The organism is Haloarchaeobius sp. FL176, from assembly GCF_024609245.1.
In the GTDB taxonomy this organism is placed as follows: domain Archaea; phylum Halobacteriota; class Halobacteria; order Halobacteriales; family Natrialbaceae; genus Haloarchaeobius.
The window spans coordinates 271,744-326,935 of record NZ_JANJYH010000002.1; the positions used below are offsets into that span (position 1 = coordinate 271,744).

At 64.6% G+C, this 55,192-nt stretch carries 58 protein-coding genes and 1 pseudogene (2 of these 59 running past the window's edge); 35 read left to right on the forward strand and 24 right to left on the reverse strand.

Annotated features, from left to right (window positions below; all coding sequences use genetic code 11):
- Positions 1–127 carry the final stretch of a hypothetical protein gene (locus tag NO978_RS04550; RefSeq protein ID WP_257298341.1) on the forward strand. It extends 194 nt beyond the left edge of the window, so 127 of the gene's 321 nt are visible here — the last part of the coding sequence; its start codon lies beyond the left edge, outside the window; the stop codon is at positions 125–127.
- 728 nt (positions 128–855) lie between these two features.
- Here the strand turns inward: NO978_RS04550 and NO978_RS04555 are convergent.
- Positions 856–1,131: pseudogene (locus NO978_RS04555) on the reverse strand (ABC transporter permease); the annotation flags it as partial.
- The gene (locus NO978_RS04560) at positions 1,128–2,054 is read right to left on the reverse strand and encodes an ABC transporter ATP-binding protein (protein WP_257298342.1); all 927 of its coding nucleotides are present in this window, start codon (positions 2,052–2,054) and stop codon (positions 1,128–1,130) included. The pseudogene NO978_RS04555 and the gene NO978_RS04560, both read right to left, overlap by 4 nt.
- Between NO978_RS04560 and NO978_RS04565 the strand changes: the two genes are divergently transcribed.
- The 3 genes from NO978_RS04565 (at position 2,041) to NO978_RS04575 (ending at position 2,905) form a co-directional block, all read left to right on the forward strand.
- On the forward strand, positions 2,041–2,202 hold the full coding sequence (locus NO978_RS04565; protein ID WP_257298343.1) for a hypothetical protein: 162 nt from the start codon (positions 2,041–2,043) through the stop codon (positions 2,200–2,202). The genes NO978_RS04560 and NO978_RS04565 overlap by 14 nt on opposite strands.
- 36 nt (positions 2,203–2,238) lie before the next feature.
- Positions 2,239–2,511 carry a hypothetical protein gene (locus NO978_RS04570; RefSeq protein ID WP_257298344.1) on the forward strand — a complete coding sequence of 91 codons (273 nt, stop codon included), beginning with the start codon at positions 2,239–2,241 and terminating at the stop codon, positions 2,509–2,511.
- Positions 2,512–2,575: 64 nt separating this feature from the next.
- Complete coding sequence (locus NO978_RS04575; RefSeq protein WP_257298345.1) at positions 2,576–2,905, forward strand: hypothetical protein; 330 nt, start codon at positions 2,576–2,578, stop codon at positions 2,903–2,905.
- Here NO978_RS04575 and NO978_RS04580 read toward each other — a convergent pair whose 3' ends face one another.
- Positions 2,906–3,697 (reverse strand): succinylglutamate desuccinylase/aspartoacylase family protein, encoded by a 792-nt coding sequence (locus NO978_RS04580; protein ID WP_257298346.1) that lies wholly within the window; start codon positions 3,695–3,697, stop codon positions 2,906–2,908.
- 162 nt (positions 3,698–3,859) lie between these two features.
- Here NO978_RS04580 and NO978_RS04585 point away from each other — a divergent pair, with 162 nt between their 5' ends.
- Genes NO978_RS04585 through NO978_RS04605 form a run of 5 tightly spaced genes read left to right on the forward strand, consistent with a single transcriptional unit; the run spans position 3,860 to position 9,922 of the window.
- Entirely contained in the window at positions 3,860–5,497 is a 1,638-nt protein-coding gene (locus NO978_RS04585; RefSeq protein WP_257298347.1) for an ABC transporter substrate-binding protein, read from the forward strand.
- Positions 5,498–5,503: 6 nt separating this feature from the next.
- Positions 5,504–6,553 (forward strand): ABC transporter permease, encoded by a 1,050-nt coding sequence (locus tag NO978_RS04590; protein WP_257298348.1) that lies wholly within the window; start codon positions 5,504–5,506, stop codon positions 6,551–6,553.
- Positions 6,553–7,620 (forward strand): ABC transporter permease, encoded by a 1,068-nt coding sequence (locus NO978_RS04595; RefSeq protein WP_257298349.1) that lies wholly within the window; start codon positions 6,553–6,555, stop codon positions 7,618–7,620. Before NO978_RS04590 ends, NO978_RS04595 begins: the two co-directional genes overlap by 1 nt.
- Complete coding sequence (locus NO978_RS04600; protein ID WP_257298350.1) at positions 7,617–8,813, forward strand: ABC transporter ATP-binding protein; 1,197 nt, start codon at positions 7,617–7,619, stop codon at positions 8,811–8,813. The genes NO978_RS04595 and NO978_RS04600 overlap by 4 nt, the downstream gene beginning before the upstream one ends.
- Complete coding sequence (locus NO978_RS04605) at positions 8,810–9,922, forward strand: ABC transporter ATP-binding protein (protein ID WP_257298351.1); 1,113 nt, start codon at positions 8,810–8,812, stop codon at positions 9,920–9,922. Before NO978_RS04600 ends, NO978_RS04605 begins: the two co-directional genes overlap by 4 nt.
- 12 nt (positions 9,923–9,934) lie before the next feature.
- Here NO978_RS04605 and NO978_RS04610 read toward each other — a convergent pair whose 3' ends face one another.
- Positions 9,935–10,699: a hypothetical protein gene (locus NO978_RS04610; protein ID WP_257298352.1), complete on the reverse strand. Its 765-nt coding sequence runs from the start codon at positions 10,697–10,699 to the stop codon at positions 9,935–9,937.
- Between the two features lie 311 nt (positions 10,700–11,010).
- Here NO978_RS04610 and NO978_RS04615 point away from each other — a divergent pair, with 311 nt between their 5' ends.
- The gene (locus NO978_RS04615; RefSeq protein ID WP_257298353.1) at positions 11,011–12,696 is read left to right on the forward strand and encodes a CTP synthase; all 1,686 of its coding nucleotides are present in this window, start codon (positions 11,011–11,013) and stop codon (positions 12,694–12,696) included.
- Entirely contained in the window at positions 12,696–13,613 is a 918-nt protein-coding gene (guaA, locus tag NO978_RS04620; RefSeq protein WP_257298354.1) for a glutamine-hydrolyzing GMP synthase, read from the forward strand. Before NO978_RS04615 ends, guaA begins: the two co-directional genes overlap by 1 nt.
- A 66-nt stretch (positions 13,614–13,679) precedes the next feature.
- On the opposite strand, the gene NO978_RS04625 is transcribed toward guaA, so the two are convergent.
- Together NO978_RS04625 and thiC are read right to left on the reverse strand one after the other, a co-directional pair.
- Positions 13,680–15,095, reverse strand: coding sequence for an alpha/beta fold hydrolase (locus NO978_RS04625; RefSeq protein WP_257298355.1), 1,416 nt, complete (start codon positions 15,093–15,095; stop codon positions 13,680–13,682).
- A 66-nt stretch (positions 15,096–15,161) separates the two neighbouring features.
- Positions 15,162–16,577 carry a phosphomethylpyrimidine synthase ThiC gene (gene thiC / locus NO978_RS04630; protein WP_257298356.1) on the reverse strand — a complete coding sequence of 472 codons (1,416 nt, stop codon included), beginning with the start codon at positions 16,575–16,577 and terminating at the stop codon, positions 15,162–15,164.
- Positions 16,578–16,653: 76 nt separating this feature from the next.
- Here thiC and NO978_RS04635 point away from each other — a divergent pair, with 76 nt between their 5' ends.
- Together NO978_RS04635 and NO978_RS04640 are read left to right on the forward strand one after the other, a co-directional pair.
- Complete coding sequence (locus tag NO978_RS04635) at positions 16,654–17,109, forward strand: GNAT family N-acetyltransferase (RefSeq protein WP_257298357.1); 456 nt, start codon at positions 16,654–16,656, stop codon at positions 17,107–17,109.
- Positions 17,110–17,271: 162 nt separating this feature from the next.
- Positions 17,272–18,171 (forward strand): PhzF family phenazine biosynthesis protein, encoded by a 900-nt coding sequence (locus NO978_RS04640; RefSeq protein WP_257298359.1) that lies wholly within the window; start codon positions 17,272–17,274, stop codon positions 18,169–18,171.
- On the opposite strand, the gene NO978_RS04645 is transcribed toward NO978_RS04640, so the two are convergent.
- Entirely contained in the window at positions 18,168–18,938 is a 771-nt protein-coding gene (locus NO978_RS04645; protein ID WP_257298360.1) for a hypothetical protein, read from the reverse strand. The genes NO978_RS04640 and NO978_RS04645 overlap by 4 nt on opposite strands.
- A 107-nt stretch (positions 18,939–19,045) precedes the next feature.
- On the opposite strand from NO978_RS04645, the gene NO978_RS04650 reads away from it, so the two are divergent.
- Together NO978_RS04650 and NO978_RS04655 are read left to right on the forward strand one after the other, a co-directional pair.
- Positions 19,046–19,540: a CinA family protein gene (locus tag NO978_RS04650; protein WP_257298361.1), complete on the forward strand. Its 495-nt coding sequence runs from the start codon at positions 19,046–19,048 to the stop codon at positions 19,538–19,540.
- Complete coding sequence (locus NO978_RS04655; RefSeq protein WP_257298362.1) at positions 19,537–20,037, forward strand: metal-dependent hydrolase; 501 nt, start codon at positions 19,537–19,539, stop codon at positions 20,035–20,037. The genes NO978_RS04650 and NO978_RS04655 overlap by 4 nt, the downstream gene beginning before the upstream one ends.
- A gap of 11 nt (positions 20,038–20,048) precedes the next feature.
- Here the strand turns inward: NO978_RS04655 and NO978_RS04660 are convergent, their stop codons facing one another.
- Entirely contained in the window at positions 20,049–20,783 is a 735-nt protein-coding gene (locus NO978_RS04660; protein ID WP_257298645.1) for a PHP-associated domain-containing protein, read from the reverse strand.
- A gap of 221 nt (positions 20,784–21,004) precedes the next feature.
- Here NO978_RS04660 and NO978_RS04665 point away from each other — a divergent pair, with 221 nt between their 5' ends.
- The 4 genes from NO978_RS04665 to NO978_RS04680 all read left to right on the forward strand — a co-directional run bounded on the left by NO978_RS04665 (position 21,005) and on the right by NO978_RS04680 (position 23,795).
- A complete protein-coding gene (locus NO978_RS04665) occupies positions 21,005–21,967 on the forward strand; it encodes a phytoene/squalene synthase family protein (RefSeq protein ID WP_257298363.1) in 963 nt (320 codons plus the stop codon).
- A gap of 43 nt (positions 21,968–22,010) precedes the next feature.
- The gene (locus NO978_RS04670; RefSeq protein ID WP_257298364.1) at positions 22,011–22,217 is read left to right on the forward strand and encodes an HVO_0649 family zinc finger protein; all 207 of its coding nucleotides are present in this window, start codon (positions 22,011–22,013) and stop codon (positions 22,215–22,217) included.
- Between the two features lie 154 nt (positions 22,218–22,371).
- Positions 22,372–23,388: a site-specific integrase gene (locus NO978_RS04675; protein ID WP_257298366.1), complete on the forward strand. Its 1,017-nt coding sequence runs from the start codon at positions 22,372–22,374 to the stop codon at positions 23,386–23,388.
- A 185-nt stretch (positions 23,389–23,573) separates the two neighbouring features.
- Positions 23,574–23,795, forward strand: coding sequence for a hypothetical protein (locus tag NO978_RS04680; protein WP_257298367.1), 222 nt, complete (start codon positions 23,574–23,576; stop codon positions 23,793–23,795).
- Here the strand turns inward: NO978_RS04680 and NO978_RS04685 are convergent, their stop codons facing one another.
- A complete protein-coding gene (locus tag NO978_RS04685) occupies positions 23,796–24,548 on the reverse strand; it encodes a DUF429 domain-containing protein (RefSeq protein ID WP_257298368.1) in 753 nt (250 codons plus the stop codon).
- A 116-nt stretch (positions 24,549–24,664) separates the two neighbouring features.
- Between NO978_RS04685 and NO978_RS04690 the strand changes: the two genes are divergently transcribed.
- The 3 genes from NO978_RS04690 to NO978_RS04700 all read left to right on the forward strand — a co-directional run bounded on the left by NO978_RS04690 (position 24,665) and on the right by NO978_RS04700 (position 26,448).
- Positions 24,665–24,799 (forward strand): hypothetical protein, encoded by a 135-nt coding sequence (locus tag NO978_RS04690; RefSeq protein WP_257298369.1) that lies wholly within the window; start codon positions 24,665–24,667, stop codon positions 24,797–24,799.
- Between the two features lie 103 nt (positions 24,800–24,902).
- Positions 24,903–26,006 (forward strand): type I restriction enzyme HsdR N-terminal domain-containing protein, encoded by a 1,104-nt coding sequence (locus tag NO978_RS04695; protein WP_257298370.1) that lies wholly within the window; start codon positions 24,903–24,905, stop codon positions 26,004–26,006.
- A 58-nt stretch (positions 26,007–26,064) separates the two neighbouring features.
- Positions 26,065–26,448, forward strand: a complete 384-nt coding sequence (locus NO978_RS04700; protein WP_257298371.1) for a hypothetical protein — start codon at positions 26,065–26,067, stop codon at positions 26,446–26,448.
- A gap of 870 nt (positions 26,449–27,318) precedes the next feature.
- On the opposite strand, the gene NO978_RS04705 is transcribed toward NO978_RS04700, so the two are convergent.
- Entirely contained in the window at positions 27,319–29,229 is a 1,911-nt protein-coding gene (locus NO978_RS04705; protein ID WP_257298372.1) for a helix-turn-helix domain-containing protein, read from the reverse strand.
- A gap of 415 nt (positions 29,230–29,644) precedes the next feature.
- Here NO978_RS04705 and NO978_RS04710 point away from each other — a divergent pair, with 415 nt between their 5' ends.
- Complete coding sequence (locus NO978_RS04710) at positions 29,645–30,553, forward strand: type II restriction endonuclease (RefSeq protein WP_257298373.1); 909 nt, start codon at positions 29,645–29,647, stop codon at positions 30,551–30,553.
- Positions 30,554–30,555: 2 nt separating this feature from the next.
- Here NO978_RS04710 and NO978_RS04715 read toward each other — a convergent pair whose 3' ends face one another.
- Together NO978_RS04715 and NO978_RS04720 are read right to left on the reverse strand one after the other, a co-directional pair.
- Entirely contained in the window at positions 30,556–31,176 is a 621-nt protein-coding gene (locus tag NO978_RS04715; RefSeq protein ID WP_257298374.1) for a hypothetical protein, read from the reverse strand.
- 85 nt (positions 31,177–31,261) lie between these two features.
- Positions 31,262–32,182, reverse strand: coding sequence for a Dam family site-specific DNA-(adenine-N6)-methyltransferase (locus tag NO978_RS04720; protein ID WP_257298375.1), 921 nt, complete (start codon positions 32,180–32,182; stop codon positions 31,262–31,264).
- Between the two features lie 109 nt (positions 32,183–32,291).
- Here NO978_RS04720 and NO978_RS04725 point away from each other — a divergent pair, with 109 nt between their 5' ends.
- Positions 32,292–32,528: a transcriptional regulator gene (locus NO978_RS04725; protein WP_257298376.1), complete on the forward strand. Its 237-nt coding sequence runs from the start codon at positions 32,292–32,294 to the stop codon at positions 32,526–32,528.
- Positions 32,529–32,553: 25 nt separating this feature from the next.
- Here NO978_RS04725 and NO978_RS04730 read toward each other — a convergent pair whose 3' ends face one another.
- Positions 32,554–33,012 carry an SWIM zinc finger family protein gene (locus tag NO978_RS04730; RefSeq protein WP_257298377.1) on the reverse strand — a complete coding sequence of 153 codons (459 nt, stop codon included), beginning with the start codon at positions 33,010–33,012 and terminating at the stop codon, positions 32,554–32,556.
- Positions 33,013–33,313: 301 nt separating this feature from the next.
- Positions 33,314–33,916, reverse strand: a complete 603-nt coding sequence (locus NO978_RS04735; protein ID WP_257298378.1) for a hypothetical protein — start codon at positions 33,914–33,916, stop codon at positions 33,314–33,316.
- A 453-nt stretch (positions 33,917–34,369) separates the two neighbouring features.
- Between NO978_RS04735 and NO978_RS04740 the strand changes: the two genes are divergently transcribed.
- The 3 genes from NO978_RS04740 (at position 34,370) to NO978_RS04750 (ending at position 38,331) form a co-directional block, all read left to right on the forward strand.
- On the forward strand, positions 34,370–35,272 hold the full coding sequence (locus NO978_RS04740) for a DUF6293 family protein (RefSeq protein WP_257298379.1): 903 nt from the start codon (positions 34,370–34,372) through the stop codon (positions 35,270–35,272).
- A gap of 47 nt (positions 35,273–35,319) precedes the next feature.
- Positions 35,320–35,469 (forward strand): hypothetical protein, encoded by a 150-nt coding sequence (locus NO978_RS04745; RefSeq protein ID WP_257298380.1) that lies wholly within the window; start codon positions 35,320–35,322, stop codon positions 35,467–35,469.
- Positions 35,470–35,706: 237 nt separating this feature from the next.
- A complete protein-coding gene (locus NO978_RS04750; RefSeq protein WP_257298381.1) occupies positions 35,707–38,331 on the forward strand; it encodes a valine--tRNA ligase in 2,625 nt (874 codons plus the stop codon).
- A 7-nt stretch (positions 38,332–38,338) separates the two neighbouring features.
- Here NO978_RS04750 and NO978_RS04755 read toward each other — a convergent pair whose 3' ends face one another.
- The 3 genes from NO978_RS04755 to NO978_RS04765 form a co-directional block, all read right to left on the reverse strand.
- A complete protein-coding gene (locus NO978_RS04755) occupies positions 38,339–39,574 on the reverse strand; it encodes an MFS transporter (protein ID WP_257298382.1) in 1,236 nt (411 codons plus the stop codon).
- A gap of 50 nt (positions 39,575–39,624) precedes the next feature.
- The gene (locus NO978_RS04760) at positions 39,625–40,041 is read right to left on the reverse strand and encodes a hypothetical protein (protein ID WP_257298383.1); all 417 of its coding nucleotides are present in this window, start codon (positions 40,039–40,041) and stop codon (positions 39,625–39,627) included.
- Positions 40,042–40,105: 64 nt separating this feature from the next.
- Positions 40,106–40,834, reverse strand: a complete 729-nt coding sequence (locus NO978_RS04765; protein ID WP_257298384.1) for a DUF1405 domain-containing protein — start codon at positions 40,832–40,834, stop codon at positions 40,106–40,108.
- 176 nt (positions 40,835–41,010) lie between these two features.
- Here NO978_RS04765 and pdxS point away from each other — a divergent pair, with 176 nt between their 5' ends.
- Positions 41,011–41,919, forward strand: coding sequence for a pyridoxal 5'-phosphate synthase lyase subunit PdxS (gene pdxS / locus NO978_RS04770; protein WP_089733201.1), 909 nt, complete (start codon positions 41,011–41,013; stop codon positions 41,917–41,919).
- 9 nt (positions 41,920–41,928) lie between these two features.
- Here the strand turns inward: pdxS and NO978_RS04775 are convergent, their stop codons facing one another.
- The 3 genes from NO978_RS04775 to NO978_RS04785 are packed head-to-tail and all read right to left on the reverse strand — an operon-like array spanning position 41,929 to position 43,589.
- Positions 41,929–42,351: a hypothetical protein gene (locus tag NO978_RS04775; RefSeq protein ID WP_257298386.1), complete on the reverse strand. Its 423-nt coding sequence runs from the start codon at positions 42,349–42,351 to the stop codon at positions 41,929–41,931.
- Between the two features lie 4 nt (positions 42,352–42,355).
- On the reverse strand, positions 42,356–42,667 hold the full coding sequence (locus NO978_RS04780; protein WP_257298388.1) for a hypothetical protein: 312 nt from the start codon (positions 42,665–42,667) through the stop codon (positions 42,356–42,358).
- A gap of 40 nt (positions 42,668–42,707) precedes the next feature.
- On the reverse strand, positions 42,708–43,589 hold the full coding sequence (locus NO978_RS04785; RefSeq protein WP_257298389.1) for a homoserine kinase: 882 nt from the start codon (positions 43,587–43,589) through the stop codon (positions 42,708–42,710).
- A gap of 278 nt (positions 43,590–43,867) precedes the next feature.
- Between NO978_RS04785 and NO978_RS04790 the strand changes: the two genes are divergently transcribed.
- The 6 genes from NO978_RS04790 to NO978_RS04815 all read left to right on the forward strand — a co-directional run bounded on the left by NO978_RS04790 (position 43,868) and on the right by NO978_RS04815 (position 51,470).
- A complete protein-coding gene (locus NO978_RS04790) occupies positions 43,868–44,275 on the forward strand; it encodes a hypothetical protein (protein WP_257298390.1) in 408 nt (135 codons plus the stop codon).
- An 82-nt stretch (positions 44,276–44,357) separates the two neighbouring features.
- On the forward strand, positions 44,358–44,696 hold the full coding sequence (locus tag NO978_RS04795) for a hypothetical protein (protein WP_257298391.1): 339 nt from the start codon (positions 44,358–44,360) through the stop codon (positions 44,694–44,696).
- Positions 44,697–44,729: 33 nt separating this feature from the next.
- Entirely contained in the window at positions 44,730–48,317 is a 3,588-nt protein-coding gene (gene smc / locus NO978_RS04800; protein WP_257298392.1) for a chromosome segregation protein SMC, read from the forward strand.
- Entirely contained in the window at positions 48,310–49,437 is a 1,128-nt protein-coding gene (locus NO978_RS04805; RefSeq protein WP_257298393.1) for a segregation/condensation protein A, read from the forward strand. The genes smc and NO978_RS04805 overlap by 8 nt, the downstream gene beginning before the upstream one ends.
- A gap of 92 nt (positions 49,438–49,529) precedes the next feature.
- Positions 49,530–50,198, forward strand: coding sequence for a helix-turn-helix domain-containing protein (locus NO978_RS04810; RefSeq protein ID WP_257298394.1), 669 nt, complete (start codon positions 49,530–49,532; stop codon positions 50,196–50,198).
- 321 nt (positions 50,199–50,519) lie between these two features.
- A complete protein-coding gene (locus tag NO978_RS04815; RefSeq protein ID WP_257298395.1) occupies positions 50,520–51,470 on the forward strand; it encodes a HEAT repeat domain-containing protein in 951 nt (316 codons plus the stop codon).
- 3 nt (positions 51,471–51,473) lie between these two features.
- Here the strand turns inward: NO978_RS04815 and NO978_RS04820 are convergent, their stop codons facing one another.
- The 4 genes from NO978_RS04820 to NO978_RS04835 are packed head-to-tail and all read right to left on the reverse strand — an operon-like array spanning position 51,474 to position 54,506.
- Positions 51,474–51,911 (reverse strand): hypothetical protein, encoded by a 438-nt coding sequence (locus tag NO978_RS04820; protein ID WP_257298396.1) that lies wholly within the window; start codon positions 51,909–51,911, stop codon positions 51,474–51,476.
- 51 nt (positions 51,912–51,962) lie between these two features.
- Entirely contained in the window at positions 51,963–52,820 is an 858-nt protein-coding gene (gene mtnP, locus NO978_RS04825) for an S-methyl-5'-thioadenosine phosphorylase (protein ID WP_257298397.1), read from the reverse strand.
- A 32-nt stretch (positions 52,821–52,852) separates the two neighbouring features.
- Positions 52,853–53,323 (reverse strand): hypothetical protein, encoded by a 471-nt coding sequence (locus NO978_RS04830; protein WP_257298398.1) that lies wholly within the window; start codon positions 53,321–53,323, stop codon positions 52,853–52,855.
- Complete coding sequence (locus tag NO978_RS04835; protein WP_257298399.1) at positions 53,316–54,506, reverse strand: PQQ-like beta-propeller repeat protein; 1,191 nt, start codon at positions 54,504–54,506, stop codon at positions 53,316–53,318. Before NO978_RS04835 ends, NO978_RS04830 begins: the two co-directional genes overlap by 8 nt.
- Positions 54,507–54,640: 134 nt before the next feature.
- Here NO978_RS04835 and NO978_RS04840 point away from each other — a divergent pair, with 134 nt between their 5' ends.
- A protein-coding gene (locus tag NO978_RS04840; protein WP_257298400.1) for an MATE family efflux transporter crosses the window boundary here: on the forward strand, positions 54,641–55,192 show its start. The gene runs 894 nt beyond the window's last position; only the first 552 of its 1,446 coding nucleotides appear in the window; it begins with the start codon at positions 54,641–54,643; the stop codon falls past the right edge of the window.

Consider the following 55,192-nt stretch of genomic DNA (forward strand, 5'->3'; position numbering starts at 1 on the left):
TGGACACCGCCGGGTTAGAGCAGGCTACAGCACCCCACCAAATATACCGATTCACCACGACGGGCAATCTGTAGGTTCTACCAGAAGCGAATCTGACGCATCGAAAGCAGTAAAAGACCGCAAATAAGCACTAATCCAAAATCTGACTGGCGACCACCGCACCGACGGGTCGCCCGGCCGATGTTTTTCTCTCTCCCTTTCCTTCCCCCTGTAGTCCCCTTTCCTTCCCTCTCGTCTCAAAGACGCGCGCTGTCAAACTCTACTCTCCTATCCTATCCCCTGTAGTCCCCTTTCCTTTCCCTCTCTCTTTTCACCTCCCCCGCCCGCCTCCACGTTCCGGGCCTTCCCGCACCGCGCGGCCGGGCTTTCGCCACCGCACCGCAAATACCAACCCTACGGTGAACACAGCACCGCAATGGTTCACACAGCACTAACTGTGACGGTTCACCGCATAGAGGGGATTCACCGACTGTAGGTTTACACACTCCCTCTATGCGTTAAAACGTTTAGAACTATCTTAAGGGGCTCTAAAGACATTTCCATACTCCCTGTTCCACTACTCCCCAACAGTCTGAAAATCGGAGGATTGGGCGACAACCTCGTTTCCTCTCAGGGCGTTGTGAGGTGCCCCACAATCGATTTCTGTGTCGGGATGATGCCTGCCCCTCGGAAAGAAAATAAACGCCTTACAGACAATCCTAACGACACTCATGTCCACTGTAGGGCAAATCTAAGCTCCACACTGAAAATCTCACGCACCGACTTACTTATCCTGTGCGTATGTGGAGTGTGTTAATGTTCCAACCGGCCCCGTCGTCACTACCTTTTACTCAATTCTTATTCACTCTATCACAGTATGTACTCGTTCCACCGCCCGTGGAAGATGGAGAACGAGGCGTTCTCGAACCCGTTCGACACCGCGCCGAGGACGACGAGGCCGGGCAGGACGAACTTGATGTACGGGATGCCGTCGCCGTAGCTGCCGATGCGGCTGCCGAGGATGACCCCGAACACCGCGAAGTAGAGCACGTTGTTGATGAAGGGTGGGAGGAACGTGTTCCGGGGGCGGCGCACGTACCGCAGTATCTCGCGTTTGAGTAGCGCGCGGGTGCCGACGGCGAGTCCCCTCATCGGTCGTCACCCGTCAGCTCGACGAATATCTCCTCCAGACTGGTGCGCGAGATGTCGAGGTCGACCACCACGTGGCCCATCGCCTCCAGCTCGTTCAGCAGGTCCGGTGTGACCGCGCCGCCGTTGCTCGCGCGGACGACCAGCCGGTCGCCGTCGAGTTCCACGGACTCGACACGCTCGAGCGTGTTCCCGAGGGGCGGCGTCTCAGCCGGTGCGTCCCGGAGCGTGACGGTCACGGTGTCGGTCCCGCGGTTCATCAGGTCGTCCGGTGTCGCCACCTCGACCTTCCGGCCGTCGTCCATGACGGCGACGCGGTCACAGAGGCGCTCTGCCTCCTCGATGTAGTGCGTGGTGAGCAGGATGGTCGTGCCGTTCTCGTTCAGGTCGCGGACGACCTCCCAGAGGTCGTGGCGGAGCTGGACGTCCACCCCCGCGGTCGGCTCGTCGAGGATGAGCAGCTCCGGTTCGGTGACGAGCGCCCGGGCGAGCAGCAGCCGGCGCTTCATCCCGCCGGAGAGCCAGTCGAAGCGCTCCTCGCGCTTGTCGTAGATGCCGACACGCTTGAGCGCCTCGTGGGCTCGGTCCAGCGCCTCGTCCTCGGGGATGCCGTGGTAGCCCGCCTTGTGGACGAGCACCTCCTCGATGGGGAAGAAGCGGTCGACGTTGAACTCCTGTGGCGCGAGCCCGATGGCGTCGCGGGCCTCGCGGTACTCGTCGACGACGTCGTGTCCGAACACCTCGGCGTGGCCGCCCGACTTGCGGACCAGCCCGACGAGGACGTTGATGAACGTCGTCTTGCCCGCGCCGTTGGGGCCGAGCAGCCCGAAGAACTCGCCCGCCTCGACGCGGAGGGAGAGGCCGTCGAGCGCCCGGACCTCGCCGTAGGATTTCCTGAGGTCTTCGACCTCGATGGCGGCAGTCATCGGCGCAGGGTCGGCGGCGTTCGCTGGTAAGGCTGTTGGATGCGGCCGGGCGGGCTGGCTGGCGGTAGCCGGGCTGGGGTGGAGCGTCCCCATACTGTCGGCCGTGGCGCTGGGGCAAGTCCTCGTCGGCGACGACCGGGCGGAGTGACAACACATTTGCCGCCCCGTCGAGAAACCACGCTCGATGAGTACGTCGACGGCCCGCCGCTGGCTGCCGGAACTCGGGATGTCGCTCGCCCTCGTCGGGGGCATCGTCGCGTTCTACGCCCTCTTCGTACCGGGGATGGGCTGTCGTGACCACGCGCTCTCGACGTGGGGCGTCTCGGTCACACTCGACGGCGCGATGCTGCAGGTCGCCGACTGCGGGAGCTACGCGGTCACGGTCGACCTCAGACTCGCGGTCGGCGGCCTCGCCTGCCTGCTTCTGGGCTGGGCCGTGACCCGGTACAGTTCCTGAACGTGTCGGCCCACCGACGCGCCGGAACGCAACGATTAGGAGCGCCGGCTTCGAAATAAAGCGCATGACAGACGATATCGACGACGCGGTCGACGAGCTGGCGGACGTCCAGGCGGGGTCGGACCTCGATTCGGTCCCCATCGTCGACGTGACGGAGACGAACGTGACGGTGGCGGTGACTCTCGGCCTGCCCTCGGGCAACGAGTTCGTCGACGAGTTCACGAAGCCGCCCGTGTGGGGCGCGAACTGCGAACTCCAGTCGTTCCTCGACGCCATGGGCGTGGCGCCGAACGAGCTGGACGAACTGGTGGGCGAGACGGTGCCCGCGGAGCGCGAGGTCGGGACCAGCGGGCTCGAGTTCAGTATCGACCGAGAGAAGGCGTTCGAGCAGTAGTCACTCGTCGTCGTCGTCGACGGCGGAGAGCGGGCCACGGAGCTGTGCCGCGAAACCGACGCTCTCGTCGTAGCCGTCGGTCGACATCAGCACCGGGTAGAACGGCTCGTCGGCGATGAATTCCTCCTCGCCGCGCCGGGCGAACGCCTCGCCGGCGGGCACCACGACGAAGTTCTCGCCGAGGAAATCGTAGCCCGCGCCGTCGACGCGCTCCGTCACTTCGAAGACGGTCGGGTCGCCGACCGCGGCCTCGTCTGCGACCACGCCGTAGGCCGCGAGCACGTTCCTGACGATCCGTTCGGCGTTGTCGACGGCGGCCTCGGTGCCCTTCCTGCCGCACTCCACGGCGACGCCCTCGACGTGGTTCGTCAGGCCGCCGGGCTCGGTGCGGATGTCGACGGCGCGGTCGAGTCCCGTACGTTCGAGGAGCTGTCGCGACCGGGGGGTGAGCCGCTGGTAGAGGGCGAACGGCTCCTCGGTCGAGACCGTCGAGTGGAGGTCGAGCACGACACGGTCACCGACAGCGTCGAGGAGGTCGCTCGCGAGCCCTGCTTCGTGCGACGACGCCTCGTGGTCGCCGGGGTACGCGCGGTTGAGGTCCTCGTCGACGAACCGCCGTTCCAGCTCGGCGGCGTGCTCGTTCGCCACGACGAACGTGACCGCACCCGTGAGCTGGAGGTCGTCGTCCGCCAGCAGCCGCTCCATGGCGCGCTCGCCACAGGATTCGTCGCCGTGCTGCCCGACGACGACGACGAGTGCCGGCTCGCCGTCCCCGAGCGTGTGGACCCGCATTGGTGAGACACTCAGCCAACGTCTGTATTTAAGTGCTTCTATCGAACCAGCGTCGAGCGACGACGACTCCCCCTACGCTCGGGTACGGTCCGGCTATCGTTCGCTCTCGAGATAACTGTTGGCAAGGGTGGTTTTATAAGTCGTTGTTTGGTAGTAAGATGCATGCCTCAGACTGGTACCAATCGACGCGGCTTTCTGAAGTACGCCGGTGGCGCAGCGGTCACGGCATCTCTCGCTGGCTGCCTCGGCGGTGGGGACGACGGTGACGGGACCGACACCCCGGCAGACACCGAGATGGACGGGACCGAAGATGGCGGTGACGGGACCGACACCGACGACGGCGACATGGAGCTGCCGGACTTCCCGGTGACCGTCACGCAGGGCAACATGCCCACCGGCCTCGACCCGCACGACCACCGCGAGACGCCGACCGACGTGGTGATGCTCCACGCGTACGAGGGCCTCATCACTCGTGACGCGGCCGGCGCGGCACAGCCCGCGCTGGCGACGGACTGGTCGCGCATCGAGGGCGAGCAAGCGGTGGAATTCCAGGTTCGCGAGGAGGTGACGTTCCACAACGGCGACACGTTCGTGGCCGGCGACGCTGCGTACAGTATCAACCGCATCGTCGACGAGGAGGTTGGCTTCGCCAGCCCGCAGAGCGACCAACTCGCGGGCGTGTCCGGCGCGAGCGCGCCCGACGACACGACGGTCCGTGTCACCCTCGACGGGCTGAACCCCATCGTGTTCTCCGAGTTCGCGACGTACTGCGACATCATGCAGCAGTCCTGGGTCGAGGACCGCTCGAAGTCCGAGATCGGTCAGGCGATGAACGGTACCGGGCCGTTCAAGCTCGACAGCTACACGCAGGACGAGTCGGTTGTCCTCACGCGCTACGAGGAGTACTGGGACGACCCGGCCGAGGTGTCCGAGCTCACGTTCACCTCGGCGGCCGAGTCGAGCACGCGCGTCAACCAGCTGCTCCAGAACGAGACGGACATCATCGTCAACGTCCCGCCCCAGGAGGTCAACCGCATCAACAACAGCGACGCCGGGAGCGTCGCCGCAGCACCGAGTACGCGCATCATCTACAACGCGATGCGCTACGACGTCGAGCCGTTCTCCTCCAAGCAGTTCCGGCAGGCGATGAACTACGCCATCGACCTGGAGAGCATCGTCTCGAACGTGCTCGGCGGCTTCGGTGCCCAGACGGGCCAGCCGACCCTGCCCGAGTTCGTCGGGCACAACGACGATATCGGCCCGTACTCGTACGACCCCGACGAGGCCGAGCGGCTCGTCGACGAGTCCGGTCACGCCGGCGTCGAGATCGAACTCAACACGCCCGTCGGGCGGTACCTCAAGGACCTCGAGATCGCCCAGGCGGTCGCGGGCTACATCGACGAACTGCCGAACGTCACCGCGACGGTGAACCAGCGCGACTTCGGCTCGCTCGTCGACGAGCTCCTGACTGGCAACATCGAGGACAAGCCGCCGTGGTACCTCATCGGCTGGGGTGAGGCGACGTTCGAAGGTGCGCTGGTCATGACCGCGCTGCTCTCGAGCAACGGCGCGCTCACGTCCTGGAGCAACGAGGAGTTCGACTCCCACCTGGAGACGGCCGGCAACACCACGGGCGACGAGCGCCTCACCGCACTGGAGCAGGCCAACGCACTCGCCCACGACGAGGCACCGTGGATCTTCCTCAACCAACAGTACAGCGTCTACGGCGTCAGTGGCCGCGTCTCGTGGGAGCCTCGCTCCGACGAGCGTATCGACGCGTACGCGATGAGCCAGGCGTAAGCTCGTATGTCCCTCGCCCGGTTTTTGATAAAGCGACTACTGCAGGGCGTGTTCGTGGTCTGGGGAGTGATTACTATCGTGTTCGGCCTGCGCGTCATCGCCCCCGGTGACCCGGCGAACGTGTTGTTGCCTCCCGACGTCAACCCGGAAGTCAGACAGCAGGTCGTCGCCGACCTCGGGCTCAACGAGCCACTGTACGTCCAGTACTGGGATTTCGTCACCGGTATCGCCGCCGGCGTCCCCGAGGGGTTGTACAACATCGTGATGGGACAGCCCGTCGGCGGCCTCGGCCTCGGCACGTCACTGACTACGGGCACGTCCGTCGCATCCCGAGTGGGCCGCAGCCTGCCGGCGACGCTCGAACTCGCCATCATGGCGACGGTCGTCGCCATCATCATCGCCATCCCGCTCGGCGTCGTCAGCGCGACGAACCGCCACAGTGGTCCGGACTACGGGGCCACGTTGTTCTCGCTGGCGGGCATCTCGACGCCGAACTTCTGGCTCGGCGTGATGCTCATCATCGTCCTGTCGGTGCAGTTCAACCTGTTCCCGACGAGCCAGCGCGCAATCGGTGTCCCGGGCATCTTCGACCTGCTGCTGGCGGGACAGCTCGAGGCCGCTGGCGACGGCTTCCTGACCTGGCTGTGGTACATCACACTCCCAGCGATCACGCTCGGGACGTACTTCACGGCGCTCATCACGCGACTGACGCGGAGTGGGATGCTCGACGAGCTCGGCAAGACGTACGTCCGGGCCTCGCGGGCGAAGGGGCTGCCGGAGTCGCTCGTGCGCTACAAGCACGTGCTCCGGAACACGCTCATCCCCATCATCACGGTCGTCGGGCTCCAGCTCGGGACGCTCGTCGGTGGTGCGGTCATCACCGAGTTCGTCTTCGACTGGCCCGGGCTGGGACAGGTGCTCATCAACAGCATCAACTCCCGTGACTGGCCGATGGTGCAGGGTTCGCTCATCGTCATCTCCGTCGGCTTCGTCGTCGTGAACATCGTCGTCGACACGCTGTACACGCTCGTGAACCCGCGGGTGGGATTCGACTGATGATATCGCCACGTACACTCCGCAGTCTGAAGCGCGGACTGAACCGGAACGCCCTCGCCAAGGTCGGCATCGCCATCGTCGTCGTCGTGCTGCTGGCGGCGATCTTCGCGCCGTTCGTCGCACCGGACAGGCCGGGCACGCAGAACCTGAACGAGTCACGCCAGCCGCCGATCGGCTTCGAGAAGGCGTCGACGCAGGAGGTCCCGGTGCAGGAGAACGGTAGCGTCGTCTTCGAGGACGGTCAGATCGTCACCGAGAACCGGACCGTCTACGAGAACGCGACGTGGGACCACCCGCTGGGAACCGACGGGACCGGCCGTGACATCCTCTCCCGGCTGATATACGGAGCACGGGTGTCCCTGCTCGTCGGCTTCCTCGGGACGGGGCTCGCGATGTTCGTTGGCGTCACCGTCGGTCTCGTCGCGGGCTACTACCGCGGGAAGGTCGACGACATGCTGATGCGTAGCGCCGACGTCATGCTCGCGTTCCCTTCCATCGTGCTCGCCATCGCGCTCATCGGCGTGCTCGACGACGCGCTCGAACAGTCCATCCCGGACCCGTTCGTCGTGACGGGGGTGGCACCGGCGTTCCGCTCCGCCCTCGGGCTCCCGACGGGGATGCCCGAGAGCACGGTGTTGCCGGGAACAATCATCGTGGTCGTCGCGCTCGTCAACTGGGTGTGGTTCGCTCGCGTCGCCCGTGGCGAGGCGCTCAGCCTCCGCGAGGAGTCGTACGTGAAGGCGGCACGCGCCCTCGGTGCGAACGACGCGACCATCATGTTCCGGCACGTGCTCCCGAACGCTATCACGCCCATCCTCGTGCTCGGGACCATCCAGATCGCGGCGATCATCCTGCTGGAGAGTTCGCTGTCGTTCCTCGGGTTCTCCTCGGCGAACATCTCCTGGGGCTTCGACATCGCGCTCGGCAGGAAGTACCAGTCCACTGCGTGGTGGATATCCGCCATGCCGGGACTGGCCATCGTCATCACCGTCATCGGGTTGAACCTCGTCGGTGACTGGCTCAGGGACGCCCTCGACCCCGGTATCGAGGGGGAGGGTGGCGTATGAGCCACACTGGCCACCGTGACGACCTGCTCCGCGTCGAGGACCTGACGACCCGGTTCTACACCGAGGAGGGCCAGGTCAACGCCGTCGAGTCGGTGTCGTTCGACGTGCGCGACAACGAGATACTCGGCATCGTCGGCGAGTCGGGGTCGGGCAAGTCGGTGACCGCGCTGTCGGCCATCGACCTCGTCGACTCGCCCGGGGAGGTGACCGGCGGCGAGGTGTGGCTCCGCGATGCCGAACTCGCCGAGGAGTTCCGCGGGGAGAGCCCGGACGCGGTCGACGGGGACTTCGTCGACCTCCGGCAGCTCCCGAAGGGCGTCCGCCGCTCGCTCCGCGGGCCGAAGTTCAGCATGATCTTCCAGGACCCGATGAGCAGCTTCAACCCGTCGCTGACCGTCGGCGAGCAGATCGCCGAGGCCGTCGAGGTCCAGCGCCGCGCGTCGGCGAACCCGCGCAGCACCCGCTCGCGGACGCAGGGCTACGGGCTCGGGAAGCTCCTCTTCGACAGTGTCGTCCCCGGACGAGAGTACACCAGCGACGAGAGTCGCGAGCGCGCCGTCGAGCTGCTGGACCAGGTCGGTATCCCCGACCCGGTCGAGCGCGCCGAGGAGTACCCTCACCAGTTCTCCGGTGGGATGCTCCAGCGAGCGATGGTCGCCCAGGCGCTCGCCGGCGAGCCCGACGTGCTGTTCGCCGACGAGCCGACGACCGCGCTCGACGTGACCATCCAGGCACAGATCCTCGACCTGCTCCGGGACATCCAGCAGGACCGCGGGATGAGCGTCGTGCTCATCACGCACGACCTCGGGGTCATCGCGCGGATGTGCGACCGCGTCGGCGTGATGTACGCCGGCGAGATCGTCGAGCGCGGGTCGCTCGAGGCGGTGTTCGACGAGCCGACCCACCCCTACACGCAGGGGCTGCTCGGCTCCATCCCGGACGTCGACGACCCGGCACCGCGGCTCGAACCCATCGAGGGGAACGTGCCGAACCTGATCGACAGCGAGATGCCCGACCGGTGTTACTTCGCCGACCGGTGTCCGAAGGCCATGGAGTCCTGTCTGGAGCACCCCGAGGAACGGGCAGTCGAGGGGGAGCAGGGACACACGGCCCGGTGCGTGCTCGCCGACGGCGAGTACGACCCCGAACGAGCGCTCGACGAGTCACACTTCGAGGGAGGTGATGGAGAATGAGCTTCGACGGAGAGACGGACGACGAGGAGTACGACGGATCGCTCGTCGAGGTCGAGGACCTCGAGAAGTACTACTACGAGAACGACACGCTGTTCGACCGCGTGCTCGGCAGGGACCCGACGGCGGTCCGTGCGGTCGACGGCGTCTCCTTCGAGGTGCAGGAGGGAGAGACACTCGGACTCGTCGGTGAGTCGGGCTGTGGCAAGTCGACGACCAGCGAGACGCTGCTCGGCCTGCGCGAGGCGACCGGCGGCTCGGTCCGCTTCAAGGGTCACGACGTGTTCCGGATGACCGGGTCCGAGCGCAAGGTGTTCCGGCAGGACGCCCAGATCGTCTTCCAGGACCCGTTCTCGAGCCTGGACCCGCGGATGACCGTCGGCGAGATTGTCACCGAGGGACTACGAATCCACAGCCTGGCCGGCGGCGCGGAGCGCACCGAGCGTGCGAAGGACCTGCTCGAACGCGTGGGGCTGTCGGCGCGACACGCCGACCGGTACCCCCACGAGTTCTCCGGCGGACAGCGCCAGCGCATCGGCATCGCTCGCGCCCTCGCCCTCGATCCGGAGTTCGTCGTCCTCGACGAGCCGGTGTCGGCGCTCGACGTATCGGTGCAGGCGCAGGTGCTCAACCTGCTGGAGGACCTGCAGGAGGAGTTCGGGCTGACGTACCTGTTCGTCGCCCACGACCTGAGCGTCGTCCGGCACATCTCCGACCGCGTGGCGGTGATGTACCTCGGCAAGATCGTCGAGACCGGGCCGGTCGACCAGATATTCGAGAACCCCCAGCACCCGTACACGCAGGCGCTGCTGGACAGCGTCCCCCGTGCGTCGGTCGACGAGTACGGCCGCCGTGGCGGCACGCTGGAGGGCGACGTACCCTCGCCGCGAAACCCGCCGCCGGGATGCCGGTTCCACACGCGCTGTCCGCACGCTCGCGACGCGTGTACGAAGGAACTGCCTCCGGACTACGACACCGGTGAGCGGCACGAGGCCGCCTGCTTCCGTGTCGACGAGGACCACGAGTACTGGGAGAGCGAGCCGCTCCCGCACGCGACCGAGACCGGCGAAGGGACGTCAGTCGGTGGCGGTATCGCAGACTCCAGCGACTGAACGGCCTCTCGGTCACCGCCGTTCCGTCGTCTCCCGGTCGGCCCCGAGCGCGTCTGCGACGGTCTCGAACGCTTCTGCGACGTGCACGTACCGATTCGCCGAGTCGAACTCGAACCGCTCGGGCCTGTTCGGGCCCAGGAGTTCACCGGCGGTCGCGAGCAGCCCGTCACCGGCGGCCCACGTCAGTCGGATGGTGCGGTCCGCGTCGTCGAACGCGACCCGGTCGAGCGGGCCGAGGCCGAAGCAGGTCGCGCCGTCGACACAGAGCGACGGGGGCGCCAGCTCGTACTGGGTACCGTCCACGTCCCAGTCCGCGAGCACCGTCGCCGGGAGCAGACTTGCGGGCTCGTCGGCGACGGCACGTGAGACGGCGTCGACGACTCCCTCGGCCGCCGTGGCGTCCACCTCGAACGTCGTATGGTCCGGGACGTAGTGGAGGACCTGCCGTCCGTCCCGTGACGCGTCCAGGCGTTCGAGCGTGACGAACCGGTGGACGTCCACCAGGTCGAGAAGGGCGGCGAGGGGCTCCCGGACGCGGTCGACGGATGCACGGCGGACGCCATCGTCGACCTGCTCGGTTGCGGCCCGGAGTTCCGCGGCGAGTTCAGGGTGGTCCGACGCGAGCGCTCCGGGGTCGAGATGCAGGGTGACGGTGTCGGCGTGGTCCAGCACCGCCCGGACCGCGGTCGCCATCGCACTCGCCTCGGCGGTTGCGTCGCCACTCGTCGCGAGGACGAGGGTGTGCGTCGGGTCGAACGGACGGTCTTGCCCGGGCATGTCGGGTCAGACGAGCGGGACGCCGGTCTGCGAGGCTCGGAGGCCCGCCGTTGGGGCCACAGACCCACGTACACCAGTTGGAAGCGTGTCCCTCGCCGACCCAGATACAGTTACCGTTCTTGCCGATTCAGATGTTGCGTCCGCCACGGTAGTCCCCTTCCGGGAAGATGGCGAAGTGGCCGTGTGGCATCCGCTGCGGGTTCGCGCCCGTCGCAGCGGTCCCGGTGTGTGTTGTTTCGCCTCATCGACACGCCCTCACAACGCCGGCCGCCCTCCGAAATCGTTTTCATCCGCCCCCGCGCACCATCGGTATGCCGACCGATTCCGAAACGGGGTACGACCCCACACTCGGGAACAAATTCATCTTCGTGACGGGCGGCGTGATGTCCGGGCTGGGCAAGGGTATCACGGCCGCGAGCACAGGCAGACTACTGAAGAACGCGGGGTTCGACGTGACCGCGGTCAAGATCGACCCGTACCTCAACGTCGACGCCGGGACGATGAACCCCTACCAGCACGGGGAGGTGTACGTCCTCAAGGACGGCGGCGAGGTCGACCTCGACCTGGGGAACTACGAGCGCTTCCTCGACGAGGACATGACGTTCGACCACAACGTCACCACGGGCAAGACGTACAAGCACGTCATCGAGAAGGAGCGCGCGGGCGACTACCTCGGCAAGACCGTCCAGATCATCCCGCACGTCACCGACGACATCAAGCGCCGGGTGCGCGAGGCCGCCGAGGGCACCGACGTCTGCATCGTCGAGGTCGGTGGCACCGTCGGCGACATCGAGGGGATGCCGTACCTCGAGGCGCTGCGCCAGTTCGCCCACGAGGAGGACGAGGAGGACTTCCTCCTGACCCACGTGACGCTGGTGCCGTACTCGAAGAACGGCGAGCAGAAGACCAAGCCGACCCAGCACTCGGTCAAGGAACTGCGCAGCATCGGGCTCCAGCCCGACGTACTGGTCGGGCGCTGTGACGACCCCCTCGACGCCGAGACGAAGGAGAAGATCGCCCTGTTCTGTGACGTGCCGACCGACGCCGTGTTCTCGAACCCGGACGTCGAGGACATCTACCACGTCCCGCTGGTCGTCGAGGAGGAGGGCCTCGACAGCTACGTGATGGACCGACTCAACCTCGACGCGAAGGCGCTGCCCGAGGAGAAGCGCGAGAACACCTGGCGGGAGCTCGTCACCCGCGACCTCGAGGGCGAGGTCGACATCGCCCTCGTCGGCAAGTACGACCTCGAGGACGCGTACATGAGCGTCAACGAGTCGCTGAAACACGCCGGACTCGCGAAGGGCGTCGACGTGAACGTCGTCTGGGTCGACTCCGACGAGATGGTCAACGACGACACCGACGGCACCCACCGCGAGCGGCTGGAGTCCGCCGACGGCATCGTCGTCCCGGGCGGCTTCGGCTCCCGGGGCACCGAGGGGAAGATACACGCCATCCGGTACGCCCGCGAGCACGACGTGCCCTTCCTGGGGCTCTGTCTCGGCTTCCAGATGGCCGTCGTCGAGATCGCCCGCGACGTCCTCGGCTACGAGGACGCCCACAGCGCCGAGATGGACCCGGAGACGTCGAACCCCGTCATCGACATCCTGCCCGAGCAGTACGAGGTCTCGGACATGGGCGGGACGATGCGGCTCGGCGCACACCAGACCGACATCACCCCCGGCACGCTCGCCGAGGCGGTGTACGACGCGTCGGCCTGCACGGAGCGCCACCGGCACCGCTACGAGGTCAACCCCGAGTACTTCGAGGACTTCGCGGAGACGCCGCTCGTCTTCTCCGGTCGTGCGGGCAACCGCATGGAGATTCTGGAGTACGAGGACCACCCGTACTTCCTCGGGACGCAGTTCCACCCCGAGTTCCGTTCCCGTCCCGGCCGGGCGTCGCCGCCGTTCGTCGGGCTGCTGGAGGCCGTGATGGAGCTGGCCGGCGTCGACGGTGCAGACAACGGTGTCGACGGTGAGGAGGTGACCGCCTGATGGTGAACGTCGACGAGTTCATCGACGAGAAGGTCGACGAGATCGCCGAGGCGGTCGGCGACGCGAACGCGGTCATCGCGCTGTCGGGCGGGGTCGACTCCTCGACCGCCGCCGCACTCGCCTACGAGGCCATCGGCGACCAGCTGACGCCGGTCTACGTCGACACCGGGCTGATGCGCAAGGGCGAGACCGAGGAGATCCGCGAGACGTTCGACTACATGGACTCGCTCCGCATCGTCGACGCACGCGAGCGGTTCCTCGACGAGCTCGAGGGCGTCACGGACCCCGAGGAGAAGCGCCACGTCATCGGCGAGCAGTTCATCCGCGAGTTCGAGACGGTCGCCAGGGACGTGGACGCGGACTACCTCGTGCAGGGCACCATCTACCCGGACCGCATCGAGAGCGAGGGCACCATCAAGTCGCACCACAACGTCGGCGGGCTCCCCGAGGTCGTCGACTTCGACGGCATCGTCGAGCCGATGCGCGACCTCTACAAGGACGAGGTCCGCGAGGTCGCCCGCGCGCTCGACCTCGACGAGCTCGTCTCCGAACGGATGCCGTTCCCCGGTCCCGGGCTCGCCGTCCGCATCATCGGCGAAGTCACCGAGGAGAAGCTCGACGTGGCCCGCATGGCCAACCACGTCGTCGAGGAGGAGCTGGCGGAACACGAGCCGTGGCAGGCGCTCGCGGCCGTCCTCGGCAAGGCCACCGGCGTCAAGGGCGACAACCGCGTCCACGGCTGGGTCGTCGCCGTCCGCTCGGTCGAGTCCCGCGACGGCATGACCGCCCGCGCCCAGGAGGTCGACTGGGACACGCTCCAGCGCATCCAGTCCCGCATCACGGCCGGCCACGACAACGTCTCCCGCGTCGTCTACGACGTGACGCACAAGCCGCCCGCGACCATCGAGTACGAGTAACTCGCTCTCGGCCGTTCTACCTGTTTCTGCTGTTGGCTGTCACGACGGCCCGCCACGTGCCACCGGTCACTGCGCGGCCAGCCAGGCGTCGAGGTCGGCGACGACGTCGACGTCGACGTTGTTCGGTTCGTAGTACTTGGCGAGGCTGGACGGACCGGAGCCGGCGAACAGCAGGTGGTCGAGCGACGGGTAGCTGTGATAGGTGCCGCGGTCGCCGATGGCGGCCTTCCAGTCCTCGATGTCCGACGGCGGGACCTGGAAGTCGCGTTCGCCCTGCTGGACGATGGTCGGGATGTCGAGGTCGGCGGCGACGGCGGTCTGGTCGTACGCGCGAAGGCTGGCCCAGAAGCTCCCGTCGTAGCCGAGGACGTCCTCGTCCTCGGAGAAGTTCCCGTTCGAGATGCGCTCGACCTGGGCGGCGATGTCGTCGATACGACGCTGTTCGGCGTCGCTGATCTCGCCGTCGAGCCCGAAGATGTGGCGGTTCTGCATCGGGAGCAGCTCCCAGAGCTTGCCGGCGGGGCCGGCGAGCAGTGCCATCCCGTCGGCGTCGGCGCACCGGGCGATGCGCGGCGCGGCGAGCCCGCCCTGGCTGTGGCCGGCGACGTGGACCGCGGAGACGCGCTCCTCCTCGCGGAGGCGCTCGACGGCGGTGACGGCGTCGTCGACGGTCACGTCGTCGATGGTCACGTCGTCGGTAACGCTCACGTCGCAGGCGTAGGTGCGCTTGTCGTACCGGAGGACCGCGTAGCCCCGGGTGGCGAGGCCGTGAGCGAGGTCGCGGAAGACTTTGTTCGGGCCGATTGTCACGTCGCGGTCGTTCGGGCCGCTCCCGTGGACGAGGACGACGCCCGGCACGGGGTCGTCGCCGGTCGGCAGCGAGAGCGTCGCGCCGAGGTCGCAGGCCGGGGAGGGGAGAGTGAGTTCGGTCTCCTCGAAGGCGGACTGGTCGACGTACTCCGGGGGGCTGTACTCGCCCTGTGGCGGCTGGATGAACAGGCTGTTCGGCTCACCGCTGGCGTCGAAGCCCCAGCGGAAGTTCAGGACGCCCCCCTCGAACGTGGCTCCGACCAGGACGACGTGGGTCCCGTCGTCGTTCTCGGCGTGGGTGACGTTCGCGATGGCCCGGAACGTGCCACGGTCGCCGGTGGCCTGCTGCCAGGCGCCTTCGAGGCGCTCGGGCGTGAGTACCTCGGCGGCCTCGTCGGTGAGGGCGTCCGAGACGCGCTCGAACTCGCCGTCGGCGAGCGCGACGGTCAGCTCGCGCGCCTCGGTCCGGAGTGCGGCCGGGTCGACGGTCTCCTCCTCGCTCGTGGTCCGCTCCTCGGTCGCCGTGGGTGTCCTCGTCGCGGTGGGGGTCCCCGTCGGCGTCTGGGTTGGTGTCTCGGTCCCTGCACCGTCGTCGCTCGAACAGCCGGAGAGGGCGGTCGCCGCCGTGGCCGACAGCGCGGCCAGGAGGCGACGGCGGGTGGGCGTGTCCATGCTTCCAACTTCTCCGGAACGAACAAAAGACTGTGGCGAAGGGATTTTCGAGAAGAACTCTGACAGTTAGTCGTCGCCGGTCGCGCGCTCGACGATACGGTCGGCCGCCGCGCTCGCGTCGTGCGTGCCCACTGGTGGGCGGTTCACCTCGGCAGCCCTGCTCTCGTCGAGGTCCGGAATGTCGACGTCGCGCTCGCGCTCGCTGCCGTCGCGGGCGTCCTGGTCGATGCGCATCGAGCAGAACTCCGCGCCGCACATCGAGCAGAACCGGGCGTCCTTGTAGTTGTCACCCGGGAGGCTCTGGTCGTGGAACTCCCGGGCGCGCTCGGGGTCGAGCGCGAGGTCGAACTGCTCGCGCCAGTCGAACTCGTAGCGGGCCGACGAGAGGGCGTCGTCCCAGTCCCGTGCGCCGGGGTGGTCGTTCGCGATGTCGGCGGAGTGGGCGGCGATGCGGTACGCCGCCAGCCCATCTTTCACGTCCTCCTCCTCGGGCAGGCCGAGGTGCTCCTTCGGGGTGACGTAGCAGAGCATCGCGGCCCCCGCCTCTGCGGCCATCGCCGCTCCGATGGCGCTCGTGATGTGGTCGTAGCCCGGCGCGATGTCGGTGACGAGCGGGCCGAGTACGTAGAACGGTGCGCCGTCGCAGACCTCCTGCTGGCGCTCGACGTTCTCGGCAACCTTGTGCATCGGCACGTGGCCCGGTCCCTCCACCATCACCTGCACGTCATGGTCCCAGGCGACGCTGGTCAGCTCCCCGAGGGTGTCGAGCTCGGCGTACTGCGCCTCGTCGCAGGCGTCGGCGACCGAGCCGGGTCGGAGGCTGTCCCCGAGGCTGAACGTCACGTCGTGCTCGGCGAATATCTCGCAGATCTCCTCGAAGTGCGTAAAGAGCGGGTTCTGTTCGCCGTTTGCCTCCATCCACGACGCCAGGATGGAGCCGCCACGAGAGACGATGCCCGTCACGCGCCCGTCGGTCAGCGGGAGGTGCTCCATCAGGATGCCGGCGTGGATGGTCATGTAGTCGACGCCCTGCTCCGCCTGCTTCTCGATGACCGAGAGCAGTATCTCGGGCGTGATGTCCTCGGGCGAGCCCGCCTGCTTCAGCGCCTCGTACAGGGGGACAGTCCCGATGGGCACCGGCGAGCGCTCGACGTTGTCCTCGCGGATGCGGTCGAGGTCCTCGCCGGTCGAGAGGTCCATCACCGTGTCCGCGCCGTGGCTCACCGCGACGTGGAGCTTGCGGCGCTCCTCCTCGATACTGCTCGTGGTGTCGCTGTTGCCGATGTTCGCGTTGACCTTCGTCGAGAAGTCGCGGCCGATAATCATCGGGTCCAGCGACTCGTGGTGGACGTTCGCCGGAATCACCGCCTGCCCGTCTGCGACCTGCTGGCGGACGAACTCCGGCTCGACGCCCTCTCGCTCGGCCACGCGCTGCATGGCCGGTGTGACGACTCCGTTCCGGGCTTTCCGTATCTGCGTCATCGACTACTAGGTAATACTACTAGATTATAACTCTGTGGTCCGACAGCGTTTTCGCCCGACCGGGCGGACCGGCAGTATGGACGACGGCGATGAGCTTCCGACGTACGAGCTCCACGAGGACCCACCCTCCCCCGAACGGTTCGTCGAACTCCGCGACGCGGCCGGGATGAGCACACGCACCATCGAGGCCGCCCGCGAGGGGGTGCCGAACAGCTACTACGTGGTGACGGCCGTCGCGTTCGACGAGGTGGACGGCGGTGATACCGACGGGACCGTCGTCGGGATCGGCCGGGTCGTCGGCGACGGCGGCACGGTCTTCCAGCTCACCGACATCGTGGTCCACCCCGACCACCAGGGTCGGGGTCTCGGGACCGAGATCACCGACGCGCTCGTCACGCATCTCCGCGAGACTGCGCCCGAATCGGCCTACGTGAACCTCCTGGCGGACGTGGAAGAGTTCTACGAGCGCTGGGGCTTCGAGTACACGGCACCCGATTCGCAGGGGATGTTCGTCCGTCTCGGCGAGGAGTGACAGCGGGCACGGTCACAGGTACTGTAAACTCTTGACCGGGGTTCGAGTCTGCGAGCGAGCCAGCACCCCCGGCCGGGCTGCTCTCACCGGCTGCACCCCCGGCAATTCGACGGCACTCACGACGACGCCACTTTCATACCTGCCCCGGCCGTCGTCGCGGGCATGGACACCTATCGCGCGTTGCAGGTCGACGCGTTCACCGACGAGCCGCTCTCGGGCAACCCGGCGGGGGTCATCCCGGATGCGGACGGGCTGGAACCAGAGCGCATGCAGGCGGTCGCGGCGGAGCTTTCGGTCTCCGAGACGGCGTTCGTCCACCCGAGCGGGAGCGCCGACTTCAGGCTGCGGTACTTCACGCCGACGACCGAGGTCGACCTCTGCGGGCACGCGACCGTGGCGACGTTCGGCCACCTGTCCGAGGACGGCGTCGTCGAGCCGGGCACGTACGCCGTCGAGACGAACGTGGGCGTGCTCGACGTCACCGTCGAAGACGACGGGACGGTGTGGCTGGACCAGGACACGCCGACTGTCGTGGAGGTCGAGCTGTCCTACGACCGGGTGGCGGACGCGCTCGGCATCGACGTGGCGACGCTGCAGGACGTCGGCGCGGACCTCCCGCTGGCCATCGCCGAGGCCGGCGTGCGCTACCTCGTCGTCCCTGTCAACTTCCTCGAGCATCTGGGCGACGTCGACCCGGACCTCGGCGCGGTCGAGGAGCTGACCGAGGAGGTCGACGCGACGGGGCTGTACGCGTTCACATTCGACGCCGTCGGCGCCGAGTCACAGCTCCACGCGCGGATGTTCGCACCCGGTGCAGGCATCCCGGAGGACCCGGTCTGTGGCACCGGTGCGGGCGCGGTGACGGCGTACCTCGACCACTACGGCGCGTTCGCCGACGAGTTCCCGGACGAGGTCGTGATAGAACAGGGCCACTTCGTCGACCGCCCGGGACAGGTTCGCGCCCGCACCGCACCGTTGCGCGTGGGCGGCCGGAGCGTCACCGCGCTCGACGGATCGCTGGTCGTCCCCGAGGCGGACGAGGACGAGATACTCGAAGCCTAAGGTAGCGGGTCGTCGTCGTCCGACTGTTGCTTCCGCCGGGACCGCTTCTCCCCGTCGCTGGAGACGGCGTCGGTCGCGCGCTCGCTGCGCCCGTCATCGTCCGAGTCGCCGTCGTCGCTGTCGGTGGAGCCGCTTCCGCCGGACCGGCCGGACGACCGCGAGCGCTCCGACCGGCTGGACCGGTCGCTCCCGGACCGACTGGACGACCGGCGGCTCCCCGAGCCGCTGTCAGCGGCATCAGCAGCGCTGCCGCCGCCCGAGCTCCCGTCCGAACTTGACGTGCTCCTGTTCGAGCGACTCGTCGAGGTGCTGGTCGCCCCGCTGCTCGTCGAGACGCTCGTTCCGGCCGATGGCGCGGTGTCGTCCGACTCGACCTCGCGTTCGAGGTCCCGGATGTCCGTTCGCAGGTCCTTCTCGACGCTCGAGATCTGGTCGTTCACCACGTCGAGCACCTCGCTCTTGAGCTGTGTGTCGTTCGAGCCGTCGTCCTCCGCTGCGATGGCACGCGCCATCGTCCGCGTCAGTGCGATGGACTTGCCGATCTGCCAGACGGCGATGCCGACGACCGACAGCACGACGGTGATGACGGGATCCGCCGCCGCGATAGCGGGGTCGAACTCCGCCGGGAAGTCGTTGACCAGGATGGAGATCGTCTCGCCGAGACCCAGATAAACGCCGAGCCCCACGAGCGCCATCCCGACCCCGAACGACAGCCACGAGAGCAGTCGGTAGTAGCCGACCAGCTTGAACGTCTGCTTGGCATCCATGGCCGAAGGGTCACCACGACGGACCATAACGGCTACGGCTGTCCGACCCGGAAGCTGGCCGTCGGTTAGCCCCACGATTCAAATCAGTCGAGGGCGTGGGTCCGGACATGACGACACAGGTGGACCGACTCGGCGACGAGCTCCGCGACCGCGGGGAGACGCTCTCGGTGGCGGAGTCGTGTACGGGCGGACTGCTCGGGGCGCGAATCACGGCGGTCCCCGGCGCGTCCGACTACTTCGACCGTGGGCTCGTAACCTACGCCTACGGCGCGAAGGAGCAGCTCCTCGGCGTCGACCGCGAGGCGCTCGACGAACACGGCGCGGTCTCCGAGCCCGTCGCCCGGCAGATGGCACGCGGCGTGCGCGACACTGCGGACGTGACCTGGGGCGTCGCGACGACGGGCATCGCCGGCCCGTCCGGCGGCACCGAGGAGACGCCGGTCGGGACGGTGTACGTCGGCGTCGCCTACGCTGGCCCGTGGGGGAGCGGGTCCTCCTACGCGACCGTCGAGCGCTACGAGTTCGACGGCGACCGTGACGCCGTGCGCGAGCGGACCGTCGACCGGGCGCTCGACGACCTGCTGGCGGAGGTGACGCGATGAACAAGAAGGGACACGTGATGAACGGCGTGCTGCTCTCTATCGGTCTCGGCTACATCCTCGAACCGTCCGGCACCGAGGCGACGTTCGTCACGATTCTGGAGGTCGGCCTCCCCGTCACCCTCGGCGCGCTGTTCCCGGACGTCGACACCGAGTTCGGCAAGCACCGGAAGACGCTGCACAACCTGCCCGTCCTCGGGCTGTTCGTCGCGTTTCCCTACGTGTTCGGCAACCTGGAGTTCGTCTGGATCGGCGTCCTCACTCACTACGTGCTCGACATCATGGGGAGCAAACGTGGTATCGCACTGTTCTATCCGTACCCGGAGGAGTACGGCCTGCCCATCGGCGTCGCGGTCAAGAGCAAGCACGCCGACCTGATGACGGTCGTCATCACCGGCTTCGAGCTGCTCGTCGTCGGCGTCATCGTGTTCTACACGCCCTGGGACACGCTCGAACTCGGCGGTAGTATCCAGCAGAGCATCCAGGCGCTGGGCGTGTAGGGCGGCGCGAATCAGTAGACTGCGACGTCGTCGAACCGGCCCTCGTAGGCGATGTGCCGCGGATGGGTCGGCTCGGTCCCCTGGAGGAACAGCCGGTCGATCTTCGACCACGAGTTCTCGTAGCCGAGGTGTGCGAACTCCGCGAGACGGCGGAGCTGGTGGCGGACGCCCGTCCGCCGGCCGACGGTCCGCGGGGCCCCATCACGGAGCGCGTCGACGAGGTCCTCTGGCCGCTCGACCTGCCGCTCGAAGCGGGTCCACACCTCGCCGACGCTTGACCGCAGGTGGGCGTACGACGAGCCGAACGGCGGCCAGCGACCCTCCTCGACGATACGGCGCGCCCGTCGCCCGGCGCGGGCGAGTAGCTTCGGGTTGTACGCCTCGACGCCGTGGATGCGGTCGCCGTAGGCCGCCAGGTCGGCGCTGGTCAGGCTGACGTTCAGGAAGCCGGGGTGCGGTGCGAGGACGACCGCGTCCTGTCGCTGGAGCTCGCGCATCGCGCCCTCCAGTGTGATGAAGTCGGGGATCGGTTCGTCGAGGCCGACCGCGAGCACGTGCTTGCGGGCGTGCCAGCTCCCCGTGAACAGCTCTCGCCCCGGCACCACCAGCAGCTCGTCGTCGCTGTAGGTAGCGGCCCGCTCGCGTATCTCGGGCAGCCTGACGAAGTGCGGTGCGTACACGAGCGCGTCCAGCCCGGCTGCCTTCGCGCGCTCGACGACCGCTTCGTCGAGCACCTTCACGTGCATATCGACGCGGAAGCCCTCGCTGTCGCTCACACTACCGCGTTTCCGCACGCCGAATTTATCCGTTGCGCTTTCGGGATATGGGGTCACCGGGAGGTCGGAATCCCCGGCAGTGGTTCGGGGTGTCGGCAGTGCCCAACTGGTTTTGCACGGCACCTATTTTTATATGGAGCGTGTACTCTGATACGAGTAGCCCTCGCAGCCCTCACACACCGGACACTACTATGAAGAAGGACCAGGTCAAGGCAGGCAAGTCGATCCAGCAGCAGACGGGGCGAACGTTCCATCTAGCGACGCGGCTCCTCCCGAAACGCATCAGACACGCGACGTACGTGCTGTACGGGTTCTTCCGTATCGCCGACGAGATCGTCGACGACCCCGACGGTCCCGACCCCGACGAGCAGGCCGAACAGCTCGCCGACCTGCGCGCGGAGGCCCTCGGCGAGCAGCCGACCGACGAGCCGGTCCTCGCCGCCTTCGTCGACCTCTGTGACGAGCACGACATCGACGACGAGTGGGTCGTTGAGTTCCTCGACGCGATGGAGAGCGACATCGACACCGACCGCTACGAGACCTACGAGGACCTCGAAGAGTACATGCGCGGCTCCGCCGCCGCCGTCGGCGTCATGATGACCGACATCATGGACCTGGACGACGACGAGTACGAGCGGGCGCTGCCCCACGCCATCAAGCTCGGCGAGGCGTTCCAGCTGACCAACTTCATCCGCGATGTCCGCGAGGACGTCGTCGACCGCGACCGCGTCTACCTGCCCATCGAGACGCTCGAAGGCCACGACGTCGACCGCGACCAGGTCATCCGCCTGGAGACGAGCGAGGAGTTCCGCGCTGCCGTCGAGGAGGAGCTGCACCGCACCGAGGAGCTGTACCGGGAGGGCGTCGCAGGCATCCGGTTCCTGCCCGAGGACTGCCAGTTCGCCGTGCTGCTCGCGGCCGTGCTGTACGCCGAACACCACCGCGAGATACGTGCGGTCGACCTCGACGTCATCACTCACGAGCCGAGCCTCTCGACGGCCCGCAAGCTCCTGCTCGTCGCGAAGACCCGCTGGCACTGGCTCTGGAACAAGGACCCCGAGGCGGTCTTCCACCGCGTGAGCGCGGTGCCGGCCGGCGAGGCCAACCACCACGAGCACGGCAGTAGTTGGATGCGCTGGCTGCCGACGCGCTGAACGGGAGGCAGGATTTATAGCTCGCCGCGCCGTGTGGTATCGTATGGCACACAAGCGTGGGAGTGGCTCGACCCCGCTCGACCGGCTGACGTCCCACTACGACGACGTGGACCTCACGTGTCCGAGCTGCGGCTACGAGGACGACGATGGCGGCTGGAAGGCAGAGACGAACGGCGACACCGTGCTCTACCGCCACATCTGTCCGAGCTGTGGGTCGATCCGGAAGCGGACGCTGAAGCTGGGGTCGTAGTGGGCGTCCCGGGGGCGAGGCCGGAGTACAACCCTTTTGAGCACGTCGGGCGAACCCACGTGCATGCAGACCCACATCGTCCCGGTCGGCTTCGACTACGACCGGCTCATCGCGCCGCTCGTGGCCTCTGTCGGGCTTTCGGAGATGTTCACCAATGCCCGAAACTACGCTCGAACCCATCGCTCCGGACGAGGCCGTTCGCCTCTACCTGCGTGACCGTCAGAACGAATTAGCCGACGCGACCATTGACTCCTACCGGTACAAACTCGAAAAGTTCGTAGAGTGGTGCGAGGCGGAAGACGTAGAGAACCTGAACTCGCTCTCGGGACGTGACCTACTTCGGTTCAAGCAGTACCGCGCTCAAGACCTGAACAGCGTCTCGCTCAAGGGCCAACTCGACGCCTTGAGAGCGTTCGTAAAATGGTGCGAAGCCATCGGTGGCGTCGAGCAAGACCTTCACAACAAGGTTCTCTCACCTTCCCTGAACGATGGCGACCGGGAGCGCGATGTGTTGCTCGACGCCGACGCCGCGACGGACATACTTGACCACCTCGCCCGATTCGAGTATGCGTCCCTTCAGCACGCGCTCTTGACCCTACTGTGGCGCTGTGGGGCGCGGTCGGGGACTGTCCGGTCGTTCGACGTGCGAGACTACGACCGAGAGAACCAGTGGCTCCAAGCAAAGCACCGACCCGAGACGCCCCTGAAGAACAAGGAGAAGGGCGAGCGGCTAATCGCCTTGAGTTCCGACGTGTGCCAAGTCCTGAACGACTACATCGACCACAACCGCGAGGATGTGACCGATGAACGGGGACGGAAGCCACTACTGACCACGCAGTTCGGGCGCGTCTCAAAATCGACCATTCGGGAAACCTGCTACCGATGGACGCACCCCTGTCAGTACAACGGCGGGCATTGTCCCCACGGTCGGGACACCGACACCTGTCAAGCACTGAACCCACCGGAAAAAGCCCCGTCAGTCTGTCCCTCGTCACGAAGTCCCCACGCGTGGCGACGTGGTGCGATTACCCACCACTTGACCGAGGATGTTCCGGTGGACGTGGTGTCCGACAGGATGAACGTCTCTCGTGAGGTACTTGAAGCCCACTACGACAGGCGGGACGAAGAGGTGAAGGTGGAACAACGTCGTGGGTACCTCGAAGGAGTGTGACAGACTCATGCCCTTTGCCCGTCGCGTAGACGCGACCTGCCCGCGCTGTGGCGACGACAGCGATGTGTGGATGTTCGAGAAGGAAGAGCCGACCATCACCAAGGAACACTATACCTGCGAGTCCTGCGGGTGCGAGTGGACGGAGAGAAGACAGGACTAACTCGCCCCCATCACTCTTTTACAGTATGCAACGGTTCTCCGAGGGCGACCGTGTTCGCGTGGACATTCCCGACGAGACAGACCCCGACCATGAGCGCTATCACGGGGAACACGGGACGGTCGTTACCATCCTCGAAGACGACGCCGGTCGGGCTACCGGGGACAAGCGCGATTCACTGCTATTCCGTGTCAAACTCGAAGAGGGTAGCGTCGAAGACTTTCGCTGGCGGGACTTGAGGCCGCCTTGATTATTCTCTTGGAGACGGAGACACAATCTCAATGGGAAGCGGTTTCTCCTTCGTGGAGTCGCTTTCTGGTTCGTCCGGGAGTGTGCGTAAGTTTGCTTCGTCCATCCGGGCTGTGTGAGCCAACACGAGAGCATCCAAAATATCGTCTTTCGCGTTCTTGCTCATTCGCCGCGCCCACGAGGGATGGTCAATGAACGTCTTTACAGCGTTCCTATAGACCGTTTCCAATGATTCGTCTTCACCGGAAAGTATCTGTTTTCGGCTTGCAAGACCGCCGTCTGAACTCTTTCCCTGTTCTAACGGCTTGCCGTCGTTGAGAGCCGCAAAGCAAATTTCCGGGTGCGATTCTCGGAGAATACCTATCGCTTCAGGATTCTGGTCAAGGAACTCGTCTACCTCACGAATACGGAGCGCAATCGACCACGCTTGGTTGGTGACGCTGAAGCCGTACTGTTCATTGATTTCTTTCGCCTTCTCCAACGTCTTGGCGTAGACCGCTTTCCTGACCGGTGTCGGGAAGAGGCTATTCTGCCGGTGGGGCTTCAACCGTTCTTTGGCTTCCACGTCGCAGGTGCGCTTGCCAGCGTCTTTCAGCCCAATCGGTATGTCAATGAGAATTCGTTCTGCGTCTTCGTGGTTCTTCCAAACGCTCTGAATCGACGGGTAGAGGTCTGCTTGCGGAGCGTTCCCATCCTCTAACGTAACTCCGAACCATCCTTTCTTTGCCCAATCAAGTCCAATATATTCTGCCATACTGCACTTTTTCAGAGGCTTGGTAAATAATCACGGCGTGACTTGCGTCCACCGTGACCGTAATCAGCCGCTCAACCAGCGAAAGAAGTTCACGTCTCGCGGCTGATATTACTGGTATGAGCGACGAACGGAACCAGAACGAAATTCGCATACCCGCCGACGAAGAGGAAGTAATCGACATGGCTGGCGCGGAAACAGACGAGGAAAAGAATCTCGCGGTTGCACAGGCTCGTCTGATTGGCGACCTGTAGAGATTCCCGCGACAGAACTTGCGACGGTAGCCTTCTACATGCCGAATCCCCGAGATTCGTTCGCAGGGTTTGATAAGCCGTCGCTGTGATGTGACAGAACAGTATGGATAGGGACGCTGTTGGCGAGTATGTCGAACAATCTGACGCCGTTCTCGACTCTTCTCCGCAAATGGACGAAGCGAACACCAAAGCGGCCATCTTACAGAGCCATAGCGGTATCAGTTTTCTCGAACTGTTAAATTGGGAGATTCCTACCAATACGCAACTCGAATACTCGGTCGAGGCGTTCGGACAGACCTACAAGGTGGACTATGCCCTGATTCTCGATGGAACACCGGTCGCGTTTCTTGAAGCCAAAGGCGCGGACACAGCCCTGACCGACGACCACGAAGAACAGTTGTCGTCCTATATGATGAATCGGAACGTGAACTACGGGATTCTGACGAATGGGAAACAATACCGCTTCTTTCAGCGCCGTGTGGACGCGTCTAACGTGAATGTTCAAAAGGTCGGTGACGTAGCCCTCGAAGACCTACCCAACCGTATTAGACTGCTTAAAGCCTACACGGAGGGAGATATTGAGACGGGTAGGTCAAAAGATTTCTTTGAACGAATTAGTGAACTCCGTGAAGCCCGGCAAATCCTCAAAGACAATAAGGAAAATTTGGCCGTTAAACTCTCGGACGTACTGGCCGAAGAAGTCTCGGATAACCTCACCTCGCTTGCGGAAACCCAATCCAAGGAAATGATTGACCGGCTCGTCGCAGATATTGAGTCCGAGATTGACGCCGACGGGAAGAAGTCGGAGCGAGAAATCACTGATTCGCTCGATGAAACGCCCGGAAAGGTGGAGGGTTCAGACGTAGACGGAGAGTATGTTATCGAAATACAGGAAGACAATAGTACCCTCGTTGTCCTTGATGGTGACAACCAGAGCGATGTAATGGCTGACGCTGTAGACTATCTTATTCAGAACCATGACCTGATTTCCCGTATCGAACCACTGCCGTATGTCCCCGGAAATAAAAACGCCCTAATCAATGACCAGCCAGTTCATCCCGACGATGAACGCGATATGAGAACGTATCGTGAGTTGACGAACGGCTACTATCTGTTCACGAGTTTCAATAAGCGGGACAAGAAGCGTCATATCGAACGACTGGCAGACAAATGCGACCTCGCTATTGAGTCAAAAGGCGGCTGGTAGCAGATTCCGAAAACATCGCCACCAAACGAATTACTGGCACGAATCCGTAGTTCCGCCCATGCCATTCCGGCTCTCCGAAGAAGAAATACCGGACGAGCAACCACACCGTAACCGCGAGTTCCTGAAGTGGGCCTATCACGAGCGTGGTCTGTCCCCTCGGACAATTGCGTATGAACTCGGCGTCTCGAAGAGTCGTGTGACGGTGCATATGGAGCGCTTGGGGGTACTCCGACCGTGGCGTCATGAAGATACTCTTCGTCGCCTACACGTCGAGCGAGGCCTGTCAGCGGACAAGATAGCGGCCCGTGACGAGTTCGATTGTAGCCCGACGACCGTCCGAAAATGGCTCGCGGAATATGGACTGACTGACGACGACCCGGACGACATTACCTACGGCAGACTTGACGACCTCGACAGTGAGTCGCCTACGCCGACAGCATAAGAACACTAAAAGAGCCATACCCCGACGACCCCGATACGAGCGCACCCTGACGACGACCGTCACTGGCCTGTTCTCGGCCACCAGTCCATCTCTCTCGCCCTCGGAGTCCGACGCCGACGCATTCCCCACACCGTCAAGGGCGACCGTCACGACCGGCTACGCGACCCGTATGACACCACGAACGCGGCCTACGACCCTGTGAAAATATAATATCTCTATGGAGTGAGGGAGTCGTTCAGAAAGTCGCGGCTATCCCCCACCACCGAAAGTCTCGATAGCGGCCAGCGCCAATAGTGGCATATGCCCTACCCGATGGACACCGTTTTCGAGGGTGTCGAATCCCGTCGTCGTCTCTCGAAGCGCCAAATTGGATATGGCGCTTGGAAAGAGGGCCTGTCTGTCGAACGGGTCGGAGACGGCCTTGTCGTAGACGGTGAGCGATACGAGCCGGTTAGCGAGTAGGGGGGTTCCCCGTCCCCCACCGGGCCAACCCCCGACCCCCCTGTATTCCCCCTTCTCTCTCGCCCCTACCCGGCCCTACGGGGTACCCCACTGACCCCTGCCTCTCTGTGCGCTCTGCTGGTGACTGTATCTGATATGTGAGTGTGTAGCAGGGTGGGCTACGAGTCGGGTGGCCCCACCAGAGACGGCCCCTGTGGCCTGTAGAGAGGGGCTACAACTCTCTCACGCTATCTAAAACGCCTTTAGAGGGCCGTAGAGGGTGGAAATCTCCTGTTTCGGGGGTCATTCCGAAATGGGGAATAACCGCAGAGAGTGCCAAACCACTTCAGGGGGTTCGGGGTTAGAAGTATCAGAATACAAACATTGGAACGACTCTCTTTGTTTTACAAAGGACGATAGTTCCAAGGTTCAGCCCAAGTCCACGAAGCGGTCAGTGGGGGTAGCCGACGCCACCGTGAACACGTCTCGGTTGTAGGAACCAGCCCCTCGGTCAACACTCGCATATCCACGTTCGACCAGCCTCTTCAGCACGTTTGAAGCGTGCTTTCGAGACACGTTGATGTTGTCGCTCACTTCGCGGGCTGTGGTTGCCCCTCGGTCACGAGCGAAGGATACCACGTTACTCTGTTTTTTCGCCAGTATTTCGACTCCTTCGCCGTCGTCGTCAAGTAACAGTGACGGACGAATCACGTTAGTATGGACGTAGACCGTCGCGGAATCGGTCGGGTCGTCCGGGTTTCGTCCCCACCGAGAAGTGGCCTGCTTTACCTCGTCCTGCCTGACACTGGCACAGATTCGTTCTGCTATCCGGGCGTCAGGGCCAGCGAATCCACGTCCTTCCGCCCGTTCCTTTCCGGTATGGTTGCACTCTCGGCACCCGTCTCCCTCACAGTCCGAACACTCGGTGTTCTTCCGGTCAGGGCTGGCCTCAAGCCCGAGTTCAGCGAGCCGGTCAAGCACAGGCCCGTCGCCCATGTCGATACAGCCGACCACCAAGCCAACGTCTTCGTCCCCGAGAACGTTCCTGCTGTTCTGTTCCCCGAAGGTGAGGATAGTCGGCTCATTCACCCCGGCGACTTCCATCATTTGCTTCAGCGTGTCTTCCGCCGCCTTCGAGGTAATCGCGGTAGAGAAGTCACTTCCATGTCGGTCGCGGATTTCTTCGACCAACGCACGCACCTTCTCGGTGTTCTCGATTCCGTGAGTACAGTGGTTTGCGTTCGAGCCGACCTGAACGACGCGCAGTTGCTTCTCACGTCGTCGCCATACCATTCGTTCTGGTGCCGAGAGTAGATGGTTCACGTCGAAGGAGACGCCGGTATTCAGTTCCCACAGCGGTTTCGTCGGGAAAGCGTCCAACCCGAGAATGGTGTGGGCTTGGCTCATGTCGGGGACAACCCGCACGGTCTGAATCGTGTTCTCGTCGTCAAAGACCACTGTTACCTCTTGGTCGGTGTTCAGGTTTGAACCACCGAAGCCTGACGGTGCCTGTGGTGTGTAAGTCGCAGTCCCAACATATCGACCGGTCGACCGTGGTTCGGCCCGGAATATCGCACGGGTAAGTGCCGGTGCCAATGGGTGAGCGTCGTCGTTCGATACGCACCAATCTCTATCTGTCTGATGTGTGAGAGCATTTTGCAACTCTCCCTGAAACGGCTTATCGGCACCCCCCTTCGAGAGTTCCATCAATAGTCCCAAGGTCTGTATCGGAGCCTCACCCTCGTCAAGATACGCCACAACAGCACAGCGGATACGCTCTCGGCTCAATTCGTCCGGCGAGTCTTTGAGGTTGCGCGTGAAGTCCGGCTGTTCGTCAAAGACGGCTACTGTCCCGTTCCGGAGTGGCGGAGCAAACGCGAACTGGTGCGTGGCGTGGATAATATCTACGTCGGCTCTGGTGAGCGGAAGCAAATCGGCCCACTGGATACCGGTCAGCGGTGCCTCGTCTAACAAGTCGTCATTAAGTTCAATCTTCGCCCGGTGAACTGCTTCCGGGTATCTCATGCCGTTGCGTTCACACTGCTGGTGAATCCACTGCCGAAGAGGCTTGCCGCGAATCGAAGGCCAGTCGAAGGCGTCAGAAGCAGGCAACGAAATCTCTTCCCACCCCTGTAGCACTTCAGAGTCTAATCCTGCGTTCTTACTCTTTTTCGCGGCCTCGTCACGGGCGTCTCGTGTCTTGTGGAAATGAACGACTGGCCTCCGATTTGTCAGTGAGGGGTATTCGCCCCACGAGGCCGTCGCTATCGTGTGCGTCTTTCCGAGTGCCGTCGGCACGTCGAAGAGAGTGTTTGAGCGTTCTTGAAGTGCGTCAAGCACCTCGTCTCGGAAGCGTGAGCGATACGTCCAAGTGTTCAGTCCTAACTGTGGCGGTAGGCTCTTACCGTTTGGATTCGTAGTTGCCATTGTTCGGGGGTCTTTCCGACACCCGGCGTCCACCGCAGAAGGAAATCCTGACCAGTTTCCTTCTCATTTCATCCCTTTGGATTACCCTCGGAGTGAGAGCCGAGTATCGTTAGTTCCCATTAGCAGATTCTGCCGTATAAGCCTTCATTCGCCCCATTTCGAGGTTTGGGATGAATCACAGTAGGGCTATTGAGAGCGGATGACCAGCCGAGTCAGAATATCATATTCGTCAGTTGATATTGATGGCCTGTTCAACCAGTTCAGAAACCGAATCCCTTCAACTCGAATGTAATGGACACATTTCTATCTTTTACTCTTCGCTTCTGTTATGCCAATCCGCCAGCATTGTCCCCCGACGGATGAATTTGTAGAGGAGTTTCAGGAAACCATCGTCCCATCTGCTATCCCCTCTTCGGAGTTCATTGATTGGGATGGGGTCGAATCAGAAATTTCCAACTACGAAGTTCAAATTGAGGCGATTCTTGATTTACAAGACGTTAGCGAACAGGAATTTGTAGAGGGGTTGGCTGACGCTTTGATGGACGCTGAAGACACTCGGAAATGGATTGATTTCTATTTTGAACTGCTTGGCGAACGAGGAAACAAGTACAGTGCGCTTGAGGGTGTCTGGAAATTCTACGACATACAGCGAGCAATTGATTCGGGTGACCGGGAAGCCGCCCGCGACATGGCCGATATTCTACAAGAGATTGGTCTTCAGTATGTGGTAGACGAAGCGGATGTTCGTGACCACTACCGTGGTATGCTTGTTGGGATGGAATCTCACGCTCGAAAGAATCGGCAAGGGGAGTGCTTCGAGGATTTAGTGGGGAAGAAAATCAGCGCAATTGCCGACCGACTCACCGACGCCGGATACGACGTTGCGATGGACGATGAATACACGACAGAGTACAACGACGAATCCGGTCAAAAGAAGACCGTCGATTTTGCCCTGTTTGAGAACAACGAACTCCGTCTTGTGGTCGAAGCAAACGCCTACAAGGTCGGGGGAAGCAAACCCTCTGAAATCAGACGGTCGTACAACCACGTCGCACAACGTATGAGGAACGACGATGTTGCATTCGTGTGGATTACTGACGGTCAGGGGTGGGCAAAATCGCTAACGAACGTTCTACGAGAAAGTTATAACGACATAACTGACCTCTACAATCTTAATCAGGCAGATTCGCAACTCCCGGACGACGTAGAGCGCTTCTTTGAGACAAAAGAGGTCTGATTCTACTGATTCGGAATCGCTAATTGAGTTTCGTGAATCGCTCCTATATCCTGCAATTCCAAACTCAATTCTTCGAGTGACTTCCCGTCATAAAGGTCTTCGACCAATTGAATAGTCATGTTTCGGCCCGTATAGTTCCAATATCGAATGTCCTGTTCGATGAAAAGCCAAGGTAGTGGTTTGAGAAGTGCCTCTGGTGTCCGTCCAACGGAAAAATCGAGATTGCCACCATATCTTTCAAGAACGGAACTCGGTGACGCACCCTCATGAATATCTAATACTGCTTCACAAAGGGACTGGAAAGACTCTTTGTCGTCATTCTCACGCTTCCAATAGAGGTCAGAATAGACCTCGCTGTGTGAGGGTGCTGGATTCGCAGATTCATCCCATCCTTCCACGCAGACCTTGAAATCGTATCCCTTGTTGAGCCATGCTGGCCGAATGAGGAAAACCGGCGAGTCATCGTGTAGTTCGTCAACGGTGTAACTGACGTACTGTTCGTCTCTATTTTCGTTAATCGAAAACGTCAGAACAACCCCTACACGCATTCTGTTGAGGGGGTCAGACCACTCGTGCTGGTTGAGCATTGCTTCAACGGGGTCGGGAAAGTCATCGAACCCCATAACGTCCAATTCTCGAATTATTTCGACCACATCGGTCGAAGAAGTAGAGTTAGTAAAAGAGACGATTACAGATATATTGAATGGATTAGAAATCTGCGAGTCCTTGCTGGCCTACATTTCGGCGTTCGTCCGGGGCCACATTAGTAGCGATAATCTCGTCAACCTCGTCACGGTTATCTGCGTCACTATTGATTGCCCGCGTAGCACCTTCCATCTCGACGTAGAATCCGGCTTTGTCGTACATTTCGTACATCACACCGCTGTTGCTCAAGATTACCTGCACGCCAGCCTCATTGAGTTCTTGTGCCAATTCTAATAGACGCTCTTGGTCTTCTTTACCAAAGCCCTCGGCACTGTAGTCAGTGAAGTATGCTGTTGGACTCATTGGTTCATATGGTGGGTCGAAGTACACCAAATCCCCCGGTTCAGCATATTCTGCTATGTAGTCGAAGTCTCGGTTGAATATCTCGGTATCATCGAGAACAGAACTCGCCGCACGAATCTCGTCTTGTCGAACCCAATCCGGATTCGCATACCGCCCGATGGGGACATTGAACCCACCGCTTTGATTTTCTCGGTAGAGTCCATTGTAGCACGTTCGATTCAGATATAGCAACAGAGCGGCCTCTTCGAGTTCATCGAACTCTTCGTCATTCGGGCGGCGGTTGAATAGTTCGCGTTGCTGATAGTAGTAGTTCTTTATTTCCTTCCCCTTTCGATTTGTCTCTGAAAACTCGCGCTCCGGCTTCGGGTCACTTTCAGGGTCGTCAAAGGTCGTGAGGTGATTGATTAGTTCACTTGGTCGGTCACGAACCTGTTCGTAGAAGTTCACGAGACGAGGGTTGGTGTCATTAATTGTGCCATCTTCAGGTTCGAGGTCGAAGAACAGCGCACCACCCCCAAACATGGGTTCATGATAGTGGTTGAACTCCGCAGGGAACCGTGAATACAGTTCATCGAGTAGTTGGCGCTTGCCACCGGCCCATTTCAGTATCGGGGTGACCATCCGTGATACTGTTTAGTTCCGGCTTCGGTTTTAAAGATTGCCGTTCAATGTATATTGAACGGTCGCTATCCATTCAACATTAATAGAATGGGATTACGATTCGCCAGCAGTGCAGAACGACAGAGACGAGGACTCGGGGAAGTTTCGAGAACAGTACCCGACTGAATCGTTCTTGAAGGCTGTAAACGAACTCGATATGGCGACGACCTCGAAGGTCGCGGAGTCTGTCGGTTGTTCATACGATTTAGCCTACCGTCGATTGACCACGATGGCTGACGAAGGCCAAGTGGTGAAATCAGAGGTAGGTGGTTCCTTCGTGTGGTCAGAACCTGAACCGGAGAGATAGTCCGACATTCGGCAGTCTCGATACCTTATTCCCCCTCACCCGGCAGGTCGCGGCGTCCCTCTTTGTAGCAGTCGAAGCACGGGAAGTCGTGGTCGTCGCACCAGCACCCGTCTTCGTCGGTGTCCTTGGTAGCGGACTCTTCGAGGGTGACACCACCGTCGGTCGCGGCGACCTTCGGTGTCTTTTCGACGTGTTCCCCGAGTTGGGCGTCTACCTCGTCGGCGTCAACCCACGCCGGAATCGGTCGCTCGCCCGTAGCGAAGGCGATACGACGGATGTGCTTGCACCGGACTTCCCGGTACTCGTGGTCGGGACAGGTACAGCGTCCCTCGCGGGCGTCAACACGGTACTCTGACCCGCTTTGCGTTGTCACAGAGTACACGTCGCCCCCAAGCGGAAGGACGGTCATGTACTCCGTCAGGGCGCGTGCATCGCGCTGTTCAAGGTCGTTACTCTCATGCCTCTCGGCAGACGTAGTTTGCATTGGTCTTCTCCCACGAAGGCCACTGTCCGGCGTCCCAAGCGCCGGGCTTTCTCGTAGTGAGATTGCCCCAAAGAGACAGTGACTCCGTACAATATAGTAGGTGCCGTATCATTATAATTGTAGGGAATCATAATTCTATAGACAATGCACGAAAGGAATTAGAGACCCCTCACACTGTCATACAGCGCCGCAGAAAGCACGTCAGAAATGACGCCCCAATCCACTCGGTCGGGCTTCGACCGCGCTCACGCACCACCCACGCCGTCTCTCGCCTTGCTGGCGTCTCGCAGAAGTAACGTGATTACGTCTGGTGCTTATCAAACGCCCACAGGGCCATATCTACTTCTCGCGGTGTTATTCCCTCTTGTTGTGCGATATTCCGTACTTGATTCAGGTAGAAGGAGTAAGCACTCGGGTCTGTCCCATAGTCTTGGAAACCATCCATGAACTCGATATACTGGTGATAATTCTGCGGGTTCAGCAGTTGAGGAATGGCGGCTCCGAGGGCACGAAACGCCCGATAGTCCAAAACCGCGTATCGTGTCGGGTCAGCCATTGTCAAGATAGTAGACGCGACAGGGACACGGACGCCTTTCAATTCAGTGAGGGCGTTCACTTTGTCTTCGTCGGCTGAACTCTGAAACGCGACTTTGCTACGCCGCTCTACGAATGTTTGGTTATTCTTTTTCAGGTGATGGTCAATCCGACCGCCTGCTTTCCATCGCCCGATTTGACGGAGTTCCTCACGCAAAATATAGCCACGCTGTTGGAACGCTTGAGATATTGACCCTAATTTCGGGTCTTTTTCCTCTTTCAGATTTCCGGAACTATCTCGATACTGTATCTTCTCGTCGGGTGCAACAGCGTCGTACTTGTTTATCCACTTCGAGAAGTCAAGAGACATGAATAGGCAAACAAATAGCAGGTGTATACCTTTTCGGACTCAACAGAGAGCCGAAACGGTCGCTACCTACCAGTGCAGGAATACGTGACGCTTCGGAACCCGGTTCAACGAAATACACCAACGCATAGACGCACTGCGCGAGAGGGCAGGGCAGACCGAGAAGGATTACGGGGAACTCGGATTCCGTATCCTACGGATTCTCGAACAACTACGGTGAGCGAGCGCAGTTTGCCACGGTACAGACTACGACCTTTGAAATTCTAATCCCTCGAATACGCCACGTACAGCGGTCAAATCTATACAATCCATTCCGAAAGAGGGGAAGACTGAAAGGGCCAAAGCCCCTACGTATGTGTGAAAGCCCACGAGGGCGCGGCGGCAAACATCGGTGATGTGCATAACAACGGTCGCAAGACTGGTGCTTTATTTAAACACCAGCCCGTTGTGCCACGTATGCAGACCCACATCGTCCCGGTCGGGTTCGACTACGACCGGCTCATCGCGCCCCTGGTCCGCGACCAGTTCGACGTGGACCGGGTCATCCTGCTGGAGGGCGCGGTGGGGAGCGAGGCCAACGTCGAGTACTCCCAGAACCTCTCCCAGAAGCTCGAGACCGACTTCCAGAACCTGCTCGGTGCCGAGACGGAGCGCATGGTCGTCGCCGACGTCTACGACTACGACGCCGCGTTCGAGCAGGCGTACGACCTCATCGTCGAGGAGCTCGACCGGGGCAACGAGGTCTGGGTGAACATCGCCGCGATGCCTCGCACCGTCTCCTTCGCGTTCGCGACCGCCGCCCACTCCCTGATGGTCGAGCGCGAGGAGGACCGCGAATCCATCCACACCTACTACACCGCCCCCGAGAAGTACCTTGAGACCGAGCTCGCCGAGGAGCTGCGCAAGCAGCAGGACCTGTTGGGTGACCTCGCCGACGCCGGCCTCGACGACGACCTCCGCGAGCGCGTCGTCACCCGGCTCGACGCCGCCGACGGCCTGCTCAACGAGTTCGACGAGCGCGGCACCACCATCGGTTCGAAGGAGATCGGCGGCAGCCACGTCATCGAGCTGCCGGTCGCGTCGTTCTCCAACGTCAAACCGTTCGAGGAGGTCATCCTGTTCAAGCTCGGGGAGGAGGGCGAGTTCGACTCGGTGTCGGAGCTGGCGGAGGCGCTCTCGCGCGAGCTCAACGAGGAGTACACCGACTCCTTCCGCTCGAAGGTCATCTACAACGTCGACCGGCTGGGACCGGGTGGAAAGGGCTACATCGAGCAGGAGTCGGCGGGGAAGTCGTACCGGACGCGACTGTCGCGCATCGGCGAGCTGTGGGTGCGGGCGCACTCCGACCGCGGCGAGTAGACCGCCGTCGGCCCCAGCTTTCTCTCGTAGTGATGGTCGGGTGAATCGTGGCGGACGCAGTGTTCTCCAGGTGGGACAATCCGAAGTACCGGTGGTACTACGATGCGACGACGTATCCGGTGGTGACGATACTGTTTGTGTTCACGAGGCGCTCAGTTCTCTTGATTCTGGTCGGAATCGCCGTGTCGCTTCTCTGATGGGTCGACGATTCGGCGACGTGACCGACTGACACGCCACCGCTGGCTTTATACCCGAGCACGGACCACCAACTGCCATGGAGCACGCCTCTGTCGCCGTAGTACGTACGTAGGGCCAGACAGCGGTGTGCGTCGTTCTCTCGAAGTCGCACGCGAGGAGCGACGGCACCGTCGACGCGGGACTGCATCGATTGTATTAAACGGCGATTGGACCACTGACAGCACAACGAGTACCACATGCCAGACGGAGACTACAACCCACAGGCGACCGAGGAGAAGTGGCAGGACCGATGGGTCGACGAGGAGACGTACGCGTACGACCCCGAAGACGAGAAACTCGACCCGAACACCGTGTACAGCATCGACACGCCGCCGCCGACGGTCTCGGGCAGTCTGCACATGGGCCACCTGTACGGCCACACGCTGCAGGACTTCGCGGCGCGGTTCCACCGGATGAACGACGGGTCCGTGATGTTCCCGTTCGGCTACGACGACAACGGTATCGCCTCGGAGCGACTCACCGAGAGCGAGCTGGGCATCCGGCATCAGGACTTCGAACGCCGCGAGTTCCAGCAGAAGTGCCGCGAGGTCTGTGCGGAGTACGAGGCCGAGTTCACCCAGAAGATGCAGGACCTCGGGATGAGCACCGACTGGTCTCGCACCTACAAGACCATCGAGCCGCGGGTCCAGCGGGTCTCCCAGCTCTCCTTCATCGACCTCTACGAACAGGGCCGCGAGTACCGGAAGAAGGCACCGGCGATCTGGTGTCCCGAGTGTGAGACGGCCATCTCGCAGGTCGAGCAGGAGGATGCCGAGCGCCACACCCACTTCAACGACATCCGGTTCGACCTGACCGAGCCGACCGAGTCGGGCCGCGAGAGCTTCGTCATCGGGACGACCCGGCCGGAGCTACTGCCCGCGTGCGTCTCGGTCTTCGTCCACCCGGACGACGACGAGAACGCCGAACTGGTCGGCGAGACAGCGGAGATTCCCATCTTCGGCCACGAGGTCCCCATCATCGAGGACGACCGCGTCGACCTGGAGAAGGGCACCGGCGTCGTCATGTGCTGTACGTTCGGCGACCAGAAGGACATCGAGTGGTACCAGGCCCACGACCTCCCGCTGCGCGTCGCCATCGACGAGTCCGCGACGATGACCGACCTCGCTGGCGAGTACGCGGGCCAGAGCACCCACGAGGCTCGCGAGGCCATCGTCGAGGACCTCGACGAACTGGGCTGTCTGGAGGGTCGCGAGGAGCTGACCCACACGGTCCAGGTCCACGAGCGCTGCGAGACCGACGTCGAGTTCCGTGTCTCGAAGCAGTGGTACGTCGAGATCCTCGATCACAAGGACGAGTACCTCGAGGCCGGCGAGCAGATGGACTGGTACCCCGAGAAGATGTACACGCGGTACGAGCACTGGATCGAGGGACTGGAGTGGGACTGGCTCATCTCGCGCCAGCGCGACTCCGGCATCCCGTTCCCGGTCTGGTACTGCGCTGACTGCGGCCAGGAGGTCGTCGCCGACAAGGCCGACCTGCCGGTCGACCCGCTCAGCGACGACCCGCCCGTCGACGCCTGTCCGGAGTGTGGCCACGACGCGTTCGAGCCCGAGGAGGACGTCTTCGACACGTGGGCGACCTCCAGCCTGACGCCGCTGGTCAACGCCGGCTGGGACTGGAGCGAGGAGGAGGGCTTCACGATGGACGAGTCGGAGCTGTACCCGTTCGACCTGCGCCCGCAGGGCCACGACATCATCAGCTTCTGGCTGTTCCACACGGTCGTCAAGTGCTACGAGCACACCGGCGAGGTCCCGTTCGATGCGGTCATGATCAACGGCTGGGTCCTCGACGAGAACCGCGAGAAGATGTCCAAATCCAGGGGGAACGTCGTCGAGCCGTCGGCAGTCGTCGACGACTACCCCATCGACGCCATCCGCTACTGGGCGGCGTCGTCGACGGTGGGCGACGACTTCCCGTTCAAAGACAAGGACATCGTCGCCGGCGAGAAGCTCCTTCGCAAGCTCTGGAACGCCTCCAAGCTCGTCGACCACCTCGCGCCCGACCCCGTCGACGAGCCCGAGTCGTTCGACGACCTCGACGAGTGGCTCCTCGCGGAGATGGACGCGCTCGTCACCGAGCTCACCGCGCACTTCGAGGAGTACGAGTTCTCGAAGGCCCGCGACCGCCTGCGGTCGTTCTTCTGGAACACGTTCTGTGACGACTACCTCGAGATAGCGAAGCAGCGCCTCGACGACGGGGAGAGCGCGTCGACGCGGTACGCGCTCCGGACCGCACACGAGACGTTCCTGCACCTGTTCGCGCCGCTGATACCCCACATCACGGAGGAGCTGTGGCAGGACATGTACGGGGAGACGGCGGACGCCGAAAGCCTCCACCTGCGGTCGTGGCCCGCCCCGCGCGGTTACGAGGCCGACCTCGCCGGTGGCGAGGCCGCGATGACCGTCATCGGCGCGCTCCGGCGCTACAAGTCCACGAACCAGCTACCGCTGAACGAGCCGCTCGACCACGTCGCAGTGTACGGGAACGTCGACGGCTTCACCGACGCCATCGCGGGCGTCATGCACGTCGCGGAGTTCGAGCTGCTCGACGAAGCACCCGAGATAACCACCGAGGTCGCCGACATCAGCCTCGACTACGCCACCCTCGGCCCGAAGTACGGCGGGACGGTCGGCGAGTTCGACGCCGCCATCGAGGCCGGCGAGTACGAGCTCGACGGCGACACGCTCTCGCTGGCCGGCGAGACCCTCGAAGCCGACGAGTTCGAGGTTCGCGAGGAGCGAACCTACTCCGGCGAGGGCGAGATGCTGGAGACCGACGAGGCCATCGTCGTCGTCAACTGACGGCGCATCAGCCGTCGACCGCTGTCTCTTTCGCGACCGGCACCTCCCACAGCAGGACGAGCGCGGAGCCGACGACGAGCACCACGCCCGAGACCGCCAGCGCGGCCAGCGGCGTCGTCGCGTCCGAGAGCACGCCGCTGCCGAGCTGGAACGGGACGACCGTCAGTCCACTGACCATCGCGAGCGCACTGAGCGTCGTCGCCCGCCCGACGGTGTCGATGCGGTCGTTGACGTACTGCCCGGCCAGCGAACGCGTCACGTCGGCGAGCCCGCGGGCGAGCAGGAACGTCGGGAGCGCGAGGACCGGGACGAAGTACATTCCGAGGAGCGCGCCGCCGACGGCGAACGGAAGCACGAGGAACCACGTCCGCAGGCCGACACGGGCCTCGATGGCTCCGGTGTAGTAGCTCAGCCCCGCGCCGGCGAGGCTGTACGCCGCGTAGAACGCACCGAGCAGGGGTTCGACCTGTGCGGGGGCGACGCCGAGGTCGACGACGACCGTCTCGAACACCGGCTGGAGGTAGACGAACACGAGGTACGTGACGGCGGCGTACAACACGTAGTAGTAGACGACGAGCGCGCGGATGTCGCGCTTCGCGAGCATCCCCCGTATCACCCTAAGCGACTCCCGGAACCCCAGCGCGTCCGCCGAGCTCTCCTCGTAGGTGTCGGACTCCTCGACGGTCAGCAGGACGAGGACGCCGACGGCCGTCACGGCGGCGGCGACGAACCACGGATACGAGAGGTCGATACCCCCGAGCGCGCCGCCGGTGACGGCAGCGCCCGCCCCGACCGCCAGCGAGACCGACTCGCCGCGCCCCTTGACGTGTGCGAACTGGTCCGCTGCGAGGTCGTCGGTGAGCGTGTCGTAGAGCCAGGCATCCTCGCTGCCCGAGCGGAAGTTGTAGCCCATCGACCAGCAGACGTAGAGGCCGGCGAGCGCGAGGAACGAGCTCGCGAGTCCGATACCGACGAGCGTCACCGCGATGAGCGCCGTCCCGACGAGCAGGCTGTTCCGGCGGCCGACCCGGTCGCCGACGTAGCCGGTCGGCACCTCGCCGAAGACGGTCGTCAGGCTGTAGATGGCCTCCAGCGTGGCGATCTGCGTGAAGTCGAGCCCCTGCTGGAGGAAGAAGAGGTACATCACGGGCCGGTAGAACTCGACCGCCTTCGTCGCCTTGTAGATGTAGTACTTCCCGACGCTGCTACGCGGGAGCCAGCTCCCTGTCGCCGCGCCAGCCATTCGGGCCGACGTACCGCGGTCAGCCCCAACTGCGTTCCGGTCCGGGCGCGTCAGGATTCGACGGTCTCCACGGCGAGCGCGTCGAGGTCCGCGACGAGCTGGCGGGCGGCCGCGACCTTCTCGCGCCCCCGCCGCTGGAGGTTGTCGACGTTCGACGCCGAGCTGTCCATCGCGTCGGCGGCGGCCTGCCGGTCGAAGCCGACGCAGTCGCGCAGCAGGACGGCGAGGGCCTGCCGCTCGCTGAGGACCGGGCCCGCGATTGCCGCGGCGACCTCGCGGGCCTCCTCGACGACTATCCCGGTGTCCGCCGTCTGGACCGTCCAGTCGCCGCAGTTCACGCAAGTCGCCTGGGTGTCGGTCGCGAGGCGCGGTGCCTCGTGGCTGATCGCGTAGCCACAGCACGTGCAGGTGAACTCGCGGTCCACGGGCTCGGTGGCGGGGTTCGGTTCGGGGGTGGCGTCGCTCATTGCACCCGTACAGATGCAATTGGTTGCCAAGAGTCTTTGCACCGTGAATGGTGCAACTTCTGGCCTACTCCAGCCGCCCTTCCAGCTTCTTCACCCGCGTCGACAGCGCCAGGAACGTCGCGAGCAGCGTCAGCGCGACCGCCCCGGCGGCGGCGACGCGGTGCGGCCCGGCCGCGTGGACGATGGCACCGTCGACGAGCTCCTCCGCGGGGACGAACGTGTGATGCGGGCTCCCGACGAGGGGGACGAAGTAGTCGACCACGTCGTTGAAGCCGTACCACAGCAGTGCGACGGCGACGGCCCTGACCGGGAAATCGCTGATTCGGTGGAGGACGAACCCCTGGAGCACCATCGCGAGGTGGCTCCAGAACAGGAAGTTGTACATCGGCCAGTCCAGGTACGCGAAGTCCCCCTTGAACGCGAGGAGGACGAACGGCGTCCACGCACCGAGCTTGAGACAGCCGAAAAAGGCCAGTGCCGAGAGGTACTCGTTCGGCCGGCCGAGCAGCCACGCCGCGAAGGCGAGCGCGATGAACAGCGTCGCGACGGGGCTATCCGGAACGACCGGCCACGCGAGCAGCGGCTCGATGGCGAACTGGCTCTCCGCGGCGACGAACCCCGATGCGAGCGGGTCGAGGCCGTAGTAGTAGAAGCCGAAGGCGGTGCCGAGCAGGTTCGTCAGGACGACCAGCCACGCGAACGTGAGCCCGAGGTCCTCTATCGTCTCGGGGACGGGCGCGAGGTACCACGGGAGGTCCTCGCGCGCCGGCGGGTCGGCGAATGGCCACTGCATCGTTCTCGGTGTCGGACGGTCCGCTGATAGCCGTGACGGTTCCCGTTCGTGTTCTGAGCTGGTGCTCTCGTCTCGCGGACGGGGTTTCCTGAGAGTCGCACCGCGTTGCAGAAACCTCCAACTCGGTCGTTCCCGGAAAGACACCGGTTAAGTGGGACCGAACCCAAGCCCGCGACATGACCGAGGAGACAGATTTAGAGGAGCTCAAGCGCGGGACCGAACTCGTCAAGCGCGGGTTCGCCCGGATGCAGAAGGGCGGCGTCATCATGGACGTCGTGAACGAGGAGCAGGCGAAGATCGCCGAGGAGTGCGGCGCGGTGGCGGTCATGGCCCTGGAGGCCGTCCCGGCCGACATCAGAAAGCGCGGCGGCGTCGCGCGGATGGCCGACCCGGCGGACGTGGCGGACATCGTCGACAGCGTCTCCATCCCGGTGATGGGCAAGTCGCGCATCGGCCACCGGAAGGAGGCCGAGATCCTGCAGGCGGTCGGCGTGGACATGATCGACGAGTCGGAGGTGCTCACGCCCGCCGACGACGCCTACCACATCGACAAGCGCGAGTTCACCGCGCCGTTCGTCTGCGGTGCCCGGAACCTCGGTGAGGCGCTCCGCCGCATCGACGAGGGCGCGGCGATGATCCGGACGAAGGGCGAGGCCGGCACGGGCGACGTGAACCAGGCCGTCCACCACCAGCGCACCATCAAGGGCGCCATCCGGCAGCTGGAGGGGATGAACTGGGAGGAGCGCGAGAAGTGGGCCCGCGAGCACGAGGCACCGAAGGACCTCGTCCACGAGACCGCCGAGATGGGCCGGCTCCCGGTCGTCAACTTCGCCGCGGGCGGCATCGCGACGCCCGCCGACGCGGCGCTGATGATGCACCACGAGTGCGACGGCATCTTCGTCGGCTCGGGTATCTTCGGCGCGGAGAACCCCCGCGAGATGGGCACGGCCATCGTGCAGGCGGTGAACAACTGGGACGACCCGGAGACGCTCGCCGACATCGCCTCCAACCTGGGCAAGAGCATGAAAGGCGACGCCAACGTCGACCTGCCCGAGGAAGAGAAGATGCAGGGTCGCGGCGTCTGAGGTCGGTCCTCACTTCTCGTCGTTCTCGGTCGCCCGGAGCCGTGCGACCAGCTTCCCGAACGGTGGCCCGCTGAGGAGCAGGAGCGTGCCGGCCAGCAGGAGGTAACCGCCGAGCCCGCCCCAGAGCAGCGCAAACACGAGCGACGGCGCGACGAACACACCGGCGATGGCGACGAACACCACGGTGGTGACCGCGAGTGGTCTGACGTATCTGCGCTCCCAGACCGCGCGGACCCGGCTCGGCCGCACCGACAGGAGGAGTTCGAGCACCATAGCGCCGCCAGCGGCCACGAGCAGCGTCGGTGTGTGGACGTCGACCTCGGCTGCGAAGCCGATGCCGATGACGATGGCCAGCGCGACAGCTGCGAGGACTGCATCGTCGGCCAGGCGTCTCCGACTGGACTGCTCTTCCACCCCGCCCTTCTCGGTCATTGGTTCACTCGAAGAACCCGGTCAGGATAAAACCCAGTCCGAGGAGCCAGCCGCCCGCGACGACACCGACGAGCGCGTAGTGGTAGACGGTCGCGACCGTCGGGAGTGTCGCCGGGTCCGCGGCAGCGACGGCCACCAGCCGTGAGAGTGCGCCGTCGACAGTCGCGGCCGCCAGTGCGATGGTCGCCCCGCTCAGCGCGGCGACGGCGAATGCGACCGCGACGAGCGCCACGCCGAGTCGCTGTGCGAGTCGACCGTACCGCTCGACGGTGCCCTGCTCGCCGAGGAACGGCCGCTCCGGACGGCTAGTTGCCACATTATACCATGACACACCTTGACAACATAAGTCCCCGGACTCAGCGGAACAGCTCCGCGCCAGCGCCGACAGCGGTCTGGTACGCCCGCGCGTCGATGCCCGCCTCGTCGAAGCCCGAGAGCATCGCCGCGGCGACCCGACGCCGGTCGTCCGGGCGGCGGCAGACCGCGAGGACGCCGGGCCCGGCACCGCTGATGGTCACGCCGGTCGCGCCCGCGTCGAGCGCGGCCCGCTTCGCCTCGTCGTAGCCCGTCACGAGGTCGGCGCGGGCGGGGGTGACCACGGACTCCTGCAGTCCGCGTCCGACCAGCTCGGGGTCGTTCCGGTGCATCCCGGTCGTGAGCGTCGCCGCGCTCCCGACCGTCTCGACCATCTCCTCCATCGCCACCGTCTCGGGCACGACCTCGCGGGCGTCCCGCGTCGAGACCACGATGTCCGGCAGGCAGACAACCAGCGGGAGTTCGGCGTCGACCGACGTGACGCCGTCCGCTCGCGCGATGGTGAATCCGCCGACGATGGCCGGCGCGACGTTGTCAGCGTGGGCCGCCCCGGAGACGACTGCCTCGCCCTCGGCCGCCGCCCGGACCAGCTCCTCGTCGGAGTAGCCGCAGTCGTAGAGCGCGTTCAGCCCGACCGCCGCACCCGCCGCGCTGGCCGCCGACGAACCGAGGCCCGACGCCGGGCGAACGCCCTTGTCGATCTCGATGCGGGCCGGGGCGTCGAGCTCCCGTGCGACCACGCCAGCGGTGTTCTTCGCCGGGTCCGTCGGGATGTACTGGCTGCCCGCGCCGGTCACCTCGATGGTGGTCTCGGCGGCCTTCTCGACGCGGACCACGTCCGCCGGTGCCGACAGCGCCAGCCCGAAGACGTCGAAGCCGCTGCCGAGGTTGGCGCTCGTGGCAGGTGCGCGGACGGTGAGCATGAACTTCTCTTTCCACAGTGCGGGCAAAAACCTAGCGGACGGGGCGGAGATTGCGTGCGAGCGAATCGCCCGAACCCACGGCTTGGCGGGTGCAGCAAGCGCCGTGACTGCCTCGGACCCACAGTTTCTCCCGATGGGGTTGCAGAATCTGTGAACTTCCGAGCACGACGGGTAGCGTCCTCCGGCTGGTTGGGGGCACGCGTTCGCGGTTCACGGTTCGAGTCGAACCACGAGCCGGGAGCATCCTTTTTGCACCCGAACCGCGAATCGTCTGGGCAATGGACCGTCGTCGATTCCTGCGACGAGCCGCCGGCGTCGGGAGCTGTGTCGCGCTGGCGGGGTGTGCCGAGTTCGGGGACCCACCGCAGTCCGGCGGCGGCCCCGAGGACCTGCTGGTCACCGGCGTCGACGCGAGCCCCCACGGCGAGAACGTGAGTCTGGGCCTGGACCTCTACGTGGACCGGACAGTGCCGACGGACCTCGAGGCCGAGGGCGAGGTGACGGTGGACGACCGGACGGCGCGGACGGAGCGTTCGGTCCAGCTCTCCGGCGAGCGGAAGTACATCTCCGTCCAGTTACTGTTCAGCGACGTGTCCACCGGCAGCCAGCTCCCCGAGTCGGTGTGGGCCCGGGCCCGAGTTGGGTACGGCGGAGAGATGTCAGACTGGCACGAACTCACCATCTGACCTGTTCGTCTCCCAACAACTGTCAGATTCACGTGAGATGTCTGACGCAGGTTTATGGTTCCCCGCGAACGGGGTATGTAACATGCCGACGAACCGGGTGGAAGACCTCGAGGCCACCGTGGACGAGCTCGAAGCGACCGTTCGCGGACTGACGGAGGAACTGGTCGAAACGAAAGAACGCGTTCGCATTCTCGAAGCCGAACTCGAGGAGGAGCGAGCGACCGACTCGGACGTCGAGTCCGTCGACGAGATGCTCACCCCCGACCCCGGTGACGCGACCGGAGACCGCTCCGAAGCGGAACAGGAAGACGTCGAGCAGGCGGCCGCACGCGCCCGGAACGAAGGCGCTAAGGACCACGACGCAGAAGGCGGGGACGACAACGAGGAGTCCGAGCTCGGCGACGACATCATCGTCGCGTAATCCCCCTATCGCGGCCCCCGACGCCTGACCACCATGCACATCAAAGAACTCGTTCTGGACAACTTCAAGAGCTTCGGCCGTAAGACGCGAATCCCGTTCTACGAGGACTTCACCGTAGTCACGGGGCCGAACGGCTCTGGGAAGTCCAACATCATCGACGCGGTGCTGTTCGCGCTGGGCCTGGCCCGCACACGGGGTATCCGCGCCGAGAAGCTCACCGACCTCATCTACAACCCCGGCCACGACGACGGCGACCGTTCCGGCGGCCCGCGAGAGGCCATCGTCGAGGTGATACTCGACAACGAGGACCGAACGCTCTCGCGGTCGCAGGTCGTCAACGCCGCCGGCAGCGACAACGTCGGCGACGTCGACGAGATCCGGGTCAAGCGTCGGGTGAAGGAGACCGAGGACAACTACTACTCGTACTACTACCTCAACGACCGCTCGGTCAACCTCTCCGACATCCAGGACCTGCTCGCACAGGCCGGGGTCACACCCGAGGGCTACAACGTCGTCATGCAGGGCGACGTGACCGAGATAATCAACATGACGCCACACTCCCGGCGGGAGATAATCGACGAGATCGCCGGGGTCGCGGAGTTCGACGCGAAGAAGGAGGACGCGCTCGCGGAGCTGGAGACCGTTCAGGAGCGCATCAACGAGGCCGAGCTCCGCATCGAGGAGAAGCAGGCCCGCCTCGACCAGCTCGAGGACGAACGCCAGACGGCGATGCGCTACCGCCGACTCCGCCGCGAGAAGGAGCAGTACGAGGGGTACCTCAAGGCCGCGGAGCTGGAGGACAAACGCGAGGAGCGCGAATCCGTCGAGGACCGCATCGAGGCGAAGGAAGCGGAGCTGGAAGAGCTCCAGCGCGACCTCGACCAGAAGCAAGGGACGGTCGTCCGCCTTCAGGAGGACCTGGAGGACCTGAACGCGGAGATAGAGCGCAAGGGCGAGGACGAACAGCTCGCCATCAAGCGCGAGATAGAGGGCATCAAGGGCGACATCTCACGACTGGAAGACAAGATCGAGGCGAGCGAGGAGAGCGTCGAGGCGGCCGAGACGAAACGGCGCGAGTCGTTCGTGAAGATCGACCGCAAGCAGGAGGAGGTCGACGACGTCGAGGGCGACATCCGCGAGACGAAGGTCGCCAAGTCCTCGCTGAAGGCCGACGTGGCCTCGAAACAGGAGGAGCTCGCGGACGTCCAGTCCGAGATCGACGCCATCGACACCGAGTACGACGAGCTGAAGAACGACCTGCAGGAGAAGAAGGCGGAACTCGAGGCCGAGCGCGACGCGGTCAACGAGCTCCAGCGCGAGAAGGACCGGCTCGTCGACGAGCGCCGTCGCCGCTCGAACGAGGCCAGCGAGATAGACGCGGACATCGAGGACCAGCGAGCGGAGATTCCGGACCTCGAAGCGGAGAAGTCGGACCTCGAAGACGAGCTGGGGAAGGCCGAACAGAACGTCGAGTCCATCGCCTCCGTCGTCGAGGACCTCAAGGCCGAGAAGGAGTCCTTCCAGGACGACCTCGCGACGGTCGAGGACGACCTCCAGGCGGAACAGCAGAAGTACGCCGAGCTGGAGGCGAAAGCCGGCGAGTCCGGCGACTCCTCGTTCGGCCGCTCGGTGACGACGGTGCTCAACTCGGGCATCGAGGGGGTCCGCGGCGCGGTCGCCCAGCTGGGCAGCGTCGCACCCGACTACGCGACGGCGTGTGAGACCGCCGCCGGCGGCCGGATGGCCAACGTCGTCGTGCGCGACGACGTGATCGGCCAGCAGTGCATCGAGCACCTCAAGTCCCGGAACGCGGGCCGGGCGACGATGCTCCCGATGAACAAGATGCGGGAGCGGTCGCTCCCGAGCGCACCGGACGTGCCGGGCGTCGTCGACTTCGCGTACAACCTCCTCGACTTCGACGACGAGTACGCGGGCATCTTCAGTCACGTCGTCGGCGACACGCTCGTGGTCGAGGACCTCGACACCGCGCGGGACATGCAGGGCGACTACCGCCTGGTTACGCTCGACGGCGACCTCGTCGAGAAGTCTGGCGCGATGACCGGCGGCTCGTCGTCGGGCTCGCGCTACTCCTTCGACTCCTCGGGCGAGGGGCAGCTCAAGCGCGTCGCCGAGCGCATCTCCGAGCTCGAGGACGAGCGTCAGTCGCTCCGCGAGGACATCCAGGCGGTCGAGTCGCGCCTGGACGACGCCCGCGACCGCAAGTCCGACGCGGTCGACGAGGTGCGCGGCATCGAGAGCGACATCGAGAGCACCGAGCGCAAGATCGCCGAGCGCGAGAAGGGCATCGCCGACCTTCGGGACCGCCGCGAGGAGATCGAGGACGAGCGCGAGTCGGTCGACGAGGAGATGCAGGAGATCGAGGCAGACATCGAGGAAAAACAGGCCGAGATCGCCGAGCTCGAGTCGGCGGTCGAGGAGATAGAGTCCGAGCTCGCGGACTCGCGCATCCCCGAGCTCACCGGGCAGAAAGAGGCCATCCAGGAGGAGATCGACGACATCGAGGACCGGATGGACGAGCTCGACGGCGAGCTCAACGAGCTCCAGCTGGAGAAGCAGTACGCCGAGGAGGCTATCGAAGACCTCCACGACGACATCGAGGCCGCCCAGAACGAGAAGGCGAAACACGAGGAGCGCATCGAGGAGCTGGAGGAGCAGGTCGACGAGAAAGAGGAGACGCTCGAATCGAAGCGCCGCGAGGTGCTCGAGCTGGAGAACGAGCTCTCCGAGCTGAAAGACGAACGCGAGGAGCTCCGTGAGGACCTCCAGTCGGCCCAGCACGAGCGCGACTCGGTCCAGCAGCAGGTCGACGCGGTGCAGTCGAAGCTCGACTCTCACACGGAGAAACGCGACCAGCTCGACTGGGAGATCGAGTCGCTGGCCGAGGAGGTCGGCGAGTACGACCCCGAGGACGTGCCCGAACACGACGTCGTCGTGGAGATGGTCGACTGCCTCCAGGGCGACATGGAGGCGATGGAGCCGGTGAACATGCTCGCCATCGACGAGTACGACGAGGTCCGTGCCGACCTCGACGAGCTCGAGGACGGCCGGGACACGCTCGTCGAGGAGGGCGACGCGATCCGCGAGCGCATCGACTCCTACGAGGCACAGAAGAAGGAGACGTTCATGGAGGCCTTCGACGACATCGACGAGCAGTTCCAGGACATCTTCACGCGCCTCTCGAACGGCAGCGGCCGCCTCCACCTGGAGGACGAGGAGGACCCGTTCGACGGCGGCCTGACGATGAAGGCCCAGCCCGCGGACAAGCCCATCCAGCGCCTCGACGCGATGTCCGGCGGGGAGAAGTCCCTGACCGCGCTCGCGTTCATCTTCGCCATCCAGCGCCACAACCCCGCACCGTTCTACGCGCTGGACGAGATCGACGCGTTCCTCGACGCGGTCAACGCGGAGCGTGTCGGACAGATGGTCGACGAGCTCGCCGGCCAGGCCCAGTTCGTCGTCGTCAGCCACCGGACGGCGATGCTCGACCGCTCCGAGCGCGCCATCGGCGTGACGATGCAGGAGGACAACGTCTCCGCGGTGACGGGTATCGACCTGTCCGACGGCGATGCCGGGGACGTGGAGGTGTCTGCCGATGACTAGCGAGGACGCCGAGCGAAGCGAGGCGGGTGAGGGCAGTTCGGTGGACCAGAACGGCGACGCACCGAGTCAGAACGGTGACAGCCTCGAAGATCTGCTCAGCATCGCGGGCCACGAAGACCGGACACCACCAGGCGAGGAAGCGGACTTCGTCGACGACGGCGCTGCGGAACACGCCCACCCGGACGAGTTCTACGGCGAGGGTGACGTCGAGGACGTGCTGCCGGACGAGGACGACGAGGGGTCGGCAGCGGACGAGGAGCCGAGCGAGGACGGCGAGCTCGATGCGGTCCTGCCGGACGAGGACGTCGTCGGCGACTCCGACGACGACGAGGTCGAGCCCGTCGAACTGCTCGTCCAGCTCGCCAAGAAGGGAGAGATAGACCCGTGGGACATCGACATCATGCGGGTGACCGACCGGTTCCTCGACGCGCTGGAATCAGTGGACCTGCGCACGTCGGGGCGCGCGCTGTTCTACGCGAGCGTGCTCCTGCGGATGAAGGGCGACGAGCTCATCCACGGGAGCGACGAGCAGGAGGACGAGGAGCCCGCGCCGTGGGAGCAGCCGTTCGCAGACGCCCCCGAGTCACCGCCGGCGGACCCGGAGTTCGACCCCATCGAGGGGCTGGAGGCGGAGATGGAGCGCCGGCTCGAGCGCAAGCACGCCCGCGGGACGCCGGAGACGCTGGACGAGCTGGTCCGGGACCTGCGCGAGGCCGAGCGCGGCTCCTGGTGGAAGGAGGGCCGCGAGTACGACACGAGCGACTCGCCGAAGGGGTTCCGGCGCGGCACGCAGACGCTCGACTACCACGCGGGCGACGACCGCCGCGTCGACGACGAGCCGACGGAGGACGACGTCACCGGGACGACCCACGAGGAGGAGATCGAGGAGGTCATCGACGACGTACGCACTGCGCTCCGCGAACACTACGACGCGGGGCGGGCGGAGGTCCTGTTCGCCGAGATTCAGGACAGCGGTGGCTCGCGCGTGCTGACGTTCCTCGCGCTGCTCTTTCTCGCGCATCGCGGTCAGGTCACGCTCCAGCAGGACGAGCTGTTCGGCGACCTCTGGGTGCAGGACCCGACCGCCTCCTCCGTCTCAGACGAGGCGGTCGCCGACTGACCACCGCCGCTACGACCGCGAGTTGTTTTCATGGCACTTGCACAGTCTTCCGACCCGAAGATAGATATGTTCAAATATCCTGTATTTCGGGTATGGGGGTAATTGCGGAGTTTTCGGTCGACACGGACACGTTCGGTCCGGCGTCGGCCTGCTGGGGGGAGAGTGACGTCCAACTGCAGTTCGAGCAGGTCGTGCCGACGTCGGGGGACGTGGCACCGTACGTCTGGGTGAGTGGCGACACCGACAGCTTCGAGCGCAGCATGGACGAGGCGACGACGGAGGTCGGTTACAGCACGATCGACAGACAGGGCGGCAGCGTCCTGTACCGGCTTCGATGGGACACCGACCCGACTGGGCTGCTGTCCATCTTCGTGGACACGGACGCGGCCGTCCTCGAAGCACGGGCGACCGAGAGCTGGTTCTTCCGTGTCCGCTTTCCGGACGAGTCGAGCGTCACGCGGTTTCACGAACGGACCAGGGAGCACGGCTACGAGCTCGATCTGCATCGACTGGGGCGGTCCGACGACCGGCCCGAATCCGGCGAAGCCTACGACCTGACCCCGGAGCAACGGGAGGCGATGATGTTCGCCCTCGAAACCGGCTACTTCGACATCCCGCGACAGTCCACGCTGGAGGATATCGCGAACGAGTTCGGCATTTCGAACCAGGCGGCCTCCGAGCGGCTTCGACGTGCGACCGCGACCGTTCTGGAGGCGTCGCTCACGGACGGCCTCGACAAAGTGGCCAACAGCGGTCGTTGAGCCCGGCCTCAGCCGTCTATATAAACCGTTTGAGATAGCAAGCACCGCTATGATGTGGCCGTAAGATATATGTGTAATCGACCGTCGTCCCAGTATCACAGAGGGGGAAGGGGGCGGCGGTCTGGCACGCGAGATTGCCGATGTCAGGCGATCTCCGACGCCAGAACGCCCGCTGGGCTGGCTGGCCCACACCGCATTCACCGTCAGTCGAAGCCCATCACATCCGTCAGGCGTCACCGCGATCCGCTTTCGCCAGCCCACCGCGGGCGTTTTCTACTCGATGAGAGGGATTCTTGGTCCCGGGCGACGAGGTACGGATAGATGGGACTGCTGAGTGGGTCCGACGACACAGACCGCGCAGAGGAGCTGTGCGAACTGGCACGCGAGGACCCGGCGGGTGCGGTCGCACACGCGGCGGAGCTGTGCGACCTGCTGGGGGCTGGGGACGCGACGACACGAACCAGCGCTGCAGACGCGCTGTACCACATCGCCGGTGCCGAGCCGACGGCGCTGGCTGACTGTCTCGACGCGCTCATCACGCAACTCGACGACGACGACGCGAGCGCCCGCCGCCGCGCCGCCGACGCGCTCGCAGCAACAGCGGACGGCGCGCCACGGACGTTCGGCGCCTGGGTCGAATCGTTGGCACCGTTCCTCTCGGCGACCGACCCGTACGTCCGGGCGGCGGTCGCCTCTGTGTTCGCCAGGCTCGCCGGCTCCGGACCGAGCACCGTCCTCGACGCCATCGAGGACCTGCGGGACGCGACGACGGACGAGGAGGAGTGGGACGTCAGGACGTTCGCGACCGGCGCGCTGGCGGACGTGGCGACGCGCTACCCCGAGGAGGTGCTCCCCGTCGTCGACGACGCGGTGGCGAACGCTCGCGAGCCGGTGCCGGCGCTCCAGACCGCTGCCATCGACCTCCTCGCCGCCGTCGCGGTGAACGACCCCGCGACGGTACCCGAGGTCGACGACCTGTTCGCGGAACTCGTCCTCGACGCGCCGGCCAGCCAGCGACTGGCAGCGGCGTACGCCATCGGTCGCGTGGGGGTCGACCACCCGGACCGGGTACCCGAGGCGCTCACGGCGCTCACGACGGCTATCGGCGACGACGACGAGCAGGTGAGTCGTGCGGCCGCGACGGCGTTCGTCACCGTCGCCGCCGAGTACCCGGGGTCGGTGACGATGAGCGACGACCTCAGACAGCGGCTCTGGTGGCTCGCCGACGACGTCGACGCTCCCGTCGAGCAACTGCTCGAAGGGGAGGAGTGACCGTCAGAGTCGCTCGCTCGCACGACGGAGTCTGTCGGCGACGTAGGACCGCCGACGCCCGACCGCGCGGTCGGTCTCGGCGACACCCCGGACCGTCTCGACGGCCACCTGCTCGTGGAACCGGCCGGCGAGCGCGCACACCTCGAACGGGTTCGCCGAGGTGCAGGTGTACGGAACGACGACCTGCTCCTCGTTCGTCTCGCGTAGTTCCCGCGACTTCGACAGCGACAGCTCCATGACGCCGAGGTTGAGCGATCGTGCCTGCCGGCCGCGCGAGGGGAAGAAGCGTTCGTCGTCGGTCTCGACGACGTAGCCCTCGCCACAGAGCGGACAGATTGAGCCGACCGCGGCGTCGATGCCGTCGAGAAACCCGCGAGCCGTCTCCTCGTCGCCGTCGAGCTGTGTCGCGACCTGCTCGACGAGCTCGTCGTCTGCGTCCATGGCGGTGACGGACGGGGTCGGGCGGCAAAAATCGGTCGGTGGGAGGGGCGCTCAGTCGAGGTACTGCCCGGCGAGCAGGTCGACGCGCTCGCGGGTGTCGTCCGGAATCGCCTCGCTCGGCGTGTTGATGGTGCCCTCCAGCGCTGACCACGCCTCGCTCTCGAAGTCCTCGGGCATCGACCGGACGGCCTCCTCGACGACCGCGTTGATGGACTTCTGGTTGGCGGCGGCGTTCTCGAGCACCTCGTCGAGCGTCACCTCGCTGTCGCGCTTCCAGACGTCGTAGTCGGTGACGCCGGTGACGGTCGCGTAGCTCAGCTCCGCCTCGCGGGCGAGTTTGGCCTCGGGGATGGCCGTCATCCCGACGACGTCCCAGCCCTGCTCGCGGTAGAACTCGGACTCGGACCGGGTGGAGTACTGGGGCCCCTCGATGCAGACGTAGGTGCCCCCCTCCTCGACGTCGGCGTCGGTGTCGGCGCGCTCGGCCGCGTCGGCGAGGTGCTCGACCATGGGCGGGTCGTACGGGTCGGCGAAGCCCATGTGGACGACCATGCCGTCGCCGAAGAAGGTGTGCTCGCGCTGGCTCGTCCGGTCGAAGATCTGTGTCGGGACCAGCAGCGTGCGCGGCGGGAGGTCCTCGCGCAGGCTGCCGACCGCGTTCGTCGCGATGACGCGGTCGACGCCGACGGACTTCAGCGCGTAGATGTTCGCCTTGTACGGCGCGTTCGTCGGGGTGTGCTGGTGGTCGGGGCCGTGCCGGGGGAGGAACGCGACCTCCTTGCCGGCGAGCTCGCCGAGCGTGATGTCGTCCGACGGCTCGCCGAAGGGCGTGTCGACGCTGCGCTTCTCCACGTTCTCGAGGGGCAGGGCCTCGTAGATGCCGCTGCCGCCGATGACGCCGATAGTCATGCTTCCACGAAGCCGTGGCGCGCGTAAAACCGCTACGAGTCGTCGTCGGCAACCTCCGAGCCGTCGTCACCCGTGACCAGCCCGAGCACCGTCCCGAGGCCCCGATGGTACGCCACGACATGACCGACGAGGAACGCACCGACGGCGTTCAGGAGAGGCCCGACGAGGTACACCGGTTGGCCCCGAACGGCCGGGAACGGCGGTGCGAGCACGCCCTCCGCGACGTAGAAGACGGCCGCGACGACGACCGCGAACACGACGGCGGCAACCTCGTCGTTGTCCGGGTACGTCGCGCCGAACGCGAACGCGAGGCCGATACCGCCCCAGCACACGAGGCCGAGGGGACTCGGGACCAGCGTCTGTCGGTCGAGCAGCCAGCGCAGCGGGTACGTCACGAGCCACGCCGGCAGCAACAGCGGGATCGTCATCCCGAACCGCTCCGAGAGCGTGGGGTCGTCGTCGTCGAGACTCGGCACGTCGCCCTGTCGGGACGCCTCAGGCACCGTCGACCACCTCCAGCGCGAACAGCCGGTCGTCACGGAGCGCGAACAGGTGGCCGCTGGCGTAGGCGAACCCGTTCGGATCGGTGCCTTCGAGCTCGTGGAGCGCCCGTCGTTCCCCGGTCGACGGGTCGCGCACCTCGACGCCGCGGGGACTGTGGATGTAGAGGTGGTTGTCGGTACGAACGAGTTCGTCTGCCGCCGCTTGCCTGCCGACGGTCCAGCGCTGTTCGCCTGACGTGCGGTCGAACGCGTGGAGCCGCCCGCCCTCGCTGGCACAGACAACGAGCCCGTCGGCGACCGTCGGGCCGAGGAGCCCCGTCGCCGTCGCCCGCTGCCAGCGAAGTGCGCCGTCGTCGACCGCGAACGCCTGGATGCGGCCGCCGGCCTCGGTCTCGCCCGTCGCCAGGAGCGTGTCGCCGTCGACGGCGAGCTGCCGGTTCTCGTACTCGAACGCCGCCGTCGCCCACTGTTGGCTCCCGTCCTCGGGGTCGACAGCGACGAACGGCTGCTTCCCATAGCGGCCCCCGGCACAGTAGAGTGTTCCGTCGGCGAACGCGAGCGGGTTCGTGGTCAGCCGGCTGCCGTCCGGTCGCGCCCCGACCCAGTGTCGGAGGCCGGACGCCATATCGCGAGCCTCCAATCCTCGTCGCCCGACGGTGAACAGGGTCGACCCGACTGGCAGGAACGTGGACAGGAACCCTGCAGATTCCACCGTCCGGTAGTTGTAGCCCGGGAGCCACCACTTCGAGTTCCCCGAAGGCCCGAGGACGTAGAACCCGTCGCCGGTCGAACAGCAGATGTGCTCGCCCCCGAGCGCGACACCGTACCCCGATTCGGGGCGTGGACGGGCGCGCCACGCGGTGGAGCCATCAGCGACCTCGACAGCGTAGACCGCGTCGTCCGTGACGGGAACGATAGCCCGGCCGTCAGCGACGACGACCCGGTAGCCGGAACCGCCATCGAACGACCGGTCCCAGGCGACCGAGAGCTCGGTCCCACCCGTCACCGGTACGTGGTTCCGCCGTGCGGGCGACCGTCCGGGCAACAGCCACTCGTCGGTCGACACTGACGGGTCGGCGTCGAAGGATTCGCGGAAGGTGGAGGGCCGCAACAGCTGCCCGCCGGCCAGTGCGCCGACGCCACCGGCGAGCAGACTGCGGCGGGAGAGTCGGTTTAGAGACATGTCTTGGTTCCCGTATGAACATTGGAGAGGATATGTCTGTCGACAGAGCGTGCAGACCGTGCGAAACCGGGGCCGTGCCACGTGCTGTCGACTACTACTCGTATTGATATGAGTGCGGAACGTTTCGATTCGTAATGGTCGAATCGCACACGAACACGAAGCTCACCGAGGGGGACCTCGCCCGGCCGATGCTCCGGCTGGCGTGGCCGCTCGTGGCCATCCAGCTGCTGCAGGTCACCTACAACCTCGCCGACACGGCGTGGCTGGGCGCGTACTCCTCGAACGCCGTCGGGGCGTTGAGCCTCGCGTTCCCGCTCATCTTCTTCCTCATCTCCGTCGGGGGCGGGTTCACCGCGGCCGGTGCCATCCTCGTCGCGCAGTACACCGGTGCCGACAGCGACGGCTCCGCGAGCCTGGTCGCCGGTCAGACCATCGGCTTCGTCGGCCTGCTCTCAGTCGTCATCGGGGCTGTCGGCTACCTCCTGACGGACCCGATGCTCGCCGTGCTGCCGGCGGACCCCGAGACCCAGCGCGTCATCGTGCCGCTCGCCGCGGACTACATGCGCATCTTCTTCCTCGGGATGCCGTTCCTGTTCGGCTTCTTCGTCTTCGTCTCGCTGCTCCGCGGGTACGGCAACACGCGGACGCCGCTGCGCATCATGCTCGTCTCCGTCGCGCTGAACGTC

Coding starts and splice junctions, on each gene's coding strand:
- NO978_RS04765 (WP_257298384.1), bottom strand. CDS start 40,834: ATGCAGTGGCCATTCGCCGACCCGCCGGCGCGCGAGGACCTCCCGTGG.
- NO978_RS04755 (WP_257298382.1), bottom strand. CDS start 39,574: ATGGCTGGCGCGGCGACAGGGAGCTGGCTCCCGCGTAGCAGCGTCGGG.
- NO978_RS04560 (WP_257298342.1), bottom strand. CDS start 2,054: ATGACTGCCGCCATCGAGGTCGAAGACCTCAGGAAATCCTACGGCGAG.
- pdxS (WP_089733201.1), top strand. CDS start 41,011: ATGACCGAGGAGACAGATTTAGAGGAGCTCAAGCGCGGGACCGAACTC.
- NO978_RS04695 (WP_257298370.1), top strand. CDS start 24,903: ATGGATAGGGACGCTGTTGGCGAGTATGTCGAACAATCTGACGCCGTT.
- NO978_RS04805 (WP_257298393.1), top strand. CDS start 48,310: ATGACTAGCGAGGACGCCGAGCGAAGCGAGGCGGGTGAGGGCAGTTCG.
- NO978_RS04680 (WP_257298367.1), top strand. CDS start 23,574: ATGCAACGGTTCTCCGAGGGCGACCGTGTTCGCGTGGACATTCCCGAC.
- NO978_RS04810 (WP_257298394.1), top strand. CDS start 49,530: ATGGGGGTAATTGCGGAGTTTTCGGTCGACACGGACACGTTCGGTCCG.
- NO978_RS04835 (WP_257298399.1), bottom strand. CDS start 54,506: ATGTCTCTAAACCGACTCTCCCGCCGCAGTCTGCTCGCCGGTGGCGTC.
- NO978_RS04785 (WP_257298389.1), bottom strand. CDS start 43,589: ATGCTCACCGTCCGCGCACCTGCCACGAGCGCCAACCTCGGCAGCGGC.
- NO978_RS04650 (WP_257298361.1), top strand. CDS start 19,046: ATGACGACACAGGTGGACCGACTCGGCGACGAGCTCCGCGACCGCGGG.
- NO978_RS04760 (WP_257298383.1), bottom strand. CDS start 40,041: ATGAGCGACGCCACCCCCGAACCGAACCCCGCCACCGAGCCCGTGGAC.
- NO978_RS04740 (WP_257298379.1), top strand. CDS start 34,370: ATGCAGACCCACATCGTCCCGGTCGGGTTCGACTACGACCGGCTCATC.
- NO978_RS04625 (WP_257298355.1), bottom strand. CDS start 15,095: ATGGACACGCCCACCCGCCGTCGCCTCCTGGCCGCGCTGTCGGCCACG.
- NO978_RS04635 (WP_257298357.1), top strand. CDS start 16,654: ATGGACGACGGCGATGAGCTTCCGACGTACGAGCTCCACGAGGACCCA.
- NO978_RS04640 (WP_257298359.1), top strand. CDS start 17,272: ATGGACACCTATCGCGCGTTGCAGGTCGACGCGTTCACCGACGAGCCG.
- NO978_RS04815 (WP_257298395.1), top strand. CDS start 50,520: ATGGGACTGCTGAGTGGGTCCGACGACACAGACCGCGCAGAGGAGCTG.
- NO978_RS04565 (WP_257298343.1), top strand. CDS start 2,041: ATGGCGGCAGTCATCGGCGCAGGGTCGGCGGCGTTCGCTGGTAAGGCT.
- NO978_RS04720 (WP_257298375.1), bottom strand. CDS start 32,182: ATGGTCACCCCGATACTGAAATGGGCCGGTGGCAAGCGCCAACTACTC.
- NO978_RS04590 (WP_257298348.1), top strand. CDS start 5,504: ATGTCCCTCGCCCGGTTTTTGATAAAGCGACTACTGCAGGGCGTGTTC.
- thiC (WP_257298356.1), bottom strand. CDS start 16,577: ATGACGCAGATACGGAAAGCCCGGAACGGAGTCGTCACACCGGCCATG.
- smc (WP_257298392.1), top strand. CDS start 44,730: ATGCACATCAAAGAACTCGTTCTGGACAACTTCAAGAGCTTCGGCCGT.
- NO978_RS04605 (WP_257298351.1), top strand. CDS start 8,810: ATGAGCTTCGACGGAGAGACGGACGACGAGGAGTACGACGGATCGCTC.
- NO978_RS04655 (WP_257298362.1), top strand. CDS start 19,537: ATGAACAAGAAGGGACACGTGATGAACGGCGTGCTGCTCTCTATCGGT.
- NO978_RS04700 (WP_257298371.1), top strand. CDS start 26,065: ATGCCATTCCGGCTCTCCGAAGAAGAAATACCGGACGAGCAACCACAC.
- NO978_RS04665 (WP_257298363.1), top strand. CDS start 21,005: ATGAAGAAGGACCAGGTCAAGGCAGGCAAGTCGATCCAGCAGCAGACG.
- NO978_RS04730 (WP_257298377.1), bottom strand. CDS start 33,012: ATGCAAACTACGTCTGCCGAGAGGCATGAGAGTAACGACCTTGAACAG.
- NO978_RS04795 (WP_257298391.1), top strand. CDS start 44,358: ATGCCGACGAACCGGGTGGAAGACCTCGAGGCCACCGTGGACGAGCTC.
- NO978_RS04615 (WP_257298353.1), top strand. CDS start 11,011: ATGCCGACCGATTCCGAAACGGGGTACGACCCCACACTCGGGAACAAA.
- NO978_RS04775 (WP_257298386.1), bottom strand. CDS start 42,351: ATGACCGAGAAGGGCGGGGTGGAAGAGCAGTCCAGTCGGAGACGCCTG.
- NO978_RS04715 (WP_257298374.1), bottom strand. CDS start 31,176: ATGGGGTTCGATGACTTTCCCGACCCCGTTGAAGCAATGCTCAACCAG.
- NO978_RS04685 (WP_257298368.1), bottom strand. CDS start 24,548: ATGGCAGAATATATTGGACTTGATTGGGCAAAGAAAGGATGGTTCGGA.
- guaA (WP_257298354.1), top strand. CDS start 12,696: ATGGTGAACGTCGACGAGTTCATCGACGAGAAGGTCGACGAGATCGCC.
- NO978_RS04575 (WP_257298345.1), top strand. CDS start 2,576: ATGACAGACGATATCGACGACGCGGTCGACGAGCTGGCGGACGTCCAG.
- NO978_RS04710 (WP_257298373.1), top strand. CDS start 29,645: ATGCCAATCCGCCAGCATTGTCCCCCGACGGATGAATTTGTAGAGGAG.
- NO978_RS04595 (WP_257298349.1), top strand. CDS start 6,553: ATGATATCGCCACGTACACTCCGCAGTCTGAAGCGCGGACTGAACCGG.
- NO978_RS04570 (WP_257298344.1), top strand. CDS start 2,239: ATGAGTACGTCGACGGCCCGCCGCTGGCTGCCGGAACTCGGGATGTCG.
- NO978_RS04735 (WP_257298378.1), bottom strand. CDS start 33,916: ATGTCTCTTGACTTCTCGAAGTGGATAAACAAGTACGACGCTGTTGCA.
- NO978_RS04675 (WP_257298366.1), top strand. CDS start 22,372: ATGCCCGAAACTACGCTCGAACCCATCGCTCCGGACGAGGCCGTTCGC.
- NO978_RS04580 (WP_257298346.1), bottom strand. CDS start 3,697: ATGCGGGTCCACACGCTCGGGGACGGCGAGCCGGCACTCGTCGTCGTC.
- NO978_RS04585 (WP_257298347.1), top strand. CDS start 3,860: ATGCCTCAGACTGGTACCAATCGACGCGGCTTTCTGAAGTACGCCGGT.
- NO978_RS04660 (WP_257298645.1), bottom strand. CDS start 20,783: ATGCACGTGAAGGTGCTCGACGAAGCGGTCGTCGAGCGCGCGAAGGCA.
- mtnP (WP_257298397.1), bottom strand. CDS start 52,820: ATGACTATCGGCGTCATCGGCGGCAGCGGCATCTACGAGGCCCTGCCC.
- NO978_RS04610 (WP_257298352.1), bottom strand. CDS start 10,699: ATGCCCGGGCAAGACCGTCCGTTCGACCCGACGCACACCCTCGTCCTC.
- NO978_RS04820 (WP_257298396.1), bottom strand. CDS start 51,911: ATGGACGCAGACGACGAGCTCGTCGAGCAGGTCGCGACACAGCTCGAC.
- NO978_RS04790 (WP_257298390.1), top strand. CDS start 43,868: ATGGACCGTCGTCGATTCCTGCGACGAGCCGCCGGCGTCGGGAGCTGT.
- NO978_RS04670 (WP_257298364.1), top strand. CDS start 22,011: ATGGCACACAAGCGTGGGAGTGGCTCGACCCCGCTCGACCGGCTGACG.
- NO978_RS04690 (WP_257298369.1), top strand. CDS start 24,665: ATGAGCGACGAACGGAACCAGAACGAAATTCGCATACCCGCCGACGAA.
- NO978_RS04750 (WP_257298381.1), top strand. CDS start 35,707: ATGCCAGACGGAGACTACAACCCACAGGCGACCGAGGAGAAGTGGCAG.
- NO978_RS04600 (WP_257298350.1), top strand. CDS start 7,617: ATGAGCCACACTGGCCACCGTGACGACCTGCTCCGCGTCGAGGACCTG.
- NO978_RS04645 (WP_257298360.1), bottom strand. CDS start 18,938: ATGGATGCCAAGCAGACGTTCAAGCTGGTCGGCTACTACCGACTGCTC.